Below are 57671 nucleotides of genomic sequence, written 5' to 3'. Positions count from 1 at the left end.
CGGCGGCCGCGGGCGCTGGGAGCGGACCAACCACGCGGGCCGGACCGTCGGGCTGTACGCCGGGCCCGCGACCGCGCTCGGCGCTGCGCTCGCAGCCGGGCGGATACGGCCGGCCGCCGCTCTCGCGGTGCTGGCCGCCGGCGCCTGCGGCGCCTACGACGACGTGGCCGGGGCGGGCGACCCGCGGCGCGGGTTCCGCGCCCACCTCACGGCCCTGCGCGACGGCGAGGTCACCAGCGGCGCGGTCAAGCTGTTCGGGATCGGCGCCGCCGCCCTGGCAGCCGGGGCGGCGCTGGAGGAACGGCCCGTTGACAAGGTGCTCGCGGGCGTGGTGATCGCCGGGGCCGCGCACGCCGTGAACCTGGTCGATCTGCGGCCCGGCCGTGCCGCCGGTGCGGTCCTCGCGCTCGCGGCGCCCGGACTGCTGCGGCGCGGGCCAGGGGCCGGACTGTCCGCCGTCGCCGCCGGGGCCGCCGCCGCGGTCCTGCCCGGAGACCTGGGGGAGAGCGAGATGCTCGGCGACGCCGGGGCGCACGCCCTGGGCGCGGCGCTCGGCGCGGCGGCCGTGGTGTGCAACGGGCGCGCCGGGCTGGTCGCCCACGCCGCCGCGGTGGTCGCCGCCGCCGTGTGCGGCGACCGGGTGAGCCGGCTCGCCCGCGCCATCTGAGCACCCGGCGCACGCGCCCCAAGCACCTCACATTCACTCATGTGGGTGACCTGGCGCACCGTGTCGGACCGTCACCGAGCGCTTTCCGCCATCCGTCGGCGCCGGAACACCCGTGCGTACTGGCATCCTTGAGGAGGAGGCGGCCCGCCGAGCGGACGCGCGCGGTCCGGCCCTCGGCTCGCGACCTTCCGCACGATCTTCGGTACGTTTCCCCGTGACCGACCGACGCCGCACCCGCCGGCGTCAGGCCGGCCGAGCCGCCCCGACGCCGAACCGACCGGCGCCGACCGTCCCACGCCGAACCAGGAGCCCCGGCAGCGTGAGCCCCGTGACCAGCCACGTAACGCACGGTCAGTCGCCGCTGCGCACCGTGCAGGTGCTGGGCGGCGGCAACGCCGGAAGCAGCGCGCACGTGCGCTCGCTGACCGCCGGGCTGGTCGCCAGGGGCGTACGCATCACGGTGTGCGCCCCCGACCACGTCGAGCGCGCCTACGGCTTCACCGCGGCCGGTGCCGAGCACGTCCACGTGCCGCGCAGCAGCGACCCGGTGTCCGTGGCCGCGCTGCGCACCGCCTGCGCGGGCGCCGACCTGGTGCACGCGCACGGACTGCACGCCTCCTTCCGGGCGGCGCTCGCCCTCAGCGGCCGCCCCACCCCGCTCGTCGTCACCTGGCACAACCACACCCACGCCGACGGACCCCGCGCGCACCTGCTGCGCCTGCTGGAGCGGCGTGCGGTCAAGGCCGCCACCGTCGTGCTCGGCACCACCTCGGAGCTGGTCGACCGGGCCCGGCGCAGGGGCGCGCGCGACGCCCGGCTCGCCGCCGTCGCCGTGCCCCGCCCGCACACAGCCCCCGCCCGCCCGGACCGCCCCGGCGCCAAGGTGCGCGCCGAACTCGGCGCCACCGGACGGCCGTTGCTCATCACCGTCGCCTCCCTCGACCCGCACCGCGGCCATGAACTGCTGTTGGACGCCGCCCGCGCCTGGCGCACCGCCGAACCCGTGCCGCTGGTCGTCGTCGCGGGCGAGGGACCGCTGCGCCCGGTGCTGCAACGGCGGATCGAGGGCGAGGGGCTGCCGGTGCGGCTGATCGGCCGCCGCGACGACGTCGCCGAACTCCTCGCCGCCGCCGACCTCGCGCTGCTGCCCGGCAGCTGGGAGGCCCGCTCCGTGCTCGCGCAGGAGGCCCTGCACGCACGCGTGCCGCTGGTCGCCGCGCGCACCGGCGGGATCGCCGAACTCGTCGGCGACGCCGCCGAACTCGTCCCGCACGGCGACGCGGAGGCGTTCGCCGCCGCCGTCCTGCGGCTGCTCGGCGATCCCGAACGCCGCCGGAGACTGGGGGAGGCGGGCGCCCTTCAGGCGGCCACCTGGCCCACCGAGGACGAGACGGTCGCCCAAGTGCTGAGTGTCTACGACGAGTTGACCCAGCCCCGGCCGTTCGGCCAGCGGTTCGTCACCTGACCCGCCGGGCCGGTTGCCCGAAGCACGGCTCAGGGCACGTGCCGGCGGGCGCGCAGGGCGAGGCTGAGGGCCAGCACCGTCTGCGGGTCGTCAAGGTCGGTGCCCAGCAACTCCCCGATCCGGGCAAGGCGGTTGTAGAGCGTCTGCCGGTTCAGATGCAGCTCGCGCGCCGTCTCCGCCTTGCGGCCCGCGTGCGCCAGATACGTCTGGAGCGTGGGCAGCAGCGGCGGCTTGGACCGGTTGTCGTGGTCGCGCAGTGGCCCGATCGCCCGGTCCACGAAGGCCGCCAGGTCCGGATGGTCGCGCAGCCGCCACAGCAGCAGATCGATGTCGAGGCGGCGGGCGTCGTACCAGGGCCGCTCCGGCAGGCCCTGCGCCGCCGTCGCCGTCTCCGCCGCGTGCCGCAGCCCCGCCGAGGCCGCCGCCCAGCCGCCCGCCACCCCGACCACCACCACCGGGGGCTGAGCACCCGGCCGGTGCATCCCGGCCCGCTCCACCCCGGCCCGCAGCGCCGCCGCGACCCGATCGGCCACCGCCGCCCGCTCCGTCTCCGCCCGCAGCCCGACCAGCAGTGGCACCCGGCCCTCGACCGGCCGCACGCCCAGCAGCACCGGCACGCCCACCGCGGCCAGCTCCTCGGCGACCGCGCGGGCCAGCACCGCCCAGCCGCCGCCGGGCGCGAGGGTGTCGCCGAGCCGCATCACCACGGGCAACAGGGGGCTCGCGCCCGGCTTGAAACCGAGGACGCGGGCCTGTGCCGGGGCGTCCTCGGCGGTGATCCGGCCCTCGGCGAGGTCGGTGAGGAAGTCGCCGCGGCCGCGTGCCGCCAGCTCCTCCTCCTGCCGGGCCTGCATCAGCACCACGGCGAGGATGCCGGCAGCGCGCTCGGCGGCCATCCGGTGCACCGGGGCGAGCGCGGCGCGCACCGGCAGCAGGACGAGCCGGGCGCGCACCGAGCCGGTGCCCGGGCCGCCGCCGGGCACGTCCACCAGGACCGAGCCGGCCGGCGGCGGGGTGTCCTTGTGCTGGCCGCGCAGGCCCTCCCAGACCTGGAGCGGGTCGGCCCCCTCGGGTCCGGGGCCGGCCGCGTACAGCAGCCGCCCGTCCGGGGTCTCCAGGAAGACCGGGTTGCCGGCGGCGCCGGCCAGGACGGCCAGCACCTGGGGGACCCCTCCGCCGCCGAGCAGTGCCTCGGTGCAGCGGCGGTGCACCTCCTCGGCGCGTTGCAGAAGGGCGTAGTGGCCGTTGACGATCTCCGTGTGGATCTCCTCGGTGACCGTCACGAACGGCACCTCCCGGTGCAGCTGGACGAGGGGGAGACCTGCGGTGCGGGCCGTGTCCACGAGGGTGGCCGGGAGGCGGGTGAAGCGGGGCCCCAGCTCCACGACGAGGGCGGCGATGCCGCGGTCGGCGAGGGTGCGGACGAAGGCGCGCTGGTCGGCGGGGCGGGTGCCGAGGCCGTAGCCGGTGGTGAGGAGGAGTTCGCCGCCCTTGAGGAGGGAGGCGATGTTGGGGACCTCGCCGGCGTGCACCCAGCGGACGGTGCGGGTGAGGCGGTCCGCGCCCGCCAGGATCTCTGGGAGGCCGCTGCGGAGGCCGGGGAGTTCGAGGGCGCGCTGGACTGTGATGCCGGCGCCCTCGGTGTCTGGTCGAGGGTCCATGAAAGCGGACGCTACCTGCAAGTTTGTCGGCTTGGGAGTTCTCGGGTGGCTGGAGCGTTCTGGGCGCGGGGAGGCTGGGGGTGGCGACCGGGGGGCGGGTGCCCACAAGCTTGGGGCGGCCGTGGGGCGGGGTGCGCTCGCCCCGCTTGAAGGGGGTGCCGCTGCGCCCGCCCGTGCCGCCCCCCCGGGGGGCCTCCCAGGCCCTTGAGGCACCAGGGAGGCACGACCGCCCGCAGCTATGGGTAAAACCCTGTCGCCGCCTGCGGCTGCCCACCCGTAGCCGCAGGCGGCGCGTTCAGCCTCCGTACGCCCCGCTCGCCGTCAGGCGGAGGGCCGTGTCGATCAGGGGGACGTGGCTGAAGGCCTGGGGGAAGTTGCCCACCTGGCGCTGGAGGCGCGGGTCCCATTCCTCGGCCAGCAGGCCCAGGTCGTTGCGGAGCGAGAGCAGCTTCTCGAACAGTTTGCGCGCCTCGTCCACCCGGCCGATCATCGCCAGGTCGTCGGCCATCCAGAACGAGCACGCGAGGAACGCGCCCTCGTCGCCGGGCAGGCCGTCCACGCCCGCGTGGTCGCCGTCGGTCGGGTAGCGCAGGATGAAACCGTCCGTGGTGGACAGCTCGCGCTGGATCGCCTCGATGGTGCCGATGACCCGCTTGTCGTCCGGCGGCAGGAAGCCCATCTGCGGGATCAGCAGCAAGGACGCGTCCAGCTCGCGGGAGCCGTAGGACTGCGTGAAGGTGTTGCGCTCCTTGTCGTACCCCTTCTCGCACACGTCCCGGTGGATCTCGTCGCGCAGTTCCTTCCAGCGCTCCAGCGGCCCGTCGACGTCGCCGGACTCCATCAGCTTGATCGTGCGGTCCACCGCGACCCACGCCATGACCTTGGAGTGCACGAAGTGGCGGCGCGGCCCGCGCACCTCCCAGATGCCCTCGTCCGGCTCCTGCCAGTGCTTCTCCAGGTAGCGGATCAGCTTCAGCTGGAGCAGGGAGGCGTAGTCGTTGCGCGCGAGACCCGTCATGTGGGCCAGGTGCAGGGCCTCGGTGACCTCGCCGTAGACGTCCAGCTGGAGCTGGTGCGCCGCGCCGTTGCCCACCCGGACCGGGGCGGAGTCCTCGTAGCCGGGCAGCCAGTCCAGCTCCGCCTCGCCGAGTTCGCGCTCGCCGGCGATGCCGTACATGATCTGGAGGTTCTCCGGGTCGCCCGCGACCGCGCGCAGCAGCCACTCGCGCCAGGCACGGGCCTCCTCGCGGTAGCCGGTGCGCAACAGCGAGGACAGGGTGATCGCCGCGTCGCGCAGCCAGGTGTAGCGGTAGTCCCAGTTGCGCACGCCGCCGATGTCCTCCGGCAGGGAGGTGGTCGGGGCGGCGACGATGCCGCCGGTGGGGGCGTAGGTCAGGGCCTTCAGCGTGATCAGGGAGCGGACCACGGCCTCGCGGTAGGGGCCGTGGTACGTACAGTGCCCGACCCACTCGCGCCAGAACTCCTCCGTCGCCTCCAGCGACTGCTCCGGCTCGGGCACCGGCGGCGGCTCCTTGTGCGAGGGCTGCCAGGAGATGGTGAAGGCGATCCGGTCACCGGGAGCGACGGTGAAGTCCGCGTACGTGGTGAGCGACTTGCCGTAGGTCTCCTCCGGTGTGTCGAACCACACGGAGTCCGGGCCGGCCACCGCCACCGTGCGCGTCTCGTGCCGGTGCACCCAGGGCACGATCCGGCCGTAGGAGAAGCGCATGCGCAGGGTCGAGCGCATCGGGACCCGGCCGGTGACGCCCTCCACGATGCGGATCACCTGCGGGGCGCCGTCGCGCGGGGGCATGAAATCGGTCACCCGGACCGTACCGCGCGGGGTGTCCCACTCCGATTCCAGGATCAGCGAGTCGCCGCGGTAGGTGCGCCGGGTGGCCGCGGGCGGCTCGGAGCCGGCCGGGTACGCGGGGCCGAGCCGCCAGAAGCCGTGCTCCTCGGTGCCCAGCAGACCGGCGAAGATGGCATGCGAGTCGAAGCGGGGCAGGCACAGCCAGTCGACCGTGCCGTCCCGGCAGACCAGGGCAGCGGTCTGCATGTCTCCGATGAGTGCGTAGTCTTCGATGCGCCCGGCCACGTGCAACTCCAGTCGAACGGCCACGTCACCCCGCAAATGGGGGCTGTCGCTTGGTGAGGTCAAGGGGTCGTTGTAATGCGACGTCGAGCGGTGAGGCAAACCGCCGGCCGTGGGGGCACGACGACGGACCTTGCTCAAACCATTGCTCAACGAACTGACGAGCTCTCGTTGTTCCGGTGTGTACGGGCGGGGGTGGTGCCGTCTTTCCGGTCCTGCTCGGCAGCGAGTGTCCGAGCAGGATACGACGCACGTACCTGATCCGCGTGCCGCTCCGGACAACCCGCCTGTGCCGAACGGGTGAGCGCCGGGTGAGGAGCCCGTGGCCGCCACGCACCGCTGACGACGCGTGTGCGGAGGGTGGCCGGAGGCCCTACCCGTCCGGCGCTGATACCCTGGTAGCCCGTGGACCGGTGGGCTCGAAACCCCCGAACCGCAGCGACGGCGCCTCAGCCGGAAAACCCGGGTTCCCCGGGCCGGACCGCCGTACCGCACGACAATTCGCGACCACGGGAGCCCCCTCTTGGCCATGCCGCCCGCTGCTTTTCGAAACAGCACAGCCACGACGACCAAGCACATCTTCGTCACCGGGGGTGTCGCCTCCTCGCTCGGCAAGGGCCTCACCGCCTCCAGCCTGGGCATGCTGCTCAAGGCCCGTGGCCTGCGCGTCGTGATGCAGAAGCTCGACCCGTACCTGAACGTCGACCCGGGCACGATGAACCCCTTCCAGCACGGTGAGGTGTTCGTCACCAACGACGGCGCCGAGACCGACCTGGACATCGGCCACTACGAGCGCTTCCTCGACCGCGATCTGGACGGCTCGGCCAACGTCACCACCGGCCAGGTGTACTCGACCGTGATCGCCAAGGAGCGGCGCGGCGAGTACCTCGGCGACACCGTGCAGGTCATCCCGCACATCACCAACGAGATCAAGCACCGCATCCGGCGCATGGCCACCGACGAGGTGGACGTCGTCATCACCGAGGTCGGCGGCACGGTCGGCGACATCGAGTCGCTGCCGTTCCTGGAGACCGTCCGCCAGGTCCGCCACGAGGTCGGCCGGGACAACGTCTTCGTGGTGCACATCTCGCTGCTGCCCTACATCGGCCCGTCCGGCGAGCTGAAGACCAAGCCCACCCAGCACTCGGTGGCCGCGCTGCGCAACATCGGCATCCAGCCGGACGCCATCGTGCTGCGCTGCGACCGCGAGGTGCCCACCGCCATCAAGCGGAAGATCTCGCTGATGTGCGACGTGGACGAGGCCGCCGTCGTCGCCTGCCCCGACGCCCGCTCGATCTACGACATCCCGAAGGTCATCCACGGCGAGGGCCTGGACGCCTACGTCGTGCGCAAGCTCGACCTGCCGTTCCGGGACGTGGACTGGACGACCTGGGACGACCTGCTCGACCGCGTCCACAACCCCGAGCACGAGATCACCCTCGCCCTGGTCGGCAAGTACATCGACCTGCCCGACGCCTACCTCTCGGTGACCGAGGCGCTGCGCGCCGGCGGTTTCGCCAACAGGGCCCGCGTCAAGATCAAGTGGGTCACGTCCGACGACTGCAAGACCCCGGCCGGGGCCGCGCAGCAGCTCGGCGACGTCGACGGCATCTGCATCCCGGGCGGCTTCGGCGACCGCGGCGTGCTCGGCAAGGTCGGCGCGATCCGCTACGCCCGCGAGAACAGGATCCCGCTGCTGGGCCTCTGCCTGGGCCTGCAGTGCATCGTGATCGAGGCCGCGCGCAACCTGGCCGAGATCTCCGACGCCAACTCCACCGAGTTCGACCCGGCCACCGGCCACCCGGTGATCTCCACCATGGCCGAGCAGCTGGACATCGTGGCCGGTGAGGGCGACATGGGCGGCACCATGCGGCTCGGCATGTACCCGGCCAAGCTGGCCGAGGGCTCCATCGTGCGCGAGGTCTACGACGGCAAGGAGTACGTCGAGGAGCGCCACCGCCACCGCTACGAGGTGAACAACGCCTACCGCGCCGAGCTGGAGAAGAAGGCGGGCATCGTCTTCTCCGGCACCTCCCCGGACGGCAAGCTCGTCGAGTACGTCGAGTACCCGCGCGACGTCCACCCCTACCTGGTCGCCACCCAGGCCCACCCCGAGCTGCGCTCGCGGCCGACCCGCCCGCACCCGCTCTTCGCCGGCCTGGTGAAGGCCGCGGTCGAGCGGAAGACCGTCGGCTGACACACCGGGTTGTACGGTTGCCGGGGTGCGCACCTGCCGAAGGTGGGCACCCCGGTTTCCGTAAGGCGGCGGCAGCCGCGGGCCGTGGGCGCGTGAGGGAAGGACAGGGCATGACGATCAAGGACACCCCGGAGGAGTGGGAGATCCGGGGGAGCGAGACCCCGTTCACAGGGGCCAAGACCTCGGTCCGCACCGACGAGGTGGTCATGCCCGACGGCTCGGTGGCCCGCCGCGACTACCAGGTCCACCCCGGCTCCGTGGCCGTCCTCGCCCTGGACGCCGACGACCGGGTCCTGGTCATCCGTCAGTACCGCCACCCGGTGCGCGAGCGGCTCTGGGAGATCCCGGCCGGCCTGCTCGACGTGCCCGGCGAGAACCCGCTGCACGCCGCCCGGCGCGAGCTGTACGAGGAGGCGCACGTCAAGGCGGAGGACTGGCGGGTGCTGACCGACGTGTACACCACCCCCGGCGGCTGCGACGAGGCCGTGCGGATCTTCCTCGCCCGGGACCTGTCGGAGGCGGAGGGGGAGCGCTTCGCGGCCGAGCACGAGGAGACCGACATGGAGCTGGCCCGGGTGACGGTGGAGGAGCTGGTGCAGGGCGTCCTCGCGGGTGACCTGCACAACAACTGCCTGGTGGTCGGCGTGCTCTCCCTGGTCGCGGCCCGCGGCGGCCCCGGCCTGGACGCCCTGCGCCCGGCCGAGGCGCCCTGGCCGGCCCGGCCCTTCGAGTCCTGACGGCCGGGCCTTCGCGTCCGCGCGGCCCGCACCTTCGCGTCCTGCACGAAGACACCCTCCTTCCGGTGTGACGATCGCTTGATCCGATTGGGCGATGTATCCGCGCCGCCCGTCACGGCACGTCGCAGAGCGTGAACTAGGCTCTGAGGACGCCCGTACCGGAAGATCCGGCGGGCTCGCGCGTGCGGTGGGACGGGAGTGTGGCCCGTGACGGATCAGGCGGTGGACGCAGACGGTGTGACCCTGTCGGGAGCCGACCGGTCACCGACGGCCACGACGAGCGTCTTCCTGGGCCGCACACGGGAGTTGAAGGAGCTGCGCGCCGACATCGAGCGCGCCGGCCTGGACACCATCTCCGGCCGCAAGGCCCCCCGCGCGCGCGTGCTGCTCATCGCCGGCCGCCCCGGCTCCGGCCGCAGCGCGCTCGCCGGGGAACTGGTCCGGCAGGTCGCCGAGCGTTACCCGGACGGGGTGCTGCGCACGCGGCTCACCGAACCCGACGGAGCTCCCGTACCCGTCGAACGCGCCGCCGGCGAACTGCTCGCCGCCCTCGGCCTGCCCGTCCCGCCCGGCGCCGCCGAGGACGAGCTGACCGAGGCGCTGCGCGCCGCCCTCGCCGAGCGCCGGGTGCTGCTCCTGCTGGACGACGCCACCGGCGCCGAACAGGTCGACCCGCTGCTGCCGGACAACGCCGACTGCCTGCTCGTCGCCGTCTCCCGCGGCCCGCTCACCGGCATCGCCGACGTCCGCCCCTGCACCCTCGGCGGCCTGGACGCCAAGTCCGGGGTCGAGCTGCTGGCGCAGCACATCGACCCGGTGCGCATCACGGTGGACCCGCGCGCCGCCGAGTCCCTCGTGGAGGTGTGCCAGGGACAGCCCGCCGCGCTCACCCTGGCCGGCGGCTGGCTCGCCGCCCACCCCAAGGCGGCCGTCTCCGACCTCGCCAAGCAGCTGCACGCCGACCAGGAGGAGGGCGCCGCGCTCGACCGCGTCCTGCGGTTCGCGCACGACTCCCTGCCCGGCTCCGCGGCCCGGGTGCTGCGGCTGCTCGCCCTCGCCCCGGCCGGTGACGTGGACCCGCAGACCGCCTCCGCGCTGGCCGGGTGCTCGCTGGAGAGCGCCCGGGACCTGCTCGACGACTTCACCGGCCTCGGCCTGCTGCGCGCCGTGCCCTCGCCGCTGCCCGCCTACGAGGTGCCCGGCTGTCTGCACCCGGGGCTGCTGGCCCTGGCCGAGCGCCGGGAGCGCCCCGCCGAGCTGCAGCTGGCCCGGGCGCGGATGCTGGAGCGGACCGTACGGCTGCTGCAGTCCTGCCGGGCGATCACCGAGACCGACAGCGAGGAGACCCGCGAACGGCTCAAGAACCTGCCGCCCGGCCTGCGCTTCCCGCACCCGCGGGCCGCCGAGGAGTGGCTGCGCGCCCGCCGGCCCGCCCTGCTCGCCGCCGCGCGGCTCGCGGTCGCCGACGGGGAGCTGGACACCCTGGCCCGCCGGCTGATGTCCCAGCTGGTACGGGCCATGGTCGCCCACCTCGGCACCCAGGCCGCCGCCGGCGACCTCTACGGCGTCCACCGGCTGGTCCTGGACGTGGCCCGGCGCCGCCATCTGCCCCGCGAGCAGGCCGCCGCCCTGCTGAACCTCGCCGATCTCGACGCCCGCACCGGCCGCACCGCAGACGCCCTGGCCCGCTACCGGGCCGCGCTGGACGCCGGACGCGCGGCGAACGACCCGTACGCGACCGGCCGCGCGATGGAATCCGTAGGCGGCGCCCACCAGGAGCTGGGCGACTTCGACCGGGCGGCCGACTGGTTCGGCCGGGCCCTCGCGCAGCGTCTGGCCCGCGACGAACGCGAGGACGCCGCCCGGCTGTACGGCCGGATCGCGACCGCCCACACCTACGCGGGCCGCTACGGCGAGGCGCTGCGCAACTGGCGGGCCGCCGTCGCAGCGCACCGCAAGGCCGGTGATGTCGCCGCCCACGCGCGGGCGTTGAGCGAACTGGCGCGGGTCCAGGAGTACGCCGGACGGCCCGAGGACTGCCTGCGCACCTGCCAGGAGGCCGTCGAGCTGGCCCGCCGCGCCGAGGACGTACGGCTCCAGGCGGCGCTCCAACTGCGGCTCGCCGACACCCTGGAACGGCTCGGCGATCCGGCCGCCGCGGCGCTGCACCGGGGCGCCGCCGAACGTCTGCTCGCCGGCGAGATCCGGCCGTCCGGCGCCGCCGAGGAATCCACGGCGGAGGACGGCCAGGACGGCACATCACAGGAACACGGCGCTAACGCCTGCGAAATCCGCAGCACATCTGCTGAAGATTGATGCAATGAAAGGCTAGACAGCGAGAACGCCTTCATTAAACTGGCTCTGCCGCTCGCTCTCCTGCGGTGTCTCCTGGTATGCCCCCGCATGCCGGGGTACGTCTTGTATTGCCCCACATTCTCTGAGTCAAGGACCGTGATCGACGTGAAGGTCGGCATCCCCCGCGAGGTCAAGAACAACGAGTTCCGGGTGGCCATCACCCCCGCCGGCGTGCACGAGCTGGTGCGCAACGGTCACCAGGTCGTCGTCGAGCGGAACGCCGGCGTCGGCTCCTCGATTCCGGACGCGGAGTACCTGGCCGCCGGCGCCGAGATCCTGGAGACGGCCGACGAGGTCTGGGCCGCCGCCGACCTGCTGCTGAAGGTCAAGGAGCCGGTCGCCGAGGAGTACCACCGCCTCCGCAAGGACCAGATCCTCTTCACCTACCTGCACCTTGCCGCCTCCAAGGAGTGCACGGACGCCCTCCTGGAGTCCGGCACCACGGCGATCGCCTACGAGACCGTCGAGCTGCCGAACCGCGCGCTGCCGCTGCTCGCCCCGATGTCCGAGGTCGCGGGCCGCCTCGCCCCGCAGGTCGGCGCCTACCACCTGATGGCCGCCGCCGGCGGTCGCGGTGTGCTGCCGGGCGGCGTCCCGGGCGTGCCGGCCGGCAAGGCCGTCATCATCGGCGGCGGCGTCTCCGGCTGGAACGCCGCGCAGATCGCCATCGGCCTGGGCTTCCACGTGACCCTGCTCGACAAGGACATCAACAAGCTCAAGGAGGCCGACAAGATCTTCGGTACGAAGATCCAGACCGTCGTCTCCAACGCCTTCGAGCTGGAGAAGGCCTGCCTGGAGGCCGACCTCGTCGTCGGCGCGGTGCTCATCCCGGGCGCCAAGGCCCCCAAGCTGGTCACCAACGAGCTGGTCTCCCGGATGAAGTCCGGAAGTGTCCTTGTCGACATCGCGATCGACCAGGGCGGCTGCTTCGAGGACTCGCACCCGACGACCCACGCCGAGCCGACCTTCAAGGTCCACGGATCGGTCTTCTACTGCGTCGCCAACATGCCCGGCGCGGTGCCCAACACCTCCACCTACGCGCTGACCAACGCCACGCTGCCGTACATCGTCTCGCTCGCCAACAACGGCTGGGTCGAGGCGCTGCGCCGCGACGCCGCGCTCGCCAAGGGTCTCAACACCCATGACGGCAAGGTCGTTTACAAGGAGGTCGCCGAGGCGCACAACCTGGAGCACGTCGCGCTGGAGACCGTGCTCGGCTGACCGCGCGGCCGCGCCGCCGGCCAAGTCCCCAGGGACCACAAGGCGATACGTCAACGTGTGTCGTCAACCCCGCACACCCGGCCGGACCTTGCCCGACAAGGTCCGGCCGGGTGTGTGTATGGTCACTTCGCCGCACTCGGCCAACTCGCCTCGAACGCAACCATTCGACCGATTCACGCACCGGTGAAACCTGCTGTGCGACGGTTGTACGCCCTTGACAGGGGGATGTTTCATTGCCGACACATCGGGCCGGGTCCGGCGGATTGTGTTGCTGCGGACGCCCGACACGCCATAGAGTCGCCAAACGTCGGCATGGTGCCACGCTGACCTGTCTAGAAGTTTCCTGGTCACCAAGGAGGTAAGACGACTTGTGAATGAGTCGACATTTTCTCCCGGGGGTGGTCAACCAGGAATGCCTGCGCGGGGCCAGGGCTCCACGGGGCTCGAGGCTGTCGGCTCCGTAGCTGTGCGCACCTTCGCAGCCCACCAGGGTCACCGGTTCCCAGGGGTGACCCAGCCAGGACACCAGAGCATGGATGGCCATCACGTGAACGCCATGGCCGGCGACGGAAGTGGCGCGCCCCACAACCACTTCGCCGACTACGACGAACTGCCCGAGGGGCACTTCTACGACCCCGACGCCGAGTACGAGCCCGATCCGGAGTACGCGGCCACGCTCGCGCCCGACGCGGCACGCCAGCGCCGTGAGCGCGTGGGCCCGACCGGACGCCCGCTGCCGTACTTCCCGATCCCGGGCCCGCTGACCGACCACGGCCCCGCGAAGATCATCGCGATGTGCAACCAGAAGGGCGGCGTCGGCAAGACGACGTCGACCATCAACCTGGGCGCCGCGCTCGCGGAGTACGGCCGCAGGGTGCTGCTCGTGGACTTCGACCCGCAGGGCGCGCTGTCGGTCGGCCTCGGCGTCAACCCGATGGAGCTGGACCTCACCGTCTACAACCTGCTCATGGAGCGGGGCATGTCCGCGGACGAGGTGCTGCTCAAGACGGCGGTCCCCAACATGGACCTGCTGCCGAGCAACATCGACCTGTCGGCCGCCGAGGTCCAGCTGGTCTCCGAGGTCGCCCGCGAGTCGACGCTCCAGCGCGCGCTGAAGCCGCTGATGGACGACTACGACTACATCGTCATCGACTGCCAGCCCTCGCTCGGCCTGCTCACCGTCAACGCGCTCACCGCGGCGCACAAGGTGATCGTGCCGCTGGAGTGCGAGTTCTTCGCGCTGCGCGGGGTCGCGCTGCTCACCGAGACCATCGAGAAGGTCCAGGAGCGCCTGAACCCGGATCTGGAGCTGGACGGCATCCTCGCCACGATGTACGACTCGCGCACCGTGCACAGCCGCGAGGTGCTCGCACGGGTCGTCGAGGCGTTCGACGACCACGTGTACCACACGGTCATCGGGCGCACGGTCCGCTTCCCGGAGACCACGGTCGCCGGCGAACCGATCACCACGTACGCCTCCAACTCCGTCGGCGCCGCCGCCTACCGCCAGCTCGCCAGGGAGGTGCTCGCCCGGTGTCACGCCGAGTGAGTCTGCCCGGGGCCGACGAACTGTTCCGTACGACAGGGGGGACGGCGCTCCAGGCGTCCACTCCCCGGCGCCAGGCCGGCGGCGAGGGCCGGGTGCCCGCCCCCGCGGGGGAGGCCGATCCCTCCGCCCCGGCGGAGGACGCCCCGCAGTCGGTGCCCGCGCAGGGCGGCGACGGGGACGGCGCGGAGCACGCGGCGGCCGACGCGGAGGCGGGCGGGACCGGTGAGTCCCGCAGCCGCGGTGTGACGGAGGCCGCGGAGAGGTCCGGGCGGCGGGCGGGCGCACCGGAGGGCGCCGACCCCGCGGCGGCCGCCCCGCGCAAGCGCGGACGGGCGGCGGCCCGGCGGCCCAGCGGGCGCGAACGGCACGACGAGAAGATCACGGTCTACGTCTCCGCCGAGGAGCTGATGGACCTGGAACACGCGCGCCTGGTGCTGCGCGGCGAGCACGGGCTGGCCGTGGACCGCGGGCGCATCGTCCGCGAGGCGGTCGCGGTCGTCCTCGCCGATCTGGAGACCCGCGGGGACGCCAGCATCCTCGTACGCCGCCTGCGCGGACGGTAGCGGTAGCCTGCGGAGGTCATGACCTCGAACGACGTTCCCCCGGCCGGCCCGGGCCGCAGACGCGCCCTGGGCAGGGGCCCGGGCACGAGCGCCCCACCCCCGCCCACCGAGCCGCCCCAGCCCCCGATGACGCCGGACGAACCGACGCGACGGGACGCGCCTGCGGCGCCTGCCGGTTCTGCGGTGCTTGACGGGCCTGCGGTGGATGGTGGGCCCGCGGAGACTGGTGGGCCGGCGCGGGCGGAGATGCCCACGGCGCCGGACGGGTCGGAGCCGGTCGATGCGCCTGCGGCCCCTGGGGGGCCGGCGCGAGCGGAGCCGCCCGCGGCGCCTGACGGGCCGGGGCGGGCTGAGGTGTGCGCGGTGCGCGATGAGCCGGTACAAGCGCCTGCGACGACTGCCGAGGCGGCGCTCGGCGGGGTGGTGGTGCCCGGTGAGGCGGCGCGGCCCGGGGCGGCGACGGCACCGGGAGCGCCCGTCGAACCGGTGGAGCGTCGTGCCACGCCGTCCGCCGCCGGCGCGGGTCCGGAGGCCGGGCCCCGCCCGGACCGTCCCGGGACCGGCGCCCCGGGTACGGACCGGTGGAAGGCCGACCCGCACGCCGACTCGGACACCCCTGGGCCGGCGGCCGAACCCCGCACCCTGCCGCCGGAGGCCGCTGCCGTTCCGGCGGACGGTCAGGCGGGCGGCGCTGGGGCGGGCGACGGGGCCGGGGTCTTCAAGGTGCGGCTCTCCAACTTCGAAGGCCCCTTCGACCTGCTGCTCCAGCTGATCGGCAAGCACAAGCTGGACGTCACCGAGGTCGCGCTGTCGAAGGTGACCGACGAGTTCATGGCGTACATCCGGGCGATGGGGCCGGACTGGGACCTGGACGAGACGACGGAGTTCCTGGTCGTGGCCGCCACACTGCTCGACCTCAAGGCGGCCCGGCTGCTGCCCGCCGCCGAGGTGGAGGACGAGGCCGACCTCGCCCTGCTGGAGGCCCGCGACCTGCTCTTCGCCCGCCTGCTCCAGTACCGGGCGTACAAGCAGATCGCCGACATCTTCAACCGGCGCCTGGACGAGGAGGCCCGCCGCCACCCCCGTACCGTCGGCCTCGAACCGCACCACGCCGAACTGCTGCCCGAGGTCGTCATCAGCATCGGCCCGGAGGGCTTCGCCCGGCTCGCCGTCAAGGCGATGCAGCCGAAGCCCAGGCCGCAGGTGTACGTCGACCACATTCACGCCCCCCTGGTCAGCGTGCAGGAGCAGGCCGCGATCGTGGTGGCCAGACTGCGCGAGCTGGGCGAGGCGGGCTTCCGCACCCTGGTCGAGGACACCGACGACACCCTGACCGTCGTCGCCCGCTTCCTCGCCCTGCTGGAGCTGTACCGGGAGAAGGCCGTCGCCCTGGAGCAGGAGACGGCCCTCGGCGAGCTGACCGTGCGCTGGACGGGCGGCGACGGTGACGGGACGCCACGGGTCACCGACGAGTTCGACCGCCCGCCCGAGCAGCCCGAGAAGTCCAAGGAGGAGGAGAACAAGCCGTGAGCGAGGACACCACCGAGGTCCCGGCCGGGCTGCGCGGCGTCGCCGACCTCGGCCTCAAGCCCGCCCTGGAGGCGGTCCTGATGGTCGTGGACGAGCCCGCGACCGAGGAACAGCTGGCGAAGACCCTCCAGCGCCCCAGGCGGCAGATCGCGGAGGCGCTGCGCGAGCTGGCCGACGAGTACTCCGCGCAGGGCCGCGGCTTCGAGCTGCGGACGGTCGCCGGCGGCTGGCGCTACTACACCCGCCCCGAGTACGCGGCGGCCGTGGAGACCTTCGTCCTGGACGGCCAGCAGGCCCGCCTCACCCAGGCCGCGCTGGAGACCCTGGCCGTGGTCGCCTACCGTCAGCCGGTCAGCCGCAGCAGGGTCTCCGCGGTGCGCGGAGTCAACTGTGACGGCGTGATGCGCACCCTGCTCCAGCGCGGACTGGTCCAGGAGGCGGGCACGGAACCCGAAACAGGTGCGATCCTGTACACGACGACGAACTACTTCCTGGAGCGGATGGGCCTGCGCGGTCTGGACGAGCTCCCGGAGCTCGCGCCCTTCCTCCCGGAGGCGGAGGCGATCGAGGCCGAGACCCAGGAAGGGGTGCCGTCGTTCGACCCGGACGCCCCCGATGACGGCCCGGGGCCCCGGACGACCGTCCGGGGGTACGACGACGCAGACGACCAGACGGACATTTGATGCGAAGCAGCGGCAGGAACGGCGGACACGGCGGGCGCGGCAACCACCGCGGCGCCGGCAACGACAGGGACGACAAGCAGGGGCAGGGCCGCCCCCGCAAGCCCCGTCCCGAGGAGCGCCGCTACGACGTGGGCCCCGGCGCCACGAAGGACGGCCCCAAGGCGGGCCGAGGCGGCGCGGCCCGCGGCGGCGCCAAGGGCGGCCCCAAGCAGGGCCAGCAGCGCGGCGGCCGTACGGCCCCGGCGCGCTCGCGCGAGTACGAGGCGCGGGCCGAGGAACGCAACCGCGAGCGCTACGCGGGCAAGAAGGACATCAAGCCGCCCAAGACCTTCCCCGGCGCCGAGCAGGAGGGCGAGCGGCTCCAGAAGGTCCTCGCCCGCGCCGGCTACGGCTCGCGGCGCGCCTGCGAGGAGCTGATCGAGCAGGCCCGCGTCGAGGTCAACGGCGAGATCGTGCTGGAACAGGGCAAGCGGGTCGACCCGGAGAAGGACGAGGTCAAGGTCGACGGCCTGACCGTGGCCACGCAGTCGTACCAGTTCTTCTCGCTGAACAAGCCCGCCGGCGTCGTCTCCACCATGGAGGATCCCGAGGGCCGCCAGTGCCTCGGCGACTACGTCACCAACCGCGAGACGCGGCTGTTCCACGTGGGCCGGCTCGACACCGAGACGGAGGGCGTCATCCTGCTCACCAACCACGGCGAGCTGGCGCACCGCCTCACCCACCCCAAGTACGGCGTGCGCAAGACCTACCTCGCGCACATCGTCGGCCCGATCCCGCGCGACCTCGGCAAGCGCCTGAAGGACGGCATCCAGCTGGAGGACGGCTACGCGCGCGCGGACCACTTCCGGGTGGTCGAGCAGACCGGCAAGAACTACCTCGTCGAGGTCACCCTGCACGAGGGCCGCAAGCACATCGTGCGCCGCATGCTCGCCGAGGCGGGCTTCCCGGTCGACAAGCTGGTCCGCACCGCCTTCGGCCCCATCACCCTGGGCGACCAGAAGTCCGGCTGGCTGCGCCGGCTGTCCAACACCGAGGTCGGCATGCTGATGCAGGAAGTCGACCTCTAGTGCGGTGACCGGGAAGGTTCACCGGCTCGCGACGCCCGGCACGGCACCTCGCCGCGTCGTCCCATCACCCGGGTACACCCGGTTCGCGGGTGATGCTCCGCCCTGCGAGGCTCCCCCACTGCCCGAACGGCGCGGGAGGTGCCCCCGTCACCGGACGCCGCGAGCTGCCCGGCAAACCCTCCCGGTCACAGCACCAGGGCCTCTCGTTCGGATCATGCCGGGCTCGCGGGGGCCGGCACCGCGGCCCCGAGCTCTTCGAGCAGGGGCCCTTGCTGCCTGAACGGCGCGGGAGGTGCCCCCGTCACCGGCCCCGCTCCCCGATCCGGCCTGAGCCGAACGAAAGACCCTGGGCCTCCAGGCCTCCCGGCCGCCGGACCGGCTCCCGGAGGGCCGAGGCGTGGCGGACCCGGTGCAGGAAGTCCGCCACGCGGCGGTGATCGGGTTCCGCCGGCAGGGGCGTGCTTCCGGCGGCCGTCTCGGCCTCGGCCGCCAGGCGCGCCATCCGGGCCTCGACCCGGGGCCAGCGCACCTCGCCGCGTTTCACCGCCAGCAGGCCCTCGCGCTCCGCGCCCACGTCCACGGTGAGCCGGCCGGTGCGCAGCAGATCGCGGGCGCTGATCAGCAGCCGCAGCAGATGCATGGCGTGCTTCCAGCGCGGGGCGCCGTGCGTGCGCAGATCGGCGTCGAGCTTGCGGCGCTGCCCGAGCGCGTACCCCGTGAAGCTCTCGTACGCCCTGCGGGACAGGAACGCCTCCCGCAGGGCGAGCAGCTCCCGGCCCGTGGCGTCGGCGTGCTCGACGAGCGGGGAGTGCAGGCACTCCAGGATGTTGGGATTGGCGCGCAGGGCCAGTTCGCAGAAGCGTTCCAACTCCCAGCTGAACTGCTCGGGCAGCGGACCGTCCACGTGCGCGGGCGGCTTCTCGAAGCGCCAGAACAGCGCGGTGGGGGCGACGTAGACGCCCCGGCGGTCGGTGTCGCTGTCGTCCGTGGCCAGCCCGAAGGCGCGCGAGCCCGTCACACAGGCGTAGATCGTGTGGTCGCGCACCAGGTCCTCGGGCTGCATGACCCGGAGCGTACGCGCCACCTCACGTCAGGCGGATGGAATTTCCCGCCACCTCGATCTTCTTCGGGGCCAGCGGATGGGTCGCCGGGCCCCGCGCCACCGTGCCGTCGGCGACGTGGAACATGCTGCCGTGGCAGGGGCAGTCGATGGTGCCGTCCGCGACCTTGGCCACCGTGCAGCCCTGGTGGGTGCAGACGGCCGAGAAGGCCTTGAACTCGCCCTCCTTCGGCTGGGTGACGACGATCTTGTGCTCGGCGAAGATCTTGCCGCCACCGACGGGGATCTCGCTCGTGCTGGTCAGCTCCTGCGCCATGGCGCTCTGCGCGGCGGAGGAGGCCGCGGCGGGGGAGGAGACCGGCGCCGAGGCGGCGGGGGACCGCTCGGTCGAACCGGTGTCGGACGAGTTCGAGTCGCTGCAACCGGTGGCCACGAGCGCCGCCGCGCCCGTCGCGAGAACCGTGCGCCGGGACGATCCGGTCGATCCCTGAGTCATGCCGTCGCTCCGAGGGGTGCCGAGGAGGGAGATCGCTCCGAGTGGAGCGGCAGCATCCTCCCACCAATAAGCCCCAGGACGAAGCAAATCGACAGCGAGTACCACGAATGGTTCTTTTCCCTCCCTTTGCCCGCGGCGCCCCGTCCGGGTCCGCGGCCTCCCGCCCGCGCCCACGGCGTCTCAGCGGGCGGGCGGCGCACGCTCGCCGCACCGCGGCTGACTAGGCTGGGCGCCCGAGTCCGACACCCATGTCAGCAAGGAGCAGCGCCGTGGCGGTACGAGCGGTCCGGGGAGCCGTCCAGCTGGAGCGGGACGAGGCCGGTCATATGAGCGAGCAGGTGGAAGCCCTGCTCACCGCCGTCCTGGAACGGAACGGCCTGACCGCCGACGACCTGATCAGCATCTGGTTCACGGCCACCCCCGATCTGCACAGCGACTTCCCGGCCGCCGCGGCCCGCCGGCTCGGCATCCTCGACGTCCCGCTGATCTGCGCGCAGGAACTGGACATCGAGGGCGCCATGCCGCGCGTGGTGCGGGTCCTCGCGCACATCGAGTCCGACCGGCCGCGCGCCGAGATCGCCCATGTCTACCTCGGCGCCGCCGCCGCCCTGCGCAAGGACATCGCCCAGTGAGGACCGCACTCGTCGTCGGCACCGGCCTCATCGGCACCTCCGCCGCCCTGGCCCTGACCGCGCGCGGCGTGACCGTGCACCTGGCCGACCACGACCCCGGACAGGCCCGTACGGCCGCCGCGCTCGGCGCCGGGACGGACGAGGCCCCGGACGGGCCGGTGGACCTCGCGATCGTGGCCGCCCCGCCGGCGTACGTCGCCGACGTCCTGGCCGACGCCATGCGCCGGGGCGTGGCCCGCGGCTACCTGGACGTGGCCAGCGTCAAGGGCGGGCCGCGCCGCGAACTTCAGGCGCTGGGCCTGGACCTGACCGGCTACATCGGCACCCACCCCATGGCGGGCCGGGAGAAGTCGGGCCCGCTGGCCGCGTCCGCCGACCTCTTCGAGGGCCGCCCCTGGGTGCTCACCCCGACCCGCGACACCGACACCGAGGTCCTGAACCTCGCCCTGGAGCTGGTCTCGCACTGCCGCGCGGTGCCCGTCGTCATGGACGCCGACGCCCACGACCGCGCCGTCGCCCTGGTCTCGCACATGCCGCACCTGGTCTCCAGCATGGTCGCCGCGCGCCTGGAGCACGCCGAGGAGGCCGCCGTACGGCTGTGCGGGCAGGGCATCCGGGACGTGACCCGGATCGCCGCCTCCGACCCGCGGATGTGGATCGACATCCTCTCCGCCAACCCCGGGCCGGTCGCCGACCTGCTCTCCGACGTCGCCGCCGACCTGGAGGAGGCGGTGCGGTCGCTGCGCGCGCTCCAGTCCGCCGACCAGGACAAGCGGCGCGAGGGCGTCGCCGGCATCGAGGACGTACTGCGCCGGGGCAACGCCGGCCAGGTCCGGGTGCCCGGCAAGCACGGGGCCGCGCCGCGGGCCTACGAGGTGGTCGTCGTCCTCATCGACGACCAGCCCGGCCAGCTGGCCCGCATCTTCGCCGACGCCGGACTGGCCGGCGTCAACATCGAGGACGTGCGCATCGAGCACGCCACGGGTCAGCAGGCGGGCCTGGTCCAGCTCCTGGTCGAGCCGAAGGCCGCCCCCGTCCTCACGGCGGCCCTGCGCGAACGGGGCTGGTCGGTCCGCCAGTAGCGGCTCTGCCGACCGGTACGGACGGTGGGACCGGGCCGGAGCGGGGGGCGACCGGCCGGACCGGCCTGCCGGCCGTGGCCCGGATCCACCGTTCATCCGGCCGCCAGGACCGTGGCCCTCGGCCGTCAGGAGGGGGTCGGGAAGCCAGTAACCTTGTGCGGGGCGCCCTCGCGTCCCGCCACCCGTCCGCCACCCTTCACCAGGAAGGTGCCCCGCTGTGGAAAACGGCGCCGCCCGGACCGCCCCGCCCGTGATTGTCGCCATCGACGGCCCCTCCGGCACGGGCAAGTCGAGCACGTCCAAGGCCGTCGCCGCGCAGCTCGGCCTCAGCTACCTCGACACCGGCGCCCAGTACCGGGCGATCACCTGGTGGATGGTGACCAACGGCATCGACACCGACGACCCGACCGCGATCGCCGCCGTGGCCGGCAAGCCCGAGATCGTCTCCGGCACCGACCCGGCCCACCCGACGATCACCGTCGACGGCGTGGACGTGGCCGGCCCGATCCGCACCCAGGAGGTCACCTCCAAGGTCAGCGCGGTCAGCGCCGTACCGGAGGTACGGGCGACCATCACCGAGCTCCAGCGCACGCTGGCCTCCGCCGCACCGGCCGGCATAGTCGTCGAGGGTCGCGACATCGGCACCACCGTGCTGCCCGACGCCGACCTGAAGATCTTCCTCACCGCCTCCCCGGAGGCGCGGGCCGCCCGCCGCAGCGGCGAGCTGAAGGGCGCCGACGTCCACGCCACCCGCGAGGCCCTGATCAGGCGGGACGCCGCCGACTCCAGCCGCAGGACCTCCCCGCTGGCCAAGGCCGACGACGCGGTCGAGGTGGACACCACCGACCTGACCCTGGCCCAGGTCATCGAGTGCGTCGTCACCCTCGTCGAGGAGAAGCGAGCCGCGAAGTGAGCGTTCCGCCCGAGCGCCCGGCGGGCCCGCCGTCCGAGCGCGGCGCCGACGTCGGCCGCCGGATCGGCGTCGGTCTGATGTACGGGCTGTGGCGCCCGCGCGTCCTCGGCGCCTGGAAGGTGCCCGCGAGCGGCCCGGTGATCCTCGCCGTCAACCACTCGCACAACATCGACGGCCCGATGGTCATGGGCGTGGCGCCCCGGCCGGTGCACTTCCTGATCAAGAAGGAAGCCTTCGTCGGACCGCTCGGCTCCTTCCTGACCGGCATCGGCCAGCTCCAGGTGGACCGCCACACCACCGACCGCACGGCCATCACCCGGGCCCTCGGCGTCCTGGACGCCGGCGGGGTCCTCGGCATCTTCCCGGAGGGCACCCGCGGCGAGGGCGACTTCGCCTCCCTGCGCGCGGGCCTCGCCTACTTCGCGGTCCGCAGCGGGGCGCCCATCGTCCCGGTGGCGGTGCTCGGCAGCGCGGACCGCGGCGGCACACTGGTGAAAGCGCTGCCGCCGCTGCGCTCACGCGTGGACGTCGTCTTCGGCGCCCCGTTCCAGGCGGGCGACGGCTCCGGGCGGCGCACCCGGAGGGCGCTGGACGAGGCCACCGAGCGCATCCAGAAGCAGCTCACCGCCCACCTGGAAAACGCCAGGCGGCTCACCAGCCGCTGAGCGACACTTGAGTAGTGGATCACCGCGAACCGGCGGCGCTCCACCGACCACCACGATGAACTACGAGGTACGGACTTCATGAACGACGACATCCAGCCCGACGGCTCGGCCGAGCACGAGCACGAGCACGGGGCGCTCGGCGACGCCGAGTACGCGGAGTTCATGCAGCTCGCCGCGGAAGAAGGCTTCGACGTCGAGGACGTCGAGGGCGCCATCGAGGAGGCCGGTCACGGACCGCTGCCCGTGCTCGCCGTCGTCGGCCGCCCCAATGTCGGCAAGTCGACCCTGGTGAACCGGATCATCGGCCGCCGCGAGGCGGTCGTCGAGGACAAGCCGGGCGTCACCCGCGACCGCGTCACCTACGAGGCCGAGTGGGCGGGCCGCCGCTTCAAGGTGGTCGACACCGGCGGCTGGGAGCAGGACGTGCTCGGCATCGACGCCTCCGTGGCCGCGCAGGCCGAGTACGCCATCGAGGCCGCCGACGCGGTCGTCTTCGTGGTGGACGCCAAGGTCGGCGCCACCGACACCGACGAGGCGGTCGTCCGGCTGCTGCGCAAGGCCGGCAAGCCCGTGGTGCTGTGCGCCAACAAGGTGGACGGCCAGAGCGGCGAGGCCGACGCCGCCTACCTGTGGTCGCTCGGTCTCGGCGAGCCGCACCCGGTCTCGGCCCTGCACGGCCGCGGCACCGGCGACATGCTGGACCGCGTCCTGGAGGTGCTGCCCGAGGCGCCGCGCGAGACGTTCGGCGGCGCCGGCATCGGCGGTCCGCGCCGGGTGGCCCTGATCGGCCGCCCCAACGTCGGCAAGTCCTCGCTGCTGAACAAGGTGGCCGGCGAGGAGCGCGTCGTCGTCAACGAGCTGGCCGGCACCACCCGCGACCCGGTGGACGAGCTGATCGAGCTGGGCGGCAAGACCTGGAAGTTCGTGGACACCGCCGGCATCCGCAAGCGCGTCCACCTCCAGCAGGGCGCCGACTACTACGCCTCGCTGCGCACCGCCGCCGCCGTGGAGAAGGCCGAGGTGGCGGTCGTCCTGATCGACGCCTCCGAGTCCGTCTCCGTGCAGGACCAGCGGATCATCACCATGGCGGTGGACGCGGGCCGCGCGCTCGTCGTCGCCTACAACAAGTGGGACACCCTGGACGAGGAGCGCCGCTTCTACCTGGAGCGGGAGATCGAGACCGACCTCGCACAGATCGCCTGGGCGCCGCGGGTGAACGTCTCGGCGCGCACCGGGCGGCACATGGAGAAGCTGGTACCGGCGATCGAGACGGCGCTGGCCGGCTGGGAGACCCGGGTGCCGACCGGCCGGCTGAACGCCTTCCTCGGCGAGCTGGTCGCCGCCCACCCGCACCCGATCCGGGGCGGCAAGCAGCCGCGCATCCTGTTCGGCACCCAGGCCGGCACCAAGCCGCCGCGGTTCGTCCTGTTCGCCTCCGGCTTCATCGAGGCCGGCTACCGGCGCTTCATCGAGCGCCGGCTGCGTGAGGAGTTCGGCTTCGAGGGGACCCCGATCCACCTCTCGGTGCGGGTGCGTGAGAAGCGCGGCAACAAGAAGAAGTAGTGGCGTGAACGGCGAGAGGGCGGCCCCCGCACCGGGGGCCGCCCTCTCGCCGTTCACCGCGGGGGCGGCTGCCCCGTCGGGCGCTCAGTCGCCGCGGCGGGCGGGCGGCAGCGCCGCGGGGACGTGGTGCGTGCCGGAGTCCGGCCGCCCCAGCGTCCCCACGCGCTGCCACTGCGCCTGCTGCTGGCCGCCGCCGTGCCGGGCGCCGTACGCGCCGCCGTAGGCGACGTACGCGTTCGAGCCGGCGCCGTGCGACAGGTTGCCGAACGCGACGAAACCCAGGTCCTCCTCGCCACTGTGGTCGAACGGCACCGTGCGGTAGGACTTGACGTACTCGGCGTAGAGCGCGTCGTAGATCGGCGTGGCCGAGGGCCCGCCGTGGGGATCCTGGACGGGGCGCGCGGAGGACCGGGTCGGCGAGTACGGCTGGCGGCGGGGAACGTCGTATGCGTGCACGTATGTCCAAACGACCCCGGGCCGGAAGGGATGCGGGCTCAGGTGCCGGCCAGCGGCAGCGTGGCCGCGACCAGCCGTCCCTGGGCCGCCGCCTTGTCCAGCGCGTCGCGCAGCAGGTCCTCGCGCGGCTGGCGGCCGATGGAGCCGACCGGTGCCGCGTACAGCAGCACCTGCTGGTGCTTGTTGGCGGCGGCCCGCCAGCCGTCGGTGACCTGGAGCGGCTGGTGGGCCTGCCACCAGGCCACCGGCCGGCCGCCGTCCGCCCCGGGCTGCAGGACGGCGTGCAGCTGCCCCACGGCCAGCAGCACCGACCAGCCGTGCAGCACGGGCGGCACGGAGTCCAGGGCGGGCACCGGCTGGTAGCCCTGCTCCACCAGGAGCTGCAGGAACTCGTCGCCCGGACCGGTGCTGCCCGGGCGCACGATGGGGGCGGTCGGCTCGACGACGAGTGCGGGGTGCAACTCCCCGGCGATCAGCACCAGTCCGCTGGTCACCCCGAGAACGGCCTGCTCCGGGGCGGCGTTCGGGGGCGGGGCCTGCTGGGGCGCGCCCTGCTGCGGCACGGACTGCGCGGGCGCGCCCCCGGCGGCGCCCGGGTCCGCGTTGATGGAGCGCACCGCGCCGCGCAGCTGTTCCTCCGTGACCTGGACGACCTGCGAGGGCAGGCAGGTGGCGTGGGCGAAGGCGAGGACGGCGGTCTCGTCGCCCACGAACAGGACGGTGCTGGTGCGCTCCTGGGCGGAGTCGCCGGGGGTGCGGCAGGACGTGCAGTCGTAACTGCCCGGGGCGTTGTCTCCGGCGAGCAGCCGGTCGGCCTCTTCGTCGCCGATCTCGGCGCGTACGGCGTCGCTGACGTCGAGCATGCGCGGCACGGGTGGCTCCCTCGGGATGCGGTGCGTGGCGGGGCCGGGTGGCTCCCGGCCCAGGAACCGGGAGGGCCCCCGGCTCATGAAGAAGACAACGGAGGACCTGTGGCGGGAGTCACGCACTACGGCGAACGGAATCGAACCATCCTGCGCTCACGGTCACTTCCGGTGCGGAACCCGTCACTCCTCGTCAAGTGGGCTTTCTGTAAAGGGGCTTGACCGGGTGAAGTGGGTCACAGAGACGCGGCGACACTGGTCGACAAATCAGGAAATCAGGGAATGAAGTGGGTGGCCGAAAAAAGCCGTTCCCCGCGGTAACCCTCAACTGGCCTGCCGGAACGGGCCATTGGTTGAACTGTGCCCCTCCGGCTCCCTACATTCCTCCGCCGGGTGCACCGAGCACCGCCCGGGGACGTCCGCCGACCGCACCACCGGGAACCACCCAGCGCCACGCAGCACGACCCCGCACGGCGGACGGGGCGAGCGCACCGGCCGCGTCCCACGCGGCGGGAGTGCCTCCGCCTCGGGGTACCCCGGGTCGTCCGAGAGGGATCTACATGTCCGAATGTGCCTATACCCACGCCGACTCCCCGCACGAGGGCGCCCGTAGGGCGCGCACGACGGCGGTCCTCGCCGGGGCGGCCCTGCTCGCCCCGCTCGGCCTGCTGACGGCGGCCGGCGGAGCCCACGCCGCGGACAGCGGCGTCTGGGACCGCATCGCCCGGTGCGAGAGCGGCGGCGACTGGCACATCAACACCGGCAACGGCTACTACGGCGGCCTCCAGTTCGCCGCCTCGACCTGGCGGGCCTACGGCGGCACCGCCTACGCGGCCCGCGCCGACCAGGCCTCCGAGGCCCAGCAGATCGCCGTCGCGACCCGGGTCCAGCGGGCCCAGGGCTGGGGCGCGTGGCCCGTGTGCTCGGCCCGCGCCGGAGCCTTCGGCGGCGCACCGGCCGGCTCCGCCGGCGGCTCGTCCTCGTCCTCCGGCTCGGGTTCGGCGGGCGCCGGGACGGCGTACAAGCCGCACAAGACCCGCAGCTCCTACGAGTCGGCCCACGAGTCGGCCCGGCGCGAGACGCGGAACACCGCCCCGGCGGCCGGGACCGGCCGCTCGCAGCGCGGCGGGTCGCACGGCGACTACACCGTCCGCGCCGGCGACACGCTGAGCGGCATCGCCGCCCGGCACGGGATCGGCTGGCAGCGGCTCTACGCCGCCAACGCGTCCGTCATCGGCGGCGACCCCGACGTCATCGTGCCCGGCCAGCGCCTGGTGCTCTGACCCCTTACCGCACCGCGCGCCACCGCGCCACCGCTCCCTCGTCCGGAGCGCTTGGGGTCTTTCGTCCGGATCAGGCCGGGTCAGGGAGCGGGGGCCGGTGAGGGGGCCACCTCCCACGGCGTTCAGGCAGTGGGGGAGCCGCGCGAGGTGGAGCAGGCCGTCATGGCGGAGCCATGGCAAGCGACGACAACGCGGCGAGGGGCGGTGGCAGGGCCCGCGAGTCCGGCCTGATCCGAACGAGAGGCCCTGGGCCCCGCCCGGTCCCTCGACCGGGCGGGGCCCGCCCGCTCCCGAACCCCGGTACTCGCGTACCGGGCTCCTGCTCGTCCGCTCGCGGACAGAAGCTGTCCGCGACGCCTGGCAGACTCGCCCCCATGCTGGAGACCTCGGCTCGACTGCTGCGTCTGCTCTCACTGCTCCAGGCCCACCGCGAGTGGTCCGGGGCCGAACTGGCCGAACGGCTCGGCGTCACCGCGCGCACGGTGCGCCGGGACGTGGACCGGCTGCGCGACCTCGGTTACCCGGTCAACGCCAGCCCCGGCACCGGCGGCGGCTACCAGCTCGGCGCGGGCGCCGAACTGCCCCCGCTGCTCCTGGACGACGACGAGGCGGTCGCGGTCGCCGTCGGGCTGCGCACCGCCGCCGGGCAGGGCATCGAGGGCATCGGCGAGACCTCCGTACGGGCGCTGGCCAAACTGGAGCAGGTGCTGCCGGCCCGGCTGCGTCGCCGGGTGAGCGCTCTCAACGACTACACGGTGCCGATGCTGCGCTCCTTCCGGCCGTCCCCGGTCGACCCCGCCGTCCTGACCGAGCTGGCCCATCTGTGCCGGGACGGGGAGCGGCTGCGCTTCGAGTACCGGGGCCACGACGGCGCCGTGAGCCGCCGTACCGTCGAGCCGCACCGGCTGGTGTGCACCGAGTACCGCTGGTACCTGGTCGCCTGGGACCTGGACCGCGACGCCTGGCGGACGTTCCGCGTCGACCGCGTCACCCCCAGGCCGCCGCACGGCCCGCGGTTCACGCCGCGCACCCCGCCCGCCGAAGACCTCGCCGCCTATGTCTCCGAGGGCGTCTCCCGGCGGGTGTACGCCCAGCAGGCCGCCGTCCGGCTGCTGGTGCCGCACGCGCAGGCGGCCGAGCGGGTCTCGCCCTCGGCCGGGACGCTGGAGCCGGACGGGCCGGACACCTGTGTGCTGCGCGCCGGCGCCCCCAGCCTGGACGTGATGGCCGTCCACCTGATGATGACGGGACTTCCGTTCGAGGTGCTGGAGCCCGCCGCCCTGACGGAGGCGATCAGGGCGGCGCGGGACCGGCTGGACGCCGCCCTGGCCCGTGGCGTCGCGGGTGACCGCGGCGACTTTGCCGCGACGGCCACGGACGGGGATGCTGTGCCGGAACCGTGAATTTCCTGTGGCGGCCCGGAGTCTCGCCCGCCCGCCGGAATACCCGCGCGCAGGTGACGCAAAGCCTCTTCGAACCCGTCCGCGAACGCGCCGGTAAGGGATCTCCGTATCATCTCCGCCGTTCTTTTCCCGCGACCCCGGCCAGGTGCGCGAACAGTCTGTGACGGGCCCCGGCCGGGCGCGGGGAATTTCGTTCGAACGGCCGCACAAGGCGGTCGCGGGGTCGGCTCGGACCGGGGGAGTTCACGGGGCCCGCGGGCCGCGGTCCTGTGACAGAAATGTGACAGTCGGGGTGCGGAGGACGCCCGGGGCAGGTCACTGCGGGTGTCCGGCGGGGCTTCCCCCGCCCGCGGCGCAGGCCCTAGCGTGGCCGTATGGCACCGATTCCCACTCCGCCCGCGGAGCCTCAGGACAGTCCGGAAGGGTACGTCGGCCTGGAGGCCGCGGAGGCCGAGGGGCTGGCGCGGCGGCGCGGCTGGACCACCGTGCGCTCACTGGAGCCGGGCACGGTCATCACCATGGAGTACCGGTACGGGCGGCTGAACTTCGAGGTGGCGGACGGCCGGGTGGCCCGGGCCTGGAAGGGCTGACCGTCCGGCGGCCCGCCCGTCCGGCGGCGGGCTGTCAGGGACGGGCCGCGGTGGTGCTGTGCGGGACGCGGTCGGAGTGCGGCGGCCGGCGGCTGCCGGACGGGGCGACCGGGGCGCGCTCCGCCCTCGTCGTGTGCGAGGCGGGCGCGTGGTGGAAGGCCGGCGGGCGCGCCGACCGGCCCGCGCCGACCGTCTCGCGGCCCGCCGGAGCCTCCTCCGGGGCGGGTGGGCGCGGCTTGAGCATCCCGGGCGCGCCGGAGGGAAGACCCGGCGCGGACACCGGCACTCCGCGGCCGTACCGGGCGCGCCAGCGGTCGCGCAGGTCGAAGAGCCAGTTCTCGGTCCGGGTGATCAGCGGCTCGAACCAGGGCAGCGCCAGCAGGTTCAGCAGTCCGGCGGCCCAGCCGAGCAGCACATCGCTCAGCCAGTGCGTCCCCAGGTACACGGTGGTGAGGCCGACGCCGAGCGCCGTCACCGCCGACAGCGCCGACAGCCAGCGGCGCGCCCTCGGGGTGGAGGCCAGATAGGCCAGGACGCCGTAGGTCATCACCGCGTTGGCGGTGTGGCCGCTGGGAAATATATCGCCGCCGCGCCACATCTCGTTGGAGCCGATGACGGTCGCGTAGTGCGGTCCCAGGCGCCCCATGCCGTACTTGGCGGCGCCGACCGTGACGTTCAGCAGCAGCAGCGAGGTGGCGAGGACGAGCAGCGGGCGCAGCGTGTGCTGCCGCCAGCAGCGCCAGCCCAGCCAGGAGGCGATCATCACCGCGGTCGGACCGCGCTGCCCCAGCACCACGTAGTAGTCGAGGAACGCGTGGATCTGCGGCCACTGCTGGTACGGCCGGAAGAACATGACCTGCCAGTCCAGACGGACCAGCCAGGACGTGGTCACCACCGCCCAGACGATCGCCAGGTAGAAGGCGAGGATCGCCGAGAACAGCACGAACCGGTGCCGGCTCATCCGCGGCACGTCGATGTGCGCCGGCCGTTGCGGCTCACGGTCCAGCCTGGCGAACACCCGGTCCAGGCGGGTGACGGTTCCTTCGGTACGCACCTAATCGACGTTACAGCGAGTGAGGGCAGTTCCCTGACGAATCACGTGGTTTGTGATGACGATGTGATGTGGGATTGCTCTCAACGGGTCTTTATTTCCTCGGATTCACTAATACGTGCGCCCGCCGGCCTGCATTTCTTTTGATCATTCCGGTGAATCTTTATCGGGCGCTTATGAATGCGTTGGCCGAACGCAGGGAGGGAATTCACCGTTCGTACACGGCGCGCGCCGGGGGCCGCCCGAAGAAGTCGATCATGGAGGTCCGGAGCCGTTCAGCCAGAACGCCCCGTAGAGCGCCGAGACGAGTGCGAGAGCGCCCGCCACCAGCGCCGACCGGGAGGCGCGGGCCCGGGCGAGGGCCGCCGCGAGCGGCAGCAGCAGCGGGAAGGCGGGCAGCAGCAGACGCGGCTTGGAGCCGAAGTAGCTCGACGCGCACAGCGCCAGCGCGGTGACGACGCCCGAGTACACCAGCAGCGGCAGCGGCTGCCGCTGCCGCACCCCGACGACGTACAGCCACACGAGCAGGCCGACCCCGGCGATCAGGCCGGCCCCGGCCAGGGCGGACGGGAAGGAGGCGAGCTTGGCGGCGACGAAGCGGGCGAAGGCGTAGCCGCCGTCGAACCCGTTGCGCCAGCCGGCCTGTACGTGGAAGTAGCCGAAGAGGCCGTCGCCGGTGCGCCGGCCGACCCACAGGGCGTACCCGGCGCCGCCGAGCGGCGCGAGCAGCATGCCCAGGACGCGGCGGACGGGGGAGCGGGGGGCGGGCATCACGGCGTGCGGGGTGCTGCGCGCGCCGTGCGGGCCGGGCGTGCTCCCGTTGCGCACGAAAGAGCCGCGTTCGCGGTCGGAGGGGCCGCTCTCGGTTCCCGGCAGGCCGCCGGCGCGCCCGAGGAGCCCGCGCTCGCGCACGAAGGAGACGACGGCGGCCGTCCACACCGCGGCCACCACCGCGAGTCCGACCGGCCGGGTCAGCCCCGCCGCCAGGGCCAGCGCGCCCGCGCCCACCCAGCGGCCGGTGAGCACGCAGTACAGCGACCAGGCGGCCAGCGCCGTGAACAGCGACTCGCTGTACGCCATCGACTGCACGATCCCGACCGGCAGCGCCGCCCACAGCAGCACGGCGAACAGCCCCACCCGCCCGCCGTCGATCCCCGCCCCGCCCTCGGGCAGCGGGCGCGCCTGGTCGTAGACGTGCTCGACCACCGCGAAGATCCCCCACGCCGCGGCCAGCGAGGCGAGCAGGCTCACGGCGAAGCCCGCGTCGGCGTACGACAGCGGGCCCACCGCGGCCGGCAACCGCTCCAGCCAGGGCAGCAGTGGGAAGAAGGCGAGGTCGGAGTGGACGTCGCCGTTCGCGAGCCGCACCTCGTAGCCGTAGCCGCCGTCGGCCACCCTGGCGTACCAGAGGGAGTCCCAGCGGGCGGTGAGCAGGGTGTACGCGCTCTTGCCGCGCGCGGCGCTCCACAGCGCCAGGGTCAGCAGGCCCAGGGCGCGCACGGCCGCGTACCCGAGGAGGGCCGGGGCGGCCCGGCGCAGTGCCGTGGGCCGGGCCGGCGCGGCACGCGTCGCTTGATCGATCACGGGCTCGATTATCGACCGGGGCCGGAACCGGCCCGCCGGCCGGGGCGTGCTCCCCGGTAGTGCGTGGCGCACGCCACACGCGTTCGGCGAGAGGTGTGAGAGGTGGGCCACGTGTGCCGCGGGCGGACTCGCGTACGCTGACGTGTCACTCGCACCGTCGCGCGGGCCGGAGGCGCCGCTCCCCTCCGGCCGAGCCGTGGGGAGTCCCCGCCCCGCAGGCCCGCCGGACGCGAGGGCTCATCTGGGAGGTACGCACATGTCCGGGACGACCACGGTCCCCGCCCGGCTGCGCAGTCGGGCGGCCGGAGCCGGTGCGAACCGCTGGGCCGTCCTGGTCGTGCTCTGCGTCAGCCTGCTGCTGGTCGCGGTGGACGCGACCGTGCTGCACGTGGCGGTGCCCGCCGTCACCGAGGACCTCAGGCCCGGCGCCATCGAACTGCTCTGGATCGTCGACACCTATCCGCTGGTCTGCGCCGCGCTGCTGATCCTGTTCGGCACGCTCGGCGACCGGGTGGGCCGCAGACGGATCCTGCTGCTCGGCTACGGCATCTTCGGCGTCGCCTCCGCCGTGGCGGCCTTCGCGCCGAACCCGCTGACGCTGATCCTGGCCCGGGCGCTGCTCGGCGTCGGCGGCGCCATGATCATGCCGGCCACGCTGTCGATCCTGCGGCAGGTCTTCCCCGACCGGCGCGAACGGGCGGTCGCCATCGGCGTCTGGAGCGCGGTCGCCGCGGTGGGCGCGGCCGTCGGGCCGCTGCTCGGCGGCTTCCTCCTCGAACACTTCTGGTGGGGCTCGGTCTTCCTCGTCAACATCCCGCTGATGCTGGTCAGCCTGCCGGTGGGCCGGCTGCTGCTGCCCGAGTCGACCGGCGAGCGCGACGGCCCCTGGGACGTGACCGGCGCCCTGATGGCAGCGGTCGGCCTGTTCGGCGCGGTCCTCGGGGTGAAGCGGCTCGGCGGCGGGGAGGACGTGCTCGGCGTGCTCACCCTGGGGCCGCTGCTGGCCGGAGCGGCGCTGCTGGTGGCCTTCGTACGGCGGCAGCGGCGCCGGACGCATCCGCTGGTGGACCTCGGGATGTTCGCGCGGCCCGCGTTCAGCACGGCGGTGGGCTGCATCGTCCTGGCGATGCTGGCGCTGGTCGGCCTGGAGCTGATCGCGGCGCAGTACCTCCAGCTGGTGCTGGGGCTGTCGCCGCTGGGCACCGGCCTCAGGCTGCTGCCGCTGACCTTCGCCGCGATGGCGGCCGGGCTGCTCGGCGCGCGGCTGCTCAGGCGGTTCGGGCCGCGCCGGACGGTGTGCGCGGGCTTCTGCCTGACCGCCGCCGCGGTGCTGACGCTGACCGCGATGGGCGGCCGGGACGACGCCGGGCTGCTGCTGACCGGGTTCGTGCTGCTCGGCTTCGGTCTGGAGACGACGCTGTTCGGGGCGTACGAGTCGATGCTGAGCGAGGCGCCGGCGGACCGGGCGGGCGGTGCCGCGGCGATCGGCGAGACCTCCTACCAACTGGGCGCGGGCATGGGCATCGCCCTCCTCGGCACGGTGATGAACGCGGCCTACGTGCCCGGGCTCGCGCGGGTGCCGGGCGTCCCGGCGGCGGACTCGGCGGCGGCGTCGCACTCGCTGGGGGAGGCCTACGAGGTGGCCGGACGGCTCGGCGGGGCGCCGGGGCAGGCGCTGCGGCGCGCGGCCCGCGACTCCTTCGTGCACGGACTGCATGTGACGCTGCTGGTCAGCGCCGTCCTGCTGCTGCTCGGGGCGGTCGCCGCGTGCCGGCTGCCGCGGGCGATGCAGTGCGAGGCCGAGGAGGAGCCGGTGGAACTGCCCGCGCAGCGGGAGGCCGAGCGGCACCGCGTCTCGGCGTGAGCGAGGGGCTGCCGACGGGAGGCCGCCGGACGCGGGGACACCGCGCCCCGCCGGGCACGCCGCTGCGTCGGGACACCGAGCCGCCGGTGCGCCGGGCGCGGAAGCCGTCCGGTGCCGGGGGCGCTGGACGCCGGGGGCCTCGCGTCGTAACGTCAGCGCCAGAGTCGCTTAACTAGCGGTGCTAGTTTCCTAGTCGGAGGTGCCCATGCCGGCGTCGTCGAAATCGTCGCTGCCCCCGTTCGACCCCACCGACCCGCTCGGGATCGACGACCTGCTGGAGCCGGAGGACCTCGCCGTCCGCGACACGGTGCGCGGCTGGGCCGCCGACCGCGTGCTGCCGCACATCGCCGAGTGGTACGAGAGGGGCGAGCTGCCCGGCATCCGCGAGCTGGCCCGCGAGCTGGGTTCGATCGGCGCCCTCGGGATGTCCCTGACCGGCTACGGCTGCGCCGGCGCCGGCGCCGTCCAGTACGGGCTGGCCTGTCTGGAGCTGGAGGCCGCCGACTCCGGCATCCGGTCACTGGTCTCCGTGCAGGGCTCCCTCGCCATGTACGCCATCCACCGTTTCGGCTCCGAAGAGCAGAAGCAGCGCTGGCTGCCCTCGATGGCGGCCGGCGAGGTGATCGGCTGCTTCGGACTGACCGAGCCCGACCACGGCTCCGATCCCGCCTCCATGCGCACCCACGCCAGGCGGGACGGGAGCGACTGGGTCCTGAACGGCCGCAAGATGTGGATCACCAACGGCTCCGTGGCCGGCGTCGCCGTCGTCTGGGCGCAGACCGGGGACGGCATCCGCGGCTTCGCCGTCCCCACCGACACCCCCGGCTTCTCGGCCCCCGAGATCAAGCACAAGTGGTCGCTGCGCGCCTCCGTCACCAGCGAGCTCGTCCTCGACGACGTACGGCTGCCCGCCGACGCCGTCCTGCCCGAGGTCACCGGGCTGCGGGGCCCGCTCAGCTGCCTCTCGCACGCCCGCTACGGCATCGTCTGGGGCGCCATGGGCGCGGCGCGCTCCAGCTTCGAGGCCGCCGTGGAGTACGCGAAGTCGCGTGAGCAGTTCGGCAGGCCCATCGGCGGCTTCCAGCTCACCCAGGCCAAACTCGCCGACATGGCGGTCGAACTGCACAAGGGGATCCTGCTCGCCCACCATCTGGGGCGGCGCATGGACGCCGGCCGCCTGCGTCCCGAGCAGGTCAGCTTCGGCAAGCTCAACAACGTGCGGGAGGCGATCGAGATCTGCCGCACGGCGCGCACGATCCTCGGCGCCAACGGGATCTCCCTGGAGTACCCCGTGATGCGGCACGCGACCAACCTGGAGTCGGTGCTCACCTACGAGGGCACCGTCGAGATGCACCAGCTCGTGCTGGGCAAGGCGCTCACCGGTCTCGACGCCTTCCGGTGAGCCCCGGACGGGGCAGGGCCGGCGTGCGGCCCTGCCTCAGCTCTGGTTGAAGAAGCCGTCCGACCGGTATGCGGCGGGGTCGCCGCTGACGATCTCGGTGTCGGCGGGGGAGAGCAGGAAGACCCGGGTGGAGACGCGGTCGATGGAGCCGCGCAGCCCGAAGACCAGACCGGCCGCGAAGTCGACCACGCGCTTGGCGTCGCCGGGCTCCATGGCCGTCAGGTTCACGATCACCGGCACCCCGTCGCGGAACAGCTCGCCGATGGCTCGGGCGTCGCGGAAGCTGTCCGGCGTCACCGTGCCGATCCGGCGGCCCTTCTCCTCGGCCGTGTCCGTGGCGACCTTCACCCGCGGGTCGGTGACCCAGGCGTCCCCGGACTCGGCTCCCTCGGAGTAGTCGTCGTCGTAGTAGCGCTCGTCTTCGTTGTCGTCGACGAGGCCGAGCCACGCACTCGCCTTGCGTACCGATCCCATGGACGCCTCCTCTCACAGCGGTCTTTCGTGCTTTCCGCATCCCTATGGTCATCCATGATGCGGACGGTGCGCCAAGTGGATAGACGCCGCGCGGGGGGTTTGTGACGGTACTGGTGCACAGCCCGATCCGTCGAGGGCCTTGTGCCCCAAGGGTCGTTTCCTACACGGCTGCTGACTGTGAGTGAAATATGATTGTCCCTGCGGCACGAATGGCACTCGGGTGACCAGGGGTACGTACGGGTGAACGAGCCGGCCGGTACGATGCGGCAGCTCAGCGTCGTACGCACCACGGGGGGACGTCGTGTTCGGAATCGTCAGGCCATGCAGCCACCGGCTCGGTGAGCATCTCAAGGCTCAGTGGATGGCGCATCTGTGCGGACTCTGTCTGGCGCTGCGCGGCGATCACGGACAGTTCGCGAGAGTCGTGACGAACTATGACGGTCTGCTCATATCGGTCCTGACGGAGGCTCAGGCGGCCGGTGACGGCGGAAGGGGCGGAAAGAGCGGTGGCCGGCGCACGGCCGGACCGTGCCCGCTGCGCGGGATGCGCACCGCCTCCGTCGCCCGCGGCGAGGGCGCCCGGCTCGCGGCGGCCGTCTCGCTGGTGCTCGCCTCCGCCAAGGTGCGCGACCATGTCGCCGACGGCGACGGGCTGCTGGCCCGGCGGCCGGTCGCGCTCGCCGCTCGCCGGGTCGCCGACAGCTGGGGACGCGCGGGCGCCCGCACCGGCGCCGACGTGGGCTTCGACACCGCCGTCCTGGTCGACGCCGTGGACCGGCAGGTGGGCATCGAGGCGCTGGCCGGGCCCGGCACCCCGGTCCTCGCCGTCACCGAGCCGACCGAGACCGCCACCGCCGCGGCCTTCGCGCACACCGCGCACCTGGCCGGCCGGCCCGCCAACGCCGCACCGCTCGCCGAGGCCGGCCGCCTCTTCGGCCGGCTCGCGCACCTGCTGGACGCGGTGGAGGACCAGGCCGCCGACGCCGCCACGGGCGCCTGGAACCCGCTCACCGCGACCGGCACCCCGCTCACCGAGGCGCGCCGGCTCGCCGACGACGCCGTGCACGGCATCCGGCTCGCCCTGCGCGAGGCCGAGTTCACCGACGGACGCCTGGCCCATCTGCTGCTCGTCCACGAACTGCCGCGCTCCGTGGACCGCGCCTTCGGCACCGCCTCCTGCGGCCACGCGTCCACGCGGACCCCCGAGCCCCGGGGCGCCTTCGGCCCGCCGCAGGGGCCGTACGCCCCGCAGCACCCGCACGGCCCCTACGATGCGTCCCGGGGCGGCAGCCCCTTCGGCGGCGAGCCGCCGAAGCCCGGCAAGCGCGGCTTCTGGGCCGGCTGCGCGGCGGCCGTCGGACTGTGCTGCACCTGCAAGGTGTGCTGCGCCGACGAGTTCGAGGGGCCGTGGTCGCGCAAGAAGCGCGAGGGGCTGTGCAGCGGGTGCGACTGCGGGGACTGCGACTGCTCGTGCTGCGAGGCGTGCCAGTGCTGCGAATGCTGTGAGTGCTGCTCCTGCTGCGACTGCTGACAGCGCCGACGGAGTCCGACTCCGGGCGGCCGCGACGGGGGCGGGGCCGGCTTCGGTCTTCGCGACGGGCCGTGACGGCGGAGTCCGGGCCGCGGGCGCCCTGCGCCGGGCCCGGACTCCGCCCGCGAACCGTCAGCTCCTCAGCTCCGGCGGGGAGATCTGGGACTCCTTGATCGCCGAACCGGCGGTGCCCCACTTGTCGAGGATCTTGCGGTAAGTCCCGTCGGAGATCAGCTTGTTCACCGCGGCCTGGAAGGCCGGCGCCAGCTTCGTGCCCTTCTTGAAGGCGAAGCCGACGTCGAGGCGGTGGAACTCGTTGAGGAACTTCAGCCCCGGCTGCTGGGCCACCGAGTAGCGCAGCCCGTTGATCGTGGACATCACCACATCGCTGCGCCCCTGCTGCAACGACGACCACAGCGCGCCCGTCTCGCTGTACGTCTGCACCTTGTACGGCTTCTCGCCCGCGTCCGCGCAGACGTGCTCGTTCTGCTCCAGCGTGGCCTCGAACGTGGTGCCCGCGCCGGTCGCGATGTCCAGACCGCACAGCTGCTTCAGCTCGGTGACCCGGCCGAGCTTGCTGTCCTTGCGGGCGGCGAAACCCTGGCCGTCGTTGATGTAGGTGACGAAGTCGATCGTCTTGCGCCGTGCCTCGGTCACCCCGAAGTTGCCCGCGCCGAGGTCGTACTTGCCGCTGCCGAGGGCCGGCAGGATCGCCTCGAAGCTGGCCTCCTGCTTGTCCAGCCGGATGCCGAGCACCTTGGCGATGGCGTTCGCGAAGTCGACGTCCTGGCCGACCAGGGTCTTGCCGTCGTCGAGGTACGAGGTGCCCGGCGGGGTGCCGCCCACGCTGTAGGCGATCGTCAGATGAGTCACCCCGGCCGGCAGCAGCTCGGCCGCCGCCGGGTCCTTCTGGATGCCGGAGACGACGTCCGTCGTCGGAATGCGCGCGGCCTCGGCCGCGTCGCCCGAGCCGCCGCCCGCCGAGGCGTCGCCGGACCCCGCGCCGCACGAGGTGAGCAGCAGCGCCACCGAGCTGATCAGGGCGAACGGGAGGAAATGCCGCCGGCGGGCCGGCTGGGACGTACGCATGGGTGCAGTCTCCTGGGAGGAAAAAGGAACGTCGGCGAACGCGAGGGGAGGGGTGCGCGTGTGAAGGCGGGACAAACGCGGGAAACGGTGCGGAACGCTGAGGACGAACCCTGGGGACGAACCCTGGGGACGAACCCTGGGGACAGGGACGGAACGGGGAAAGCCGGCGGACGCCTCAAGCAGGCGGAACGCCGGGCGGAAACGGGAGAACGCTAAAAGCGCCCGTGCTCACCAGGGCGCGCAGTGGGTCGGCTCAACAGGAACAGGACCACACACGACCGAAGTCGATGTGGGAGCGCGTGACCAGCCACTGCTGCGGATGCATGGGCCAAGTGGAACAGGCATCCGGATCCACGTCAACCGACCTGAGACGTACGGTTCACATGATGGACAGCCTTGACAGCGAGGGGAAACGGGGCCGTACCCTCCATGCCGACGGCCCTGCTGAGGGGCTCGGCCGTCACCGCGCGCCCTGCCGGGAGCGCGGCCCTGTGTGAAGGCACCACCGTGTTCCATTCGACGCATCACGGAGCCTTCGCATGTCCTCCTCCGACATCACCCTCGTCAAGGCCACCGCCCCGGACACACCCGAACCGTCCGATGTGCCGCGGATCGTGCCGCAACGCCGCTACGGCCAGTGGACAGCGGCCGCCGTCGTCCTCGTCCTGCTCGGCCTCGCGCTGACCTCCGTCGTCCGCAACCGGGCCTTCCAATGGGACGTCGTCGCCGACTACTTCACCTCGGACTCCGTCCTGCGCGGACTGTGGCTCACCCTCTGGCTGACCGCCGTGGTGATGGCGCTCGGCTTCGCCCTGGGCACCCTGCTCGCCGTCTTCAGGCTCTCCGCCAACCCAGTGCTGCGCGCGGTCAGCTGGGGCTACGTCTGGCTGTTCCGGTCCATCCCGATCCTGGTCCAGCTGCTGCTGTGGTTCAACATCGGAGCGCTGTATCCGCGCATCCTCGGCGTGAAGACCGTCGACCTGTTCGGGCCGGTCACCGTCGCCGTCATCGGGCTCACCCTGCACGAGGCCGCCTACGCCGCCGAGGTGGTGCGCGGCGGCATCCTCTCCGTCGGCCGCGGCCAGATCGAGGCCGCGCAGGCGCTCGGTCTGAGCCGGTGGCGGCGCTGGCGGCGGATCGTGCTGCCGCAGGCGATGCGCTCCATCGTGCCGCCCGCCGGCAACATGCTGATCGGCACCCTCAAGGGCACCTCCATCGTCAGCGTCATCGCCGTGCAGGACCTGCTCTACTCCGCACAGCTCATCTACCACCAGACCTACCAGGTCATCCCGCTGCTGATGGTCGCCACCCTCTGGTACACCGTCGTCACCTCGGTGCTCAGCGTCGGCCAGCACTACGTCGAGCGGCACTACGCGCGCGGGTCGGAGGGCAACCGGTGAGACCCGCACTCGTCATCGTGGGGGCCGGGCCGCGGGGGACCGGTCTCATCGAGCGCATCGCCGCCAACGCCGCCGAGCTGTACACCGGTTCGCAGCTCGACATCCATCTGGTCGACCCGCATCCGCCGGGCGGCGGCCGGATCTGGCGCGACGCCCAGTCGCCGCTGCTGTGGATGAACTCGCACGCCGAGGACGTCACCATGTTCACCGACGACACCGTCGACATGGCCGGACCGGTGCGCGAGGGACCCACCCTGCACGAGTGGGCCGGCGTCACCGGGCGCACCTTCGCCGACCGCCGCCTCCAGGGGGCCTATCTGCGCTGGGTGTACGACGAGGCCGTGGCCGCGCTGCCGCCCGGCATCACCGTGCACCACCACCCGGTGCGCGCCCTCAGCGTCGGCGGCCCGCGCGACGGACGCCAGCAGGTGTGGCTGGAGGGCCGCCCGCGCCCGCTCCTCGCCGACCTCGTCGTCCTCGCCCTCGGCCACCTCGACGCCGAACACGACCGGCAACAGCAGCAGTTGGCCGCCTACGCCCGCACCCACGGCCTGGTCCATCTGCCGCCCGACTTCACCGCCGACAGCGACCTGTCCGCCCTGAAGGCCGGCGAACCCGTCCTCGTGCGCGGCTTCGGACTCGCCTTCGTGGACCTGATGGTGCTGCTCACCGAGGGCCGCGGCGGCCGCTACGAGCAGGACGCCTACCTCCCCTCCGGACAGGAGCCGGTGCTGTACGTCGGCTCGCGGCGCGGGGTCCCGTACCACTCCAAGATCGGCTACGACCTCACCGGCGAGCGCCCGCCGCTGCCCCGCTTCCTCGGCCCCGCCGAGACCGAGGCGCTGCTGGCCCGCCCCGGCGGCTTCGACTTCCGCGCCGACGTCTGGCCGCTGGTCGAGAAGGAACTCGGCTACGCCCACTACCACCGGCTGTTCACCGCACACCCCGAGCGGACGGCCCTCAAGTGGGCCGACTTCGAGGAGGGATACGCCGCCGCCGGCCCCGGCGAACGGGCCGCCCTCGTCGCCGAAGCCGTGCCCGACCCCGCCGACCGGCTCGACCTCACCGCACTGGACCGCCCGCTGGCCGGCGAACACCACGCCACGCCCGAGCAGTTCCAGCAGGCGCTGCGCGACCGGATCGAAGGCGACCTGCGCCGCCGGCACGACCCCGGGCACAGCCCCGACCTCGCCGTCTTCCTCGGACTGCTCTCCGTCTACGGCCAGTTGGTGCGGCTCGGCGAGATCGGCTCCTGGTGGCACGGCTTCTTCAGCTTCCTCGCCTCCGGACCGCCCGGCCCCCGGCTGCGTCAGATGCTCGCCCTGTCCCGGGCCGGCGTCCTGAGGTTCGTCGGCGCGGACATGAGCGTCACCGCGGCGGACGGGGTGTTCCGCGCGGCCAGCCCCACCGTGCCCGGCCACACCGTCGAGGCGCGGTCCCTGGTCGAGGCCCGGCTGCCCGAACCCACCGTCCGGCGCGCTCGCGACGCACTGCTGCGCGACCTGCACGCCGACGGGGCCGCCGAGACCCCCGACGGACTGCTGCGCGTGGACCGCGCCGACGGCCGGATCCTGGACGGCGCCGGCCGGCCGCACCCCCGGCGCTTCGCGCTCGGCCCGTTCACCGACGGCCGCACCCCCGGCGCGTTCACCCGGCCACGCACCGGCGGACCCGCGTTCCGGCAGAACGATGCCACCGCCCGGGCCGCGCTCACCTTCCTGCGGGCGCTCGCCCCACACGCGAGCGCCGCCTGAGCCCGCCCTCTCCCACCCCTACATCAAGGACCCCCCATGAGCGTCATGGTCGACATCAAGTCGGTCCACAAGAGCTTCGGCTCCACGGAAGTCCTCAAAGACATCGACCTCCAGGTCCGCACCGGCCAGGTCACCGTGCTCCTCGGCCCCTCCGGCTCGGGCAAGTCGACGCTGCTGCGCACCGTCAACCACCTGGAGAAGGTGGACCGGGGCGCGGTCAGCGTGGACGGCACCCTGATCGGCTACCGGCGCTCCGGCGACCGGCTGCACGAACTGCCCGAACGCGAGGTGCTCAAGCAGCGCACCCAGATCGGCTTCGTCTTCCAGAACTTCAACCTCTTCCCGCACCTGACCGCACTGGAGAACGTCGTCGAGGCGCCCGTCTCCGTGCGCGGGCTGCCCCGCGCCGAGGCGGCGGCGGCCGGGCGGCGGCTGCTGGAGCGGGTGGGCCTCGCCGACAAGGCGGACGCCTACCCGGCCCAGCTCTCCGGCGGCCAGCAGCAGCGCGTCGCCATCGCCCGCGCGCTCGCCCTGGAACCGAAACTGCTGCTGTTCGACGAGCCCACCTCCGCCCTCGACCCCGAACTGGTCGGCGAGGTCCTCGACGTCATCAAGGACCTCGCCCGGCAGGGCACCACGATGATCGTCGTCACCCATGAGATCGGCTTCGCCCGCGAGGTCGCCGACACGGTGGTCTTCATGGACGCCGGCCGGATCGTGGAGCAGGGGCCGCCGGGCGCCGTGCTCGACCGGCCGCGGCACGAGCGGACCCGGGCCTTCCTCTCCAAGGTCGTCTGACGCGTGGCCCGGAACCGGAAGGACTTACCGCGATGACCGCACCGCACGGCCGGCCGCTGCTGCACCTGGCCGCCGACATCGGCGGCCGGCAGGCCTACGACGCCGGCCCGCACGTCGAGGCGGCCCGGCTCGCCGAGAGCGGCCGGCTCGACTTCGTCACCCTCGACGACAGCTTCGCCCGCCCCGGCCCCGACGCGCTCGCCGTCCTCTCCCGGGCGGCGCCCGCCACGCACCGCGTCGGCCTGGTCCCCACCGTCACCACCACGCACACCGAGCCGTTCCAGGTCCAGGCGGCCGTGGCGACCCTCGACTGGCTCAGCCGGGGCCGCGCGGGCTGGCGGATCGAGGTCTCGCCCACCGAGGGCGAGGCCCGCCTCTTCGGCCGCCGCCACGCGGCCACCGCCGAGGAACTGTGGCAGGAGGCGGCGGAGGTCGCCGAAGCAGCGGAACGGCTGTGGGACAGCTGGGAGGAGGAGAGCACGGGGAGCCGGCGCCCGGCGGAACGCCGCTCGCCCGACGACCGTCCACCGGGCGACGGTCCTTCCTGCGACGGTCCTTCCTGCGACGGTCCGCCCGGCGGGCGACTGGTCGGTGACCGTCCGGGCGACGAGCGCTCGGCCGGTGGGGGACGGGCCGGTGGCCGCCCGGCGGTCGGCGCTCGTCTGGCAGGTGACCGGCTGTCCGGTGACGACCGGTCCGGTGACGGCTTCCACGGGGGCCGCCCGGCTGGGGACGGTCCCTGCGGTGATCGTCCGGCGGACGGCCGTACGGCCGGTGACCGTTCGGGTGATGTCCACTCCGCCGGAGACCGGGGGGTCTGCGGAGAGCGGCTGCATCACGTCGACTTCACCGGCGGCACGTTCTCCGTGCGGGGGTCCTCGGCCGTGCCGCGGCCCCCGCAGGGGCATCCCGTACGGGTGGTGGACGCCACCGAGGGCCACGCCCGCGCCACCGCCGCGCGCTACGCCGACGTCGTCCTCGTGCGCGCCGCGAGCCCGGCGCAGGCCGCCGCCGTGCGCGACCGACTGCGGTCCGCGGCGGCCGGGTTCGGCCGGGACCCCGACACCCTGCGGGTGCTGGCCTCGCTCGTCGTCGACCTCGGCGAAGGCGAGTACGCCGCCGAGCGCGGCCACGGCGGGGGCGGCCCCCGGCCGAGCGACCGCGGCCCGCTGTACCGGGGCGGCCCGGTCGACCTGGCCGAACTGATCGCCGCCTGGCACCGCGCCGGCACCGTCGACGGCTTCCACCTGGTGCCCACCGCACCGCACCGCGATCTGGAACGGCTGGTCAACGGCACGGTGGCGCTGCTCCAGCACCGCGGTCTGTTCCGCACCTTCTACCCGGGCAGCACCCTGCGCGAGCACCTGGGTCTGCCCCGGCCCGCGAGCCGCTACGCCCGGACCGGGGGTGCGGCATGACCGTACGGCCGCCCCGGCGGATGCACCTGGCCGTGTACGCCCCCGGCGCCTCGGCCCCCGCGGCGGGCGCCCCGCGCCGCACCCCGCCCGGAGCCCGCACCGGGTTCGCCGCCTTCGAGGACCTCGCCCACACCGCCGAACGCGGACTGTTCGACTTCCTCCTCCTCGCCGAGGGGCGGCGCGGGGAGGACAGGTGCGCGGCGGACGGCATCCGCCGCCCGGAGCCGGTCAGCGTGCTCAGCGCGCTCGCCGGGATCACCGAACGCCTCGGACTCGCCGCCACCGTGGACACCGCCTTCGACGAGCCCTACGAACTCGCCCGCCGGCTCGCCACCCTCGACCACCTCAGCGGCGGCCGGGCCGCATGGAACGCCTCCGGGTCCGCCCTCACCTGCGAGGACGCCCGGCGTGCCGGCCACCCGGACCGCGCCGACCGGTGCGCCCGTGCCGCCGAGTTCGTCGCCACGGCGCGGGAACTGTGGGACTCCTGGACGCCGGAGGGCGGCCCGCGGCCGTTCGCGCACCGGGGGCGTTACTTCGACATCGCGGGCGAGTTCACCGTGCCGCGCCCGCCGCAGGGCCGTCCGGTCGTCCTCCAGGCGGGGGATTCCGACGAGGAGAGGGAGTCCGCCGCGGCGACCGCCGACATCGTCCTCGCCCGGCCCCGTACCCTGCGGGACGCACAGGAGTTCTACGCCGACCTCAAGGAGCGCCTGGCCCGCCACGGCCGCGACCCCGGCGAGCTGCGCATCCTCCAGGCCGCGCGCGTCGTCGTCGGCGACACCGAGGCGGAGGCGCTGGGGAGGGCGGCGGCGCTGCGGGACGCGGTACGCGCCGCCGCCGTCCCGGAACTCCGCCCCGCCGGCCGGGCGTACGCCCCGGAGGCGCCGCCGCCGGCCGCCGGTCCCGTGCTGGACCCGGGGCTCGCACGGCGACGTGGCGGCACGGGCCCGCCGGGGCCACTGCCTGGCCCGGAAACGCCCACCGGCCGGCGGAGCGCGGCCACCCCGGCCGAGCGTCCAACCACGGCCCCGGCGGAACCCGCCCCGGTCACGGCCGGGCCGGCCGCCCTCGGGACGCCCGGTCCGCTCGGCCCCGACCGACCCGCGCGGTCGGCGGCCCACGCGGGTGCGACCTCGGCCGGTACGGCGGCCGCGGCGACCGCCACCGGGACGGCTGTTGCCGGTGCGGCGGGGCAGGCCGGCACGGACGGCGGTGGCACAGCCGTCTGCGGCGGCGCCCGACGAACCGCCGAGGACGGGGGCGGGACGGTCTGCCGCGGGGAGGCGCCGGCCGCCGGTCGCGTCGGGGTCGCCCTCGTGCCCCGCAGCGACCCGCACCACCCCGGCGGTACGGCCCCCCTCGTCTTCGCCGGGACGCCGGAGGCCGTCGCCGGGGAGCTGACCGCGTTCGTCCGGGCGGAGGGCGTCGACGGGTTCGTGCTCGTGCCCTGCCCCGTGCCGGGCGCGGGGCTGGACGACTTCGTGGACCTCGTGGTGCCGCTGCTCCAGCGCGCAGGCGCGTTCCGCACCCGGTACGAGGGCGCCACCCTGCGCGCGCACCTCGGTTTGGCCACCAGGCCGTACATGGAAGGGTTGATCACATGACGGACGCATCCGACCAGTGGAAGCAGTGGCACGAGGACCGCACCGCATCGGTGTCGGCGCCCTACGGCCCGCTCGCGCTGACCGGCACGCACTGGCTCGCGGACTATCCGGACGGTCGAATTCCGGACATCCCCGGGATCTGGACGGCCGACGGCGACGAGGTCGTGCTCATCGCCGCCGTCGCGGACGGGCTGACCGTGGACGGCGGCCCGCTCGACGGCGAGGTGCGGCTGGGCGCCGACACCGGTCCGGTGGCGGACGCCAGGGTCGCGCTGGGCGAGCGCCGTCTCGTCCTGCTGGAGCGCGAAGGCCTCTGGGGCGTACGGGTCTTCGACCCGGCCGCCCCGGCGCGCCGGACGTTCCGCGGCATCGCGGCCGACGGCCACGATCCGCGCTGGTCGGCCCCGGGCCGCTTCACCCGTCACGCCGAGGACCGCACCGTGCGCGTGCCCAACGCGGACGGCCGGGAACGCGGCCTCGCCCTGGCCGGTGAACTGGCGTTCACGCTGGCCGGACGGGAGCTGACGCTCCAGGTGGCCGAGCAGCCGGACGGTTCGCTGTGGGCGGTGTTCGCCGACGCGACCAGCGGCCACGACAGCTTCCGCTTCCGGTTCCTGTACTCCGAGGCGCCGGACGCCGAGGGACGCACCACGGTCGACTTCAACCGCGCGGTACTGCCGCCGTGCGCGTTCGGCGACGGCTTCCTGTGCCCTTTCCCGCCGCCGGGCAACACCCTGGACCTCGCGATACCGGCGGGGGAGCGCACGCTGCTCTGAGCCGGGGTCCCGGCCTGCGGCGGCCCGTGGGTCCGAGGACCGGCGGGCCGCCGTACACCGCCGGTTCGACGGCCCCCCAGCTGACGTACTGTCACATCCCCCTGATCGCACACAGTCCACTCGGAACGAACACAGTCGCACGGCCGAAAGGCACCCTTGCGCCGACCGGTCGTTCGGCCGAATACTCCCCCACAGCGCTTGCCAGGGGCACACAACGTCCGGAATCCGGATGCGCCCCCGGCTGCGCCTCACGGGCCCCGACCCCACGCGGGCCCCCGACTTCCTTTGTGGAGGACCGAAAAGTGAGGATCAAGCGCACTGCCCCCCGCGGTATCACGAGACAGACCCGGGCGGTCGCCATCGCCGCCGGCCTCGTGGCCGCCGCCGCGTTCGCGGTCCCCAGCGCGAACGCGTCCGACACCGGAACCTTCAGCGCCGCGCAGCTCACCAAGGCGAGCGACTCGGTGCTCAAGGCCGACATCCCGGGCACCGCCTGGGTGGTCGACAGCAAGACCAACCGGGTCGTCGTCACCGCCGACAGCCGGGTCTCCGACGCGCAGATCGCCCGCATCAAGCAGCAGGCGGGAGCCGACTCCGGCGCGCTCACCATCAAGCGCACCTCCGGCAAGTTCAACAAGCTGATCTCCGGCGGCGACGCCATCTATGCGAGTAGCTGGCGCTGCTCGCTGGGCTTCAACGTCCAGGACTCCAGCGGCAACTACTACTTCCTCACCGCCGGTCACTGCACCGACGGCGCGGGCACCTGGTGGTCGAACTCGTCGCACTCCACCACCCTCGGCTCCACCGCCGGCTCCTCCTTCCCCGGCAACGACTACGGCATCGTGCGCTACACCAACAGCTCGGTGACCAAGTCCGGCGCGGTGGGCAGCGTGGACATCACCAGCGCGGCCACGCCCTCGGTCGGCACCACCGTCTACCGCCGCGGCTCCACCACCGGCATCCACAGCGGCCGGGTCACCGCGCTCAACGCGACGGTCAACTACGGCGGCGGCGACGTCGTCTCCGGGCTGATCCAGACCACGGTCTGCGCCGAGCCCGGCGACTCCGGCGGTCCGCTGTACTCCAACAGCGGTGTCGCCTACGGCCTGACCTCGGGCGGCAGCGGCGACTGCTCCTCCGGCGGCACGACCTTCTTCCAGCCGGTCACGGAGGCGCTGAGCGCCTACGGGGTCCACGTCTACTGACGCCCCCCGCTCCCGGGGCCGTGCGCACGGCCCCGGCCCGCGCCGTACCTGCGCCGGCGACAGGTGAAGCCCCCGTACGCGAACAGGCGTACGGGGGTTTCGCGTTGTGTGCGGGGCGCGGGGGCGGTGTGCGCGTTGCGAGGATGTGCCGTGCGCGGACCGAAGCCTTCTCGTGCGCGGAACGAAGGGAGGTTCCCGGAGGGGCGGTTTCCGGACAGGACTAGTCCTCACGGAGCGCCTATCGGTTACTCGCCCGTAGTGTTTGCGGTGCGAACGCGGACGGTGTGGCCTCGGGCGAGTCAAGGCCGAGGTTGCGTACGCAGGTTGATGTAGGCCCGTCCAGATCTCGACCTTGTGTGTTCGCTGTGGGCCTCGGAATAGTGGGCGCCGTTCCACCGCCTTCCGGCCCGTGAGGCCCCCACAACCTTCCGGGCCGATCCCCCCACAGAAGGACGACAGTTGAAGCACCGACGCATACCCGGACGCCGTACCGCCCTGGCCGGCGCGGGCATCGCCGCGCTGGTCGCCGCGGGAGTCACCTTCCAGAGTGCGAACGCCAGTGAGCCCACGCACACCCCCGAGGCCCGCGTGCTGTCCGCCCCGGCGGCCGGAAAGCTCGCCTCGAACCTGCTGAAGAACCTCGGCGCGGACACCGCGGGCGCCTACTACGACGCCGGGTCGCGCAACCTCGTGGTCAACGTGCTCGACCGCGCCGCCGCCGACCGGGTCGAGCGGGCGGGCGCGCGGGCCAGAATCGTCGAGCACACCCTCGCCGAACTGGACGGCGCGCGCTCGACGCTGGCCGAGCGGGCCACCATCCCCGGCACCTCGTGGGCCGTCGACCCGGTCGGCGGCAAGGTCGTCGTCACCGCCGACCGGACGGTCTCCCAGGCCGCGTGGGCCAAGCTCGCGAAGGTCGTCGAAGCGCTCGGCACGAAGGCCGAACTCCAGCGGTCCAAGGGACAGTTCAAACCCTTCGTGGCCGGCGGCGACGCCATCACCGGCGCGGGCGGCCGCTGCTCGCTCGGCTTCAACGTCGTCAAGGACGGCCAGCCGTACTTCCTGACCGCCGGGCACTGCACCGCCGCCATCTCCGCCTGGTCGGACTCCAGCGGGACGGCGATCGGCAGCAACGAGCGGTCCAGCTTCCCGGGTGACGACTTCGGGCTGGTCAAGTACACCGGGTCCGCCGACCACCCGAGCGCGGTCGACCTCTACGACGGCTCCACCCAGGCGATCACGCGGGCGGGCGAGGCGACGGTCGGCGAGCGGGTGACCCGCAGCGGCTCCACGACCCATGTGCACACCGGTACGGTCACCGGTCTGAACGCCACCGTGAACTACTCCGAGGGCACGGTGAGCGGCCTCATCCAGACCGACGTGTGCGCCGAGCCCGGCGACAGCGGCGGCTCGCTGTTCGACGGCGACACCGCGCTCGGGCTCACCTCCGGCGGCAGCGGCGACTGCACGTCCGGTGGCGAGACGTTCTTCCAGCCGGTCACCGAGGCGCTGTCGGCGACCGGCGCGCAGATCGGCTGACCGCCCGGCTGAGCCCCCCACGGGAACCGTGCGAGCCCCGCTCCCCCGCTCCGTCTCCAGCGGCGGCGGGAAGCGGGGCTCTCACGCGTCCGGGCCGGGCCGCGCGGCGGGAGCCTCCGGACCGGGGCCCGCCCCGGAGCCGGGATCGACGAAGGTGTCCCCCTCACCGGCCCCCGGCCAGGCCCGCGCCCGGCCGGCGCCCTGCGCGGGCTCGCCTCCGGGTGCCTCTTCGCCTGCGGCGGGCTGTACGACCTGGCTTCCGGAGGCGGCCGCTCCGCCTGCGGCGCCCTGCGCGGCCGCGCCCTCGCGGAGGGCTTCTCCGTCTGCGGCGGCTTGTGCGGCTTCGCCTTCCCCTGCGGCCTCTTCGCCCACGGCGGCGGGAGCAGCCTCGTCCGCCGCGGGCCGGGGCGCTGACGTCGGTGGGACGACGCCCCCGCCGGACCGGGTGGCGGCCGCCTGCGGGGTGCCGCTCGACTCCGACGGGAAGGCGGTGGCCTCGGGGACGGAGACCGTCGCGCCTGGAGGAGCACCGCTCGTCTCCGGCGGAGCCGCCGCGCTCGTGTCGGGCCGGCCGGCCGCCTCCGGGGTGGCGCTGCCCGTGCCGGACCGTGCCGCCCCCGGCGAGGCGTCGTCCGCGCCGGGCTGCGGGGTGGCCCCCTGCGGCGGGGCGCCGCTGTGCCCCGGTGGGACACCGCCCGCTTCCTCCGTCGCCTGCTGCGGAGTACTACTCGCCTCCGGCGGGACGGCCGGAGCGGCCGGCCGGGCGCCGGCACCGCTTCCGCCGGCTTCCACCCCGCTGGAACCACCGTCCGGACCCGCGCCGGAACCGCCCCGGTCCGGGGCCGCTCCCGCGGCCGCACCGCCTCCCTCCAGGGCCGCATCCCCGCCGGCACCGCCTCCCTCCGGGACCGGCCCCGCGTCGGAACCGCCCCTGCCCTTGGCCTGCCCTGCTTCGGCGCCGCCTCCCACCAAGCCCGTCCCCTGCCCGCCGTACCGATGCGCCCCCACGCCCGCGCCCTCCGGGCGTACCGCGTCCGAGGGCGCCTCCACGGCCGCCCCCGGCGGGCGTACCGCTCCCGCCGCCGCTGCCGCCCGTCCTCTTCGGAGTGCCGATGCCAGCAGGGTGATCGTCACCCCGGCGGCCGCCCAGGCCGCCAGTACCAGCAGGGCGTCCATGAGGGCGTTGCCGCGGAAGTACGCGATCGAGCGGGCCGCCCAGGTGCCCGCGCCCGGCGGCAGGGCGGGGCCGATCGCCTTCCAGAACGGCGGCAGCATCGGCAGCGGGAAGGCGCCGCCCGCGCTCGGGTTGCCCGCGATCACCACCAGCAGGATCGCCAGGCCGATGCCGACGACGCCGAGGACCCCCTGGAGGGCGAGCGTCGCGGCGCCCACCGCGAAGGTGACCAGCGCGCCGAGCCCCCACAACCGGAGGACCCCGCCCGGCAGGGCGTTCAGGGCGGGTCCCACGATCAGCGCGCCGCCCGCCCCGCCCGCGATCGCGACCAGCGCCATCGTGGCCAGCCGGATCGAGGCGCGCCGCGGGTCGGCCGGCCGCGCCCCGGTGCTGATGGCGAGGATCGAGGCGCACAGATAGCCGCCCACGCTCCAGCCCACGACCAGGTAGAACGACGACAGCCCGTCGAAGTCGCCGGCGGAGGCGGGGGCCAGGTCCACCGTCCGCACCGTGCGGCCCTCGGCCTTCTCCGTCGCCCCGACGATCCTCTCCAGGGTGGTGGCGAGGGCGCTGCCGCCGCCGGAGGCGACCAGGAGCGTGTCGGTGGTGCCGGCCGGGGCGACGACCAGCGCGCCGTCGAGGTCCCGGTGCAGGATCTGCCGGCGGGCCGCCGCCTCGTCGGCCACCGTGCGCGGGTCCAGGGGCGCGCCGGGCAGCCGCCGCAGCCGGTCCGCCGTCTGCCCGGCCACCGCCCGGGGCGCCGCGACGCCGAACGGCACGTCCGTGGGCGTCGGCTTGTGCAGCGCGCCCACGTAGGAGGTGACGAACAGCAGCTGGAGCGCGAGCACACCGAGGACGAGCAGCGAGGCCCGGGGGGTGATGGCGTCCCTCAGCTCCTGGCGGAAGGAGTGGTGGTGCCGGTGGGCGTGGGGGTGGCTCATGCCCTCACGCTGCGTGGCGACGGCCGTCCCCGCAGGTGGAGGACACCCGAACGGATGACCGTACGCGCGGGCGGAGCCGGGCCGCCCGGGGCCGCCCGAGCGCCCGGCCCGGGGTGCGAGTGCCCGGAGCGGGCCGGCGTTTGTGCAGGTCGGACACGTCCGCACGGATGTCGTACGCATGTTCGAGGATGGGGGTATGGTGGGTGGTGAGGTAGTTGGAACTGATGTTCGAGAGCCGCTGTCGGCTCACAGGTGCGGGAGGTGCGTGTGCCGGGTTTCACGCATCTGCACACCGTCTCCGGGTTCTCCCTGCGCTACGGCGCCTCGCACCCGGAGCGGCTGGCCGAGCGCGCCGTCGAGCGGGGCATGGACGCCCTGGCCCTCACCGACCGCGACACCCTCGCCGGCACGGTCCGCTTCGCCAAGGCCTGCGCGACGGCGGGCGTCCGCCCCCTGTTCGGCGTCGACCTGGCGGTCGCCGAGCCCCGCCCCGCCCCCTCCGCCCGACACGCCGCCGTACGCCCCGACGGCTCCGTGGCGCGCCGCACGGCGCCCGCGGGACGCGACGGCTCCGTGCGGCCCGAGCGGCGCCGTACTCCGGTGCGCGGCGGCGCCTTCGTCGACGAGTCGGCGCCCCGCGTCACCTTCCTCGCCCGGGACGGCGCCCGCGGCTGGGCCGACCTGTGCCGTCTGGTCACCGCCGCCCACGCCGCTCCGGCGGACACCCCGCTGCTCGCCTGGCCCGACAACCACGCCGACGGCCTCACCGTCCTGCTCGGCCCCGACTCCGACGTCGGCCGGGCGCTGGCCGCGGGCCGCCCCGACCGGGCCGCGCGGCTCCTCGTCCCCTGGCGCGAGGTCTACGGCGACGCCCTGCGCCTGGAGGCCGTCTGGCACGGCCGCAAGGGCACCGGCCCGGGCTCACTGCGGCTGGCCGCCCGCACCGTCGGCTTCGCCGCCGAGCAGCGGGTGCGCCCCGTCCTCAGCAACGCCGTCCGCTACGCCGACCCCGGCCAGGGACCGGTCGCCGACGTGCTGGACGCCGCCCGCCGCCTGGTCCCGATCGAGGCGGCCGGCGAACTGGACTCGGGGGAGGCCTGGCTGAAGGACCCGGGCGCCATGCTGCACGCGGCCGAGCGGATCGTCGAGGCCGCCGGCTTCCGCCGCGACACCGCCCACCGCCTGCTGGAGCAGACCCGGGCCACGGCCGCCGAGTGCCTGGTCGGCCCGGAGGACGACCTCGGCATGGGCGCCGTCCACTTCCCCGAGCCGCACCTGGTCGGCGCGGGCCGCCGCACCGCCCAGCGCACGCTGGCCTCCCGGGCCGCCGCGGGCATGGTGCTGCGCGGCTACGCAGGCCGGCGCGCCTACTGGGAGCGGATGCACGAGGAGCTGGACATCATCGCGTACCACGGCTTCGCCTCCTACTTCCTCACCGTCGCCCAAGTGGTCGACGACGTAAGGGAGATGGGTATCCGGGTCGCCGCGCGCGGCTCCGGGGCCGGCTCCCTCGTCAACCACCTCCTCGGCATCGCCCACGCCGACCCGGTCGAGCACGGGCTGCTGATGGAGCGCTTCCTGTCCAAGCGGCGGTTCGTGCTGCCCGACATCGACATCGACGTGGAGTCCGCGCGCCGCCTGGAGGTCTACCGGCGGATCATCGGCCGGTTCGGCGCCGAGCGGGTCGCGACGGTCGCCATGCCGGAGACGTACCGCGTCCGGCACGCCGTCCGCGACGTGGGCGCGGCCCTGTCCATGGACCCCGCCGAGATCGACCGGGTCGCCAAGTCCTTCCCGCACATCCGCGCCCGCGACGCCCGCGCCGCCCTGGAGGAACTGCCCGAACTGAAGGCGCTGGCCGGGCACAAGGAGCGCTACGGCAGGCTGTGGGAGCTGGTCGAGGCGCTGGACGCCCTGCCGCGCGGGATCGCCATGCACCCCTGCGGGGTGCTCCTGTCCGACGCCTCCCTGCTCGCCCGGACGCCGGTGGTGCCGACCAGCGGCGAGGGCCTGCCCATGTCCCAGTTCGACAAGGAGGACGTGGAGGACCTCGGGCTGCTCAAGCTGGACGTGCTCGGCGTGCGGATGCAGTCGGCGATGGCGCACGCGGTCGCGGAGGTGGAGCGGACCACGGGGGAGCGGATCGACCTGGACGCCGTGCCACCGGGCGACCCGGCGACGTACCGGCTGATCCGCTCCGCCGAGACGCTCGGCTGCTTCCAGATCGAGTCGCCGGGCCAGCGCGACCTGGTGGGGCGGCTCCAGCCGGCCGACTTCCACGACCTCGTGGTGGACATCTCCCTCTTCCGGCCCGGGCCGGTCGCCGCCGACATGGTGCGGCCGTTCATCGAGGCGCGGCACGGCCGGGCGCCGGTGCGCTATCCGCACCCGGACCTGCGGGAGCCGCTGGAGGAGACGTACGGCGTCGTCGTCTTCCACGAGCAGATCATCCACATCGTGCACCTGATGACCGGCTGCGGCCGGGACGAGGCGGACCGGGTGCGGCGCGGGCTGTCCGACCCGGAGTCGCAGGGGCGCATCAAGGTGTGGTTCGCCCAGCGGGCGGCGGAGCGGGGATACGGTGCAGAAACGATTCAGCGCACCTGGGAGATCGTCGAGGCGTTCGGGTCGTACGGCTTCTGCAAGGCGCACGCGGTGGCCTTCGCCGTGCCGACGTACCAGTCGGCGTGGCTGAAGGCCCATCACCCGGCCGCCTTCTACGCCGGACTGCTCACCCACGACCCCGGGATGTATCCCAAGCGGCTGCTGCTGGCGGACGCGCGGCGGCGCGGGGTGCCGATCCTGCCGCTGGACGTGAACCGCTCGGGAGTCGCCCACCGTATCGAACTGGTGTCTGAAAAGGGGGTGCCGGAAGGGGGCGGGGCGCCCGGAAGGGCCAAGGGGTCCGCGGCGGCCGGGCGGTGGGGGCTGCGGCTCGCCCTCTGCGATGTGCACGGCATCAGCGAGGCCGAGGCGGCGCGGATCGCGGCCGGCCAGCCCTACGCCTCCCTGCTCGACTTCTGGGAGCGGGCCCGGCCGAGCCGCCCGATCGCCGGCCGGCTCGCCCAGGTGGGCGCGCTGGACGCGTTCGGCGCCAACCGCCGTGACCTGCAACTGCACCTGACCGAACTGCACCGCGGCGCCCGGGGTGCGGGCGGCGGCCAACTCCCGCTGGCCGGCGGGAAGAAGACGGCCGCCGCCGGGCTGCCCGACCTGTCCGACGCGGAGAAGCTCAGCGCCGAACTCGGGGTGCTGTCCATGGACGCCTCACGCAACCTGATGGACGACCACCGGGCGTTCCTCGACGAGCTGGGCGTGGTCTCCGCGCGCCGCCTGCGCGAGGCGCGGCACGGCGAGACGGTGCTGGTCGCCGGCGCCAAGGCGGCCACCCAGACCCCGCCGATCCGGTCCGGCAAACGGGTCATCTTCTCCACCCTGGACGACGGCACCGGCCTGGTCGACCTGGCCTTCTTCGACGACTCCCACGACGCCTGCGCGCACACCGTCTTCCACTCCTGGCTGCTGCTGGTGCGCGGAGTGGTGCAGCGGCGCGGCCCGCGCAGCCTCAGCGTGGTGGGCGCCGCGGCCTGGAACCTCGCCGAACTGGCCGAACTGCGCGCCGAGGGCGGCCTGGAGGAGGTGGCGGCCCGGCTGGCCCGCCCCGGCGGACCACCGGGGGACGCCCCGGCCGACGGCGAGGGCGGCGACGGCGACGGCTCGCGCCGGGCCCGGCTCGCCGGATCGGACGGACGCCCCGCGCCCGCCGGTTCCGCCGCGCCCGACCCGATGGACACCGCCCGCGGACGACGCATCCGCATGTCCACCGGCTACGAGATGCATCCGTGGGCGGACCTGCGGCCGGCGGGGGAAGGGCCCGCCAGTGGAAGGAAGTTGTGGCATCAGAGTCCAGGGAGTGCGGGATGACTGTTCTCTGCGTACGTTTCCAGCTGCCCCCGGTGTACGAGGCGGCCCTGCCGGGGCTGCTCGGACTGCTGGAGGAGTTCACCCCGGTCGTGGAGGCGCTGCCGCCGGACGGCGCGCTGGCCGATCTGCGCGGCGCCGAACGGTACTTCGGCCGCGGCGCGGTCGAACTGGCCTCCGTGATCCGGGTCCGTTCGCTCGCCCGCTACGGCGTGGACTGCCTGATCGGCGCCGGGCCGGGCCCGATGCTGGCCCGGATGGCCCTGCGCGACGCCCGGTTCGGCCGCACCCGCGCGGTGCCCGGCGACCCGGCCGCCGTCGCGGAGTTCCTCGCCGAGCGGCCCGTCGTCGCGCTGCCCGGCGTCGGCACGGCGACCGCCCGCACCCTGGCCGAGTACGGCCTCGACACCCTGGGCCGGGTCGCCGCGGCGCCCCTGTCCACGCTCCAGCGTCTGGTCGGCGCGAAGACGGGCCGCGAACTGCACGAGAAGGCCAACGGCGTCGACCGCGGCCGGGTCGTCCCCAACGCCGTCTCCCGGTCGCTCGCCACCGAACGCCCCTTCGACCGTGACGAGCTGGACCCCGACCGGCACCGCAGGGCGCTGCTGTCGGCCGCCGGGGAACTCGGCGCCCGGCTGCGCGCCGTCGGCACGGTCTGCCGCACCCTGACCCTCACCGTGCGCTACGCCGACCGCTCGGCCACGGTCCGCAGCCGCACCCTGGCCGAACCCACCGCCCACTCGGCGGCGCTGACCGGGGCCGCCTACGGCATGTACGAGGCGCTGGGCCTCCAGCGCGCCCGGGTCCGCGCGCTGGTCCTGCGCGCCGAGGGCCTGACCTCCGCCGAACAGGCGTCCCACCAGCTCACCTTCGACCCCGTCGACGAGAAGGTGCGCCGGATCGAGGAGGTCGCGGACCGCGCGCGGGCCAAGTTCGGCCCGCGCGCGGTGATGCCGGGCACGCTGGCCGCGTGACCGCCGCCCGTAGACGGTCAGCCGGTCCACGGCGGGGTGAGCACGGTGCCGTCCGCCAGGTGGGCGCGCAGGCCCACGGAGGTGGTGACCCAGGAGACGGCGGAGCGGTCCGTGGGGTTCTCCACGGTGAGCGTAGCACCGGCGTTGACGATCACGGTGTCGCCCGCGGTGACGCGCTCGGTGCGGTCGTCCAGGGTGATCAGGAGTTCGCCGTCGAGCAGATGGAAGATCTCCTCGTGGGTGACGGTGTGCGCGGGCGCCCTGGTGCCCGCGGGGATCTCGCCGCGCCAGGCGCACAGTTCCCGGGCGCCGGTGCGCGGGGCGGCGTACGAGACGAAGCGGGCGCCGTGGATCTCGTGGGTGACGGCGTCGGACGCGCGGACGACGGGCATGGGGGGCTCCTCAGGGTGGGCGGTGGCCGGGAAAGGGTGAACGGCGCCAAATGAATGGTCAAGTTACTTGACCAAATGGCTCGCCATTATGGTCAACCTGCTTAACCGTTTCGTCAAGGGTGTTTCAATGCCTCCGTGCAGAACTCCGAGGCCATGGGCCTGTCCGCCGCCCTGCTCGCCGTCGCCGGCGAGCTGACCCAGCGCATCCACGAGGGCGTCGTCGCCCGCGGCTTCGAGGGGCTCCGGCCCGCGCACGGCTTCGCGTTCGCGCGGCTGTCCCCGGCCGGGGCGACCGTCACCGAGCTGGCCTCCCACCTCGGCGTCACCAAGCAGGCCGCCAGCCAGCTCGTGGACGAGATCGTGCGCAAGGGGTACGCGGAGCGCCGCCCCCATCCCGAGGACGCGCGCGCCCGGCTGATCGTGCTGACCGAGCGCGGCCGGGCGTGCACCCGCGCCGCCGAGGAGTCGGCCGCCGACGCCGTACGGGCCTGGGGCGAGGTCATCGGTGATGAGCAAGTGTGTTGGCTTGGCCGGCAGTTGACGCACCTCGCGCCGTACGGTCCGATCCGGCCGGCTTGGTGACGGTTCGTCAGAGGCGATACCTCACGTCACCCACCCGTCGCCGATCGTCCCCCGGATTTTTTACCGACGCGTAACTTCACAGTTGCACTACTCGTCCGTAACTTGACGGGTGAACAGCATCCTCGTGATCCGGATCACAGGGCTCAGTGCCGTCGCCATGCCGTCGCACCTCCCCTCGAGCCGCAAGGAGATCACCCGATGCTGCCCGTCAAGCGCGCCCTGAGACACCTGGCCGCCCTGGCCCTGGCCGCCGCCGTCGCCACGGTTCCCGCCACCGCCGCCCACGCCTCCACCGCCTCCGCCCCGTCCCACGGCTGGAACGACTACAGCTGCAAGCCGTCCGCCGCCCACCCCCGCCCGGTCGTCCTCGTCCACGGCACCCTCGGCAACTCCGTCGACAACTGGCTCGGCCTCGCCCCGTACCTGGAGGCCCGCGGTTACTGCGTCTACTCCCTCGACTACGGCCAGTTGGACGGGGTCCCGCTCTTCCACGGCCTCGGCCCCATCGACCAGTCGGCCGCACAGCTGTCCGCCTTCGTCGACAAGGTGCTCGCCGCCACCGGAGCCGCCAAGGCGGATCTCGTCGGCCACTCGCAGGGCGGCATGATGCCCCGCTACTACCTGAAGTTCCTAGGCGGCGCCGCCAAGGTGAACGCCCTGGTCGGCGTCGCGCCCGACAACCACGGCGCCACCATCAGCGGCCTGACCAACCTGCTGCCGTACTTCCCGGGCGCGGAAGGCCTGATCTCCGCCGCCACCCCGGGCCTGGCCGACCAGATACCCGGCTCCGCCTTCCTCACCAAGCTCAACGCCGGCGGCGACACTGTGCCCGGCGTGCACTACACGGTCATCGCCACCAAGTACGACGAGGTGGCCACGCCCTGGCGCAGCCAGTACCTGACCGGGTCCGACGTGCGCAACGTCCTGCTCCAGGACCTGTGCGCGGTGGACCTGTCCGAGCACCTGGCGATCGCCCTGACCGACCGCATCGCCTTCCACGAGGTGGCCAACGCCCTCGACCCGGCGCACGCCACCACGACCAACTGCGCGTCCGTCTTCAGCTGACGCCGGCACACCCATCGCACACATGACCGGGGCCTGTCCGGCCTGAGCCGCCGGACAGGCCCCGCGTCCGTGCGGCCGCTCAGCGGCCGTGCCGGCCTCCGGTCGCGGCACGCCGCCGGACCGAGAGGAACAGGACCGCCGAGCCGGCCGCCAGGACCGCGGCGCCACCGACCGCCAGATACGGGGTGCCGCCGTCACCGCCGGTCTCGGCCAGGCTCGTGTCACGCGCCGGGGCGGCCGCCCCGGCGCGGCCGGAGCCGGCCGTGGCGGTCGCGGCGGCCGCCCCAGCGGTGGCCGCGGCGATCGGTAGAGCGTCGGGGGGGGGAAGTGTGTT

At 73.9% G+C, this 57671-nt stretch carries 46 protein-coding genes and 1 pseudogene (1 of these 47 running past the window's edge); 34 read left to right on the top strand and 13 right to left on the bottom strand.

Annotated features, from left to right (window positions below; genetic code table 11):
• Together AB0N63_RS32475 and AB0N63_RS32470 are read left to right on the top strand one after the other, a co-directional pair.
• Positions 1-667 carry the 3' portion of a hypothetical protein gene (locus tag AB0N63_RS32475; RefSeq protein ID WP_365534797.1) on the top strand. 83 nt of this gene lie to the left of the window's left edge, so only the last 667 of its 750 coding nucleotides appear in the window; its start codon lies beyond the left edge, outside the window; it ends in the stop codon at positions 665-667.
• Positions 668-986: 319 nt separating this feature from the next.
• Positions 987-2132: a glycosyltransferase family 4 protein gene (locus AB0N63_RS32470; RefSeq protein WP_365534795.1), complete on the top strand. Its 1146-nt coding sequence runs from the start codon at positions 987-989 to the stop codon at positions 2130-2132.
• A gap of 29 nt (positions 2133-2161) precedes the next feature.
• Here the strand turns inward: AB0N63_RS32470 and AB0N63_RS32465 are convergent, their stop codons facing one another.
• Both AB0N63_RS32465 and AB0N63_RS32460 read right to left on the bottom strand, forming a co-directional pair.
• Complete coding sequence (locus AB0N63_RS32465) at positions 2162-3793, bottom strand: PucR family transcriptional regulator (RefSeq protein WP_365534792.1); 1632 nt, start codon at positions 3791-3793, stop codon at positions 2162-2164.
• 295 nt (positions 3794-4088) lie between these two features.
• The gene (locus AB0N63_RS32460; RefSeq protein ID WP_365534823.1) at positions 4089-5891 is read right to left on the bottom strand and encodes a glycoside hydrolase family 15 protein; all 1803 of its coding nucleotides are present in this window, start codon (positions 5889-5891) and stop codon (positions 4089-4091) included.
• A 526-nt stretch (positions 5892-6417) separates the two neighbouring features.
• Between AB0N63_RS32460 and AB0N63_RS32455 the strand changes: the two genes are divergently transcribed.
• The 9 genes from AB0N63_RS32455 (at position 6418) to AB0N63_RS32415 (ending at position 17790) form a co-directional block, all read left to right on the top strand.
• Positions 6418-8085: a CTP synthase gene (locus AB0N63_RS32455; protein WP_365534821.1), complete on the top strand. Its 1668-nt coding sequence runs from the start codon at positions 6418-6420 to the stop codon at positions 8083-8085.
• Between the two features lie 110 nt (positions 8086-8195).
• A complete protein-coding gene (locus tag AB0N63_RS32450; protein WP_365534788.1) occupies positions 8196-8822 on the top strand; it encodes an NUDIX hydrolase in 627 nt (208 codons plus the stop codon).
• Between the two features lie 207 nt (positions 8823-9029).
• The gene (locus AB0N63_RS32445) at positions 9030-11138 is read left to right on the top strand and encodes a tetratricopeptide repeat protein (RefSeq protein WP_365534785.1); all 2109 of its coding nucleotides are present in this window, start codon (positions 9030-9032) and stop codon (positions 11136-11138) included.
• Positions 11139-11273: 135 nt separating this feature from the next.
• Positions 11274-12398 carry an alanine dehydrogenase gene (gene ald, locus AB0N63_RS32440; RefSeq protein ID WP_365534784.1) on the top strand — a complete coding sequence of 375 codons (1125 nt, stop codon included), beginning with the start codon at positions 11274-11276 and terminating at the stop codon, positions 12396-12398.
• Between the two features lie 412 nt (positions 12399-12810).
• Positions 12811-13947: a ParA family protein gene (locus AB0N63_RS32435; RefSeq protein WP_365534782.1), complete on the top strand. Its 1137-nt coding sequence runs from the start codon at positions 12811-12813 to the stop codon at positions 13945-13947.
• Positions 13932-14510, top strand: coding sequence for a hypothetical protein (locus AB0N63_RS32430; RefSeq protein WP_365534778.1), 579 nt, complete (start codon positions 13932-13934; stop codon positions 14508-14510). Before AB0N63_RS32435 ends, AB0N63_RS32430 begins: the two co-directional genes overlap by 16 nt.
• A 363-nt stretch (positions 14511-14873) precedes the next feature.
• Positions 14874-16040 carry a segregation/condensation protein A gene (locus AB0N63_RS32425; RefSeq protein WP_365534775.1) on the top strand — a complete coding sequence of 389 codons (1167 nt, stop codon included), beginning with the start codon at positions 14874-14876 and terminating at the stop codon, positions 16038-16040.
• A complete protein-coding gene (gene scpB / locus AB0N63_RS32420; RefSeq protein ID WP_365534772.1) occupies positions 16037-16723 on the top strand; it encodes an SMC-Scp complex subunit ScpB in 687 nt (228 codons plus the stop codon). Before AB0N63_RS32425 ends, scpB begins: the two co-directional genes overlap by 4 nt.
• Complete coding sequence (locus AB0N63_RS32415; RefSeq protein WP_365534770.1) at positions 16723-17790, top strand: pseudouridine synthase; 1068 nt, start codon at positions 16723-16725, stop codon at positions 17788-17790. Before scpB ends, AB0N63_RS32415 begins: the two co-directional genes overlap by 1 nt.
• Positions 17791-18091: 301 nt before the next feature.
• Here the strand turns inward: AB0N63_RS32415 and AB0N63_RS32410 are convergent, their stop codons facing one another.
• Both AB0N63_RS32410 and AB0N63_RS32405 read right to left on the bottom strand, forming a co-directional pair.
• On the bottom strand, positions 18092-18853 hold the full coding sequence (locus AB0N63_RS32410) for a nucleotidyltransferase domain-containing protein (RefSeq protein WP_365534768.1): 762 nt from the start codon (positions 18851-18853) through the stop codon (positions 18092-18094).
• Between the two features lie 22 nt (positions 18854-18875).
• Positions 18876-19346: a Rieske (2Fe-2S) protein gene (locus AB0N63_RS32405; RefSeq protein ID WP_365534765.1), complete on the bottom strand. Its 471-nt coding sequence runs from the start codon at positions 19344-19346 to the stop codon at positions 18876-18878.
• Between the two features lie 269 nt (positions 19347-19615).
• Between AB0N63_RS32405 and aroH the strand changes: the two genes are divergently transcribed.
• The 5 genes from aroH (at position 19616) to der (ending at position 24201) form a co-directional block, all read left to right on the top strand.
• Entirely contained in the window at positions 19616-19978 is a 363-nt protein-coding gene (gene aroH, locus AB0N63_RS32400; protein ID WP_009187853.1) for a chorismate mutase, read from the top strand.
• Positions 19975-21060: a prephenate dehydrogenase gene (locus AB0N63_RS32395; protein WP_365534762.1), complete on the top strand. Its 1086-nt coding sequence runs from the start codon at positions 19975-19977 to the stop codon at positions 21058-21060. Before aroH ends, AB0N63_RS32395 begins: the two co-directional genes overlap by 4 nt.
• 217 nt (positions 21061-21277) lie before the next feature.
• Positions 21278-21973 carry a (d)CMP kinase gene (cmk, locus tag AB0N63_RS32390; RefSeq protein WP_365534759.1) on the top strand — a complete coding sequence of 232 codons (696 nt, stop codon included), beginning with the start codon at positions 21278-21280 and terminating at the stop codon, positions 21971-21973.
• Entirely contained in the window at positions 21931-22638 is a 708-nt protein-coding gene (locus AB0N63_RS32385; protein WP_365534756.1) for a lysophospholipid acyltransferase family protein, read from the top strand. The genes cmk and AB0N63_RS32385 overlap by 43 nt, the downstream gene beginning before the upstream one ends.
• A gap of 78 nt (positions 22639-22716) precedes the next feature.
• Positions 22717-24201, top strand: coding sequence for a ribosome biogenesis GTPase Der (der, locus tag AB0N63_RS32380; protein WP_365534753.1), 1485 nt, complete (start codon positions 22717-22719; stop codon positions 24199-24201).
• Between the two features lie 84 nt (positions 24202-24285).
• Here der and AB0N63_RS32375 read toward each other — a convergent pair whose 3' ends face one another.
• Both AB0N63_RS32375 and AB0N63_RS32370 read right to left on the bottom strand, forming a co-directional pair.
• Positions 24286-24657: a hypothetical protein gene (locus AB0N63_RS32375; protein ID WP_365534751.1), complete on the bottom strand. Its 372-nt coding sequence runs from the start codon at positions 24655-24657 to the stop codon at positions 24286-24288.
• Between the two features lie 38 nt (positions 24658-24695).
• Entirely contained in the window at positions 24696-25529 is an 834-nt protein-coding gene (locus tag AB0N63_RS32370; protein ID WP_365534749.1) for a hypothetical protein, read from the bottom strand.
• 551 nt (positions 25530-26080) lie between these two features.
• Between AB0N63_RS32370 and AB0N63_RS32365 the strand changes: the two genes are divergently transcribed.
• From AB0N63_RS32365 to AB0N63_RS32355, 3 genes are all read left to right on the top strand, one after another.
• Positions 26081-26803 carry a transglycosylase family protein gene (locus AB0N63_RS32365; protein WP_365534747.1) on the top strand — a complete coding sequence of 241 codons (723 nt, stop codon included), beginning with the start codon at positions 26081-26083 and terminating at the stop codon, positions 26801-26803.
• Positions 26804-27177: 374 nt separating this feature from the next.
• A complete protein-coding gene (locus tag AB0N63_RS32360) occupies positions 27178-28206 on the top strand; it encodes a YafY family protein (RefSeq protein ID WP_365534745.1) in 1029 nt (342 codons plus the stop codon).
• A gap of 374 nt (positions 28207-28580) precedes the next feature.
• Positions 28581-28796: an I78 family peptidase inhibitor gene (locus tag AB0N63_RS32355; RefSeq protein ID WP_365534742.1), complete on the top strand. Its 216-nt coding sequence runs from the start codon at positions 28581-28583 to the stop codon at positions 28794-28796.
• 34 nt (positions 28797-28830) lie between these two features.
• On the opposite strand, the gene AB0N63_RS32350 is transcribed toward AB0N63_RS32355, so the two are convergent.
• Entirely contained in the window at positions 28831-29850 is a 1020-nt protein-coding gene (locus tag AB0N63_RS32350) for a phosphatase PAP2 family protein (RefSeq protein WP_365534741.1), read from the bottom strand.
• Between the two features lie 252 nt (positions 29851-30102).
• A complete protein-coding gene (locus tag AB0N63_RS32345) occupies positions 30103-31431 on the bottom strand; it encodes a hypothetical protein (RefSeq protein ID WP_365534739.1) in 1329 nt (442 codons plus the stop codon).
• 256 nt (positions 31432-31687) lie between these two features.
• On the opposite strand from AB0N63_RS32345, the gene AB0N63_RS32340 reads away from it, so the two are divergent.
• Both AB0N63_RS32340 and AB0N63_RS32335 read left to right on the top strand, forming a co-directional pair.
• Positions 31688-33295 carry an MFS transporter gene (locus AB0N63_RS32340; protein WP_365534737.1) on the top strand — a complete coding sequence of 536 codons (1608 nt, stop codon included), beginning with the start codon at positions 31688-31690 and terminating at the stop codon, positions 33293-33295.
• A 205-nt stretch (positions 33296-33500) separates the two neighbouring features.
• Positions 33501-34697 carry an acyl-CoA dehydrogenase family protein gene (locus AB0N63_RS32335; RefSeq protein ID WP_365534735.1) on the top strand — a complete coding sequence of 399 codons (1197 nt, stop codon included), beginning with the start codon at positions 33501-33503 and terminating at the stop codon, positions 34695-34697.
• Positions 34698-34733: 36 nt separating this feature from the next.
• On the opposite strand, the gene AB0N63_RS32330 is transcribed toward AB0N63_RS32335, so the two are convergent.
• Positions 34734-35171 (bottom strand): cell division protein SepF, encoded by a 438-nt coding sequence (locus AB0N63_RS32330; protein ID WP_019986234.1) that lies wholly within the window; start codon positions 35169-35171, stop codon positions 34734-34736.
• 301 nt (positions 35172-35472) lie between these two features.
• On the opposite strand from AB0N63_RS32330, the gene AB0N63_RS32325 reads away from it, so the two are divergent.
• The gene (locus AB0N63_RS32325) at positions 35473-36702 is read left to right on the top strand and encodes a DUF5685 family protein (RefSeq protein WP_365534732.1); all 1230 of its coding nucleotides are present in this window, start codon (positions 35473-35475) and stop codon (positions 36700-36702) included.
• A 132-nt stretch (positions 36703-36834) separates the two neighbouring features.
• On the opposite strand, the gene AB0N63_RS32320 is transcribed toward AB0N63_RS32325, so the two are convergent.
• Positions 36835-37791, bottom strand: coding sequence for an ABC transporter substrate-binding protein (locus tag AB0N63_RS32320; protein WP_365534730.1), 957 nt, complete (start codon positions 37789-37791; stop codon positions 36835-36837).
• A 539-nt stretch (positions 37792-38330) separates the two neighbouring features.
• Between AB0N63_RS32320 and AB0N63_RS32315 the strand changes: the two genes are divergently transcribed.
• The 8 genes from AB0N63_RS32315 (at position 38331) to AB0N63_RS32280 (ending at position 48288) form a co-directional block, all read left to right on the top strand.
• Positions 38331-39191 carry an amino acid ABC transporter permease gene (locus tag AB0N63_RS32315; protein WP_365534727.1) on the top strand — a complete coding sequence of 287 codons (861 nt, stop codon included), beginning with the start codon at positions 38331-38333 and terminating at the stop codon, positions 39189-39191.
• A complete protein-coding gene (locus AB0N63_RS32310; protein WP_365534725.1) occupies positions 39188-40945 on the top strand; it encodes an FAD/NAD(P)-binding protein in 1758 nt (585 codons plus the stop codon). Before AB0N63_RS32315 ends, AB0N63_RS32310 begins: the two co-directional genes overlap by 4 nt.
• A 36-nt stretch (positions 40946-40981) precedes the next feature.
• Positions 40982-41743: an amino acid ABC transporter ATP-binding protein gene (locus AB0N63_RS32305; RefSeq protein WP_365534724.1), complete on the top strand. Its 762-nt coding sequence runs from the start codon at positions 40982-40984 to the stop codon at positions 41741-41743.
• Positions 41744-41775: 32 nt separating this feature from the next.
• Entirely contained in the window at positions 41776-43161 is a 1386-nt protein-coding gene (locus tag AB0N63_RS32300) for an LLM class flavin-dependent oxidoreductase (protein ID WP_365534722.1), read from the top strand.
• The gene (locus AB0N63_RS32295; RefSeq protein WP_365534720.1) at positions 43158-44768 is read left to right on the top strand and encodes an LLM class flavin-dependent oxidoreductase; all 1611 of its coding nucleotides are present in this window, start codon (positions 43158-43160) and stop codon (positions 44766-44768) included. The genes AB0N63_RS32300 and AB0N63_RS32295 overlap by 4 nt, the downstream gene beginning before the upstream one ends.
• A complete protein-coding gene (locus tag AB0N63_RS32290; RefSeq protein ID WP_365534717.1) occupies positions 44765-45544 on the top strand; it encodes a DUF1684 domain-containing protein in 780 nt (259 codons plus the stop codon). The genes AB0N63_RS32295 and AB0N63_RS32290 overlap by 4 nt, the downstream gene beginning before the upstream one ends.
• A gap of 302 nt (positions 45545-45846) precedes the next feature.
• Positions 45847-46749 carry a S1 family peptidase gene (locus AB0N63_RS32285; protein ID WP_365534715.1) on the top strand — a complete coding sequence of 301 codons (903 nt, stop codon included), beginning with the start codon at positions 45847-45849 and terminating at the stop codon, positions 46747-46749.
• A gap of 459 nt (positions 46750-47208) precedes the next feature.
• Entirely contained in the window at positions 47209-48288 is a 1080-nt protein-coding gene (locus AB0N63_RS32280; protein ID WP_365534712.1) for a S1 family peptidase, read from the top strand.
• A gap of 1092 nt (positions 48289-49380) precedes the next feature.
• Here AB0N63_RS32280 and AB0N63_RS32275 read toward each other — a convergent pair.
• Positions 49381-50403 (bottom strand): annotated as a pseudogene (locus AB0N63_RS32275) (DUF3533 domain-containing protein); the annotation flags it as partial.
• Positions 50404-50670: 267 nt separating this feature from the next.
• Here AB0N63_RS32275 and dnaE point away from each other — a divergent pair.
• Together dnaE and AB0N63_RS32265 are read left to right on the top strand one after the other, a co-directional pair.
• Complete coding sequence (dnaE, locus tag AB0N63_RS32270; protein ID WP_365534819.1) at positions 50671-54327, top strand: DNA polymerase III subunit alpha; 3657 nt, start codon at positions 50671-50673, stop codon at positions 54325-54327.
• A complete protein-coding gene (locus AB0N63_RS32265) occupies positions 54324-55298 on the top strand; it encodes a hypothetical protein (RefSeq protein WP_365534709.1) in 975 nt (324 codons plus the stop codon). The genes dnaE and AB0N63_RS32265 overlap by 4 nt, the downstream gene beginning before the upstream one ends.
• A gap of 17 nt (positions 55299-55315) precedes the next feature.
• Here the strand turns inward: AB0N63_RS32265 and AB0N63_RS32260 are convergent, their stop codons facing one another.
• Positions 55316-55690, bottom strand: a complete 375-nt coding sequence (locus AB0N63_RS32260; RefSeq protein WP_365534706.1) for a cupin domain-containing protein — start codon at positions 55688-55690, stop codon at positions 55316-55318.
• Positions 55691-55825: 135 nt separating this feature from the next.
• Between AB0N63_RS32260 and AB0N63_RS32255 the strand changes: the two genes are divergently transcribed.
• Together AB0N63_RS32255 and AB0N63_RS32250 are read left to right on the top strand one after the other, a co-directional pair.
• Positions 55826-56272 carry a MarR family winged helix-turn-helix transcriptional regulator gene (locus AB0N63_RS32255; protein ID WP_365534704.1) on the top strand — a complete coding sequence of 149 codons (447 nt, stop codon included), beginning with the start codon at positions 55826-55828 and terminating at the stop codon, positions 56270-56272.
• Positions 56273-56470: 198 nt separating this feature from the next.
• On the top strand, positions 56471-57337 hold the full coding sequence (locus AB0N63_RS32250) for an alpha/beta fold hydrolase (protein WP_365534702.1): 867 nt from the start codon (positions 56471-56473) through the stop codon (positions 57335-57337).
• 79 nt (positions 57338-57416) lie between these two features.
• Here the strand turns inward: AB0N63_RS32250 and AB0N63_RS32245 are convergent.
• Positions 57417-57671, bottom strand: a 255-nt coding sequence (locus AB0N63_RS32245) for an LAETG motif-containing sortase-dependent surface protein (RefSeq protein ID WP_365534699.1), incomplete at its 5' end; no start/stop codon positions are given.

This window comes from Streptomyces sp. NPDC093260, assembly GCF_040683715.1.
GTDB lineage: Bacteria > Actinomycetota > Actinomycetes > Streptomycetales > Streptomycetaceae > Streptomyces > Streptomyces sennicomposti.
The sequence above is the reverse complement of the archived record's forward strand: the minus strand, read 5'-3'. Positions and strand labels throughout refer to the sequence as shown.

Coding starts and splice junctions, on each gene's coding strand:
- AB0N63_RS32330 (WP_019986234.1), bottom strand. CDS start 35,171: ATGGGATCGGTACGCAAGGCGAGTGCGTGGCTCGGCCTCGTCGACGAC.
- AB0N63_RS32260 (WP_365534706.1), bottom strand. CDS start 55,690: ATGCCCGTCGTCCGCGCGTCCGACGCCGTCACCCACGAGATCCACGGC.
- AB0N63_RS32300 (WP_365534722.1), top strand. CDS start 41,776: ATGACCGCACCGCACGGCCGGCCGCTGCTGCACCTGGCCGCCGACATC.
- AB0N63_RS32335 (WP_365534735.1), top strand. CDS start 33,501: ATGCCGGCGTCGTCGAAATCGTCGCTGCCCCCGTTCGACCCCACCGAC.
- der (WP_365534753.1), top strand. CDS start 22,717: ATGAACGACGACATCCAGCCCGACGGCTCGGCCGAGCACGAGCACGAG.
- AB0N63_RS32360 (WP_365534745.1), top strand. CDS start 27,178: ATGCTGGAGACCTCGGCTCGACTGCTGCGTCTGCTCTCACTGCTCCAG.
- AB0N63_RS32305 (WP_365534724.1), top strand. CDS start 40,982: ATGAGCGTCATGGTCGACATCAAGTCGGTCCACAAGAGCTTCGGCTCC.
- AB0N63_RS32405 (WP_365534765.1), bottom strand. CDS start 19,346: ATGACTCAGGGATCGACCGGATCGTCCCGGCGCACGGTTCTCGCGACG.
- AB0N63_RS32290 (WP_365534717.1), top strand. CDS start 44,765: ATGACGGACGCATCCGACCAGTGGAAGCAGTGGCACGAGGACCGCACC.
- AB0N63_RS32450 (WP_365534788.1), top strand. CDS start 8,196: ATGACGATCAAGGACACCCCGGAGGAGTGGGAGATCCGGGGGAGCGAG.
- AB0N63_RS32295 (WP_365534720.1), top strand. CDS start 43,158: ATGACCGTACGGCCGCCCCGGCGGATGCACCTGGCCGTGTACGCCCCC.
- AB0N63_RS32320 (WP_365534730.1), bottom strand. CDS start 37,791: ATGCGTACGTCCCAGCCGGCCCGCCGGCGGCATTTCCTCCCGTTCGCC.
- AB0N63_RS32340 (WP_365534737.1), top strand. CDS start 31,688: ATGTCCGGGACGACCACGGTCCCCGCCCGGCTGCGCAGTCGGGCGGCC.
- AB0N63_RS32315 (WP_365534727.1), top strand. CDS start 38,331: ATGTCCTCCTCCGACATCACCCTCGTCAAGGCCACCGCCCCGGACACA.
- AB0N63_RS32355 (WP_365534742.1), top strand. CDS start 28,581: ATGGCACCGATTCCCACTCCGCCCGCGGAGCCTCAGGACAGTCCGGAA.
- AB0N63_RS32415 (WP_365534770.1), top strand. CDS start 16,723: ATGCGAAGCAGCGGCAGGAACGGCGGACACGGCGGGCGCGGCAACCAC.
- AB0N63_RS32265 (WP_365534709.1), top strand. CDS start 54,324: ATGACTGTTCTCTGCGTACGTTTCCAGCTGCCCCCGGTGTACGAGGCG.
- AB0N63_RS32455 (WP_365534821.1), top strand. CDS start 6,418: ATGCCGCCCGCTGCTTTTCGAAACAGCACAGCCACGACGACCAAGCAC.
- AB0N63_RS32250 (WP_365534702.1), top strand. CDS start 56,471: ATGCTGCCCGTCAAGCGCGCCCTGAGACACCTGGCCGCCCTGGCCCTG.
- AB0N63_RS32465 (WP_365534792.1), bottom strand. CDS start 3,793: ATGGACCCTCGACCAGACACCGAGGGCGCCGGCATCACAGTCCAGCGC.
- AB0N63_RS32410 (WP_365534768.1), bottom strand. CDS start 18,853: ATGCAGCCCGAGGACCTGGTGCGCGACCACACGATCTACGCCTGTGTG.
- AB0N63_RS32365 (WP_365534747.1), top strand. CDS start 26,081: ATGTCCGAATGTGCCTATACCCACGCCGACTCCCCGCACGAGGGCGCC.
- AB0N63_RS32435 (WP_365534782.1), top strand. CDS start 12,811: ATGCCTGCGCGGGGCCAGGGCTCCACGGGGCTCGAGGCTGTCGGCTCC.